Origin of the sequence: Paenibacillus thailandensis, from assembly GCF_042685365.1 — a bacterium.
Classification (GTDB): domain Bacteria; phylum Bacillota; class Bacilli; order Paenibacillales; family Paenibacillaceae; genus Paenibacillus_AP; species Paenibacillus_AP thailandensis.
This window is the reverse complement of the sequence record NZ_JBHUMY010000003.1, coordinates 57,672-115,342: the sequence shown is the minus strand read 5'-3', so window position 1 is coordinate 115,342 and position 57,671 is coordinate 57,672. Positions and strand designations below refer to the sequence as shown.

Sequence of the window (57,671 nt, the reverse complement as noted above, 5' to 3'; positions counted from 1 at the left end):
CCCGGAGGATCTTAAGATCGGCTTGGGCGATATTTCGTCGTCGAAGTTGTCGTATCATTTGAAGGAATTGAAAGAGGCAGGTTTTATACAGGAGTGCAGGGAGGGAAAACGGATTTATTATCTCTTAAAGCCTGACCGTTTCAAGAGCTTAATTGAATCACTCCACGTGTTTTACTAGACGAAAGGTTAACCTTCATCTCGAACAAACCGGTTTCGAAAATGCCCGTGCGATTGAAGGCGTCAAGAATGGATGGGCCACAATGACCGGCGAGCTTGAACAGGTGCGGGAACAATAACCGAAAAAAATCGAAACAGAGCCATGGCGGGATTTCAGCTATGGCTCTATTTCCAAATGGAATGTAAATTTGATCGGTTGCTCTTCTTAGCATGGCGAAGTCGAATTCGTGTCGGCGGCAACAGTTGACCGCCTGAGCCACGTTCTGGGCGGTGGCGACGACCTCGAGGTCCTCGAAGCTCGACAGAATGAGTTTCATCCCTTCTCGGATGAACGAATTGTTGTCCGAGATCAGCACTTTGATTTTCAAGGACGCACTCCTTTCGGATGTATTCCCGCCGGAATCACCAAATGAAGTCTGAAGGGGGAAAAGGGACCGTTGACGGGCGTATTCAATGAAACTATAATGGTTTTATTGAAAGGGGATGCCGCGCATGGCCATCGTCAGCCGCTATACGATCGCGCTTCATATTTTGACTTGGCTTGCCTTATGGGTGGAGAAGGACGAATTTTTCCCTTCCGACCGGATCGCGAACAGCGTGGGAACGAGCCCGGTTTTTCTGAGACGAATTCTTGGTCAGCTTGCGAAGGCGGGCCTGGTGCTTGTGCAGCATGGCGGGACAGGGGCCGGCTGGAAGCTGGCGCGCCGTCCGGAAGAGATCAGTCTGCTGGACGTGTACGAAGCCGTCGTGCAGACGCCTCTGTTTGAACTCCACCACAGCCAGCCAAACTCGAGCTGCATCATCGGCCACGGCATTCAGCCGGCGCTGCAACGGGTCTACGGGGACAGTGAGGAAGCGTTGAAGCGTCAGCTGGCGCAGGAGTCGATCGCCGATCTGCTCGCCTCGTCGCTGGAGCACGGGAAGCGGTGATGCCGCCGCAGCTGCAGGCTTCGCGGGGAGCCGCTCGCCGGAGGCGGACGGAGAAGCGGGCCGATCGGCCGCTTGGAGAGGGAGCCGATCGGGAACGGCTGCTGGCTCGGAGATGACGGCCGGTCGGAGAACCCGAGCGAGAAAGTCGCAAGGAAAGGGAAACGGAAACGGTCCAGTAGCCGTATGAGGAAGTCGCAAGGAAAGGGAAACGGTAACGCTCCAGTAGCCGTACGAGGAAGCCGGCAGGCCGTTTGAAGCCGGCGGGTTGCGTCGTTTTTTGCGGCTATCAATGCAACTGAAGCAGTTGCGATGAGAGGGGGTCCAAAGACGGCTTCCAAGTTCGGGTTAGGGCGACGGCGGAAGAAAAGGAGGAGATAAATTTAATATCAGGCTTAAATCTGCCTGATCGGGAGCGCAAGAGGGATATAAGATCGAAACCAGACTTCAGTTTGTAGCGTGCCCGCTGTATGTGGCGTATCGTCGGCGGAGCGGACAGCTTGGCATTCAATGCAACCGAGTTGGTTGTGTTGGAGAGTTCAGATTGCAGCCATGAATGAACCTGATTATATTTTTAAAGCTTCATTGTAACTGATTCAGCTACATTGAAAAGACGAATTTGGATAAGGAGAGGGTTTCATGGACAAACGGATTTTTTGGTTGGCGCTCGGATCGTTCGCGATCGGAACGGAAGGATTCATGATCGGCGGGCTGCTGCCGACGCTGGCGGCGGCGCTGCACGTGTCGACGGCGCTTGCCGGACAGCTGGTGACGGTGTTCTCGCTCGTTTACGCCGTGTCGTCCCCGCTGCTGACGACACTAACCGGGAGGATGGAGCGCAGGAAACTGTTGTTCGGTTCGCTGCTGCTGCTCGCCGCCGGAAACGTGATGTGCGGGTTAGCTTCCTCGTACGGGCTGATGCTGACCGGGCGGATCGTTGCCGCGCTGGGAGCGGGCCTGTTCTCGCCGGGAGCCGTCGCCGCCGCCTCCACGCTGGCCCCGCCCGCGAAGCGGGGGAGCGCGGTGTCGATCGTCATTGCTGGGCAGACCGTTTCCCTGATTCTGGGCGTCCCGTTCGGGACGTGGGTCGCCCTGACGTTCGACTGGCGCACGACGTTCTGGATCGTCGGCGGGCTGACGCTGCTCGCTGCATTGGCCATCCGGCTGCTGTTCCCGCAGGTGGCGCCGGCCGGGGTGATCGGCATGCGGGAGCGCCTGTCGTATCTGAAGCGGCCGGAGCTGCTGTCCGCCTTGCTGACGACGCTCGCCTGGGCCACCGGCATTTTTTCACTCTTTACGTACGTTTCCGAGCTTTTCTTCGGCTACGGGGCCGGAGGCCGGATGATCAGCGTCGTGTTATGCCTCTCCGGCATTGCCAGCTTTATCGGAGTGCGGACGGGCGGCTTAGCCGCGGACCGGATCGGAACGAACCGGGCGATCCCGCTGGCGCTGATTCTGCTCGCGGCCGCGCTATTCCTGTTGTCGGCGCTGAGCGGCTTTGCCGGCCGGCCCGGCATTCTCGCCTTGGCGACAGCCGCCATGGCGCTGTACGGCTTCAGCGGCTACATGTTCAATCCTGCGCAGCAGCATCGGCTGATCGGCCTGTCGGGGCCTTCGTCCGGCATCGTCCTGTCGCTGCAGGCTTCCGTCGTTTACGTGGGAAGCGCCTTGGGCGCGTCGGCCGGAGGAGCGGTCGTGCGCTTCGCTGCCGTCGGGCAAATCGGCTATTTCGCAGGCGCTATGACGGTGCTGGCGCTCGTCATGTTTGCGGCGAGCCTGCGCCTGGAGCGGCGCATGAAGCTGCGGGCGGCCGTTCCGGGGAGCTCGACCGCCGCGGCCGAGTCGGACGCCGCCGGCTAAGCTCGTCAAGCGGCACGAGAAGCCGGCGGAAGATTTCCAGGAGTGAAGGTCCCGCCTCCGCTCGGTTAAGCGCGCCAAATTTATGCCGATAAATTCCTTCTTGATCGGATCATACGGTAGGCCGTATATTCGCCCTATAGCCTCCGCGTCAGCGGGGGCTATAGGCTTGACAAGCATTAGAACGAATTTTCCGGCACACTTGCTGGAAAACTGGTTAGCTTCGCCCGACTTAGGAAGGCAAGCTTACTTTTCCTCCAACTCACTGGAAATCCGAACGCCGAACTGTTCCAAACGGGCAATAGCTGCATCGATTGACACTAATTTTTCCGGTACATACACTCCGCCGGATGCGGTTGGTTTGCCATCCAGCCCTAGAATACGTTCAATTGCAACCAATACTCCAAGAGCCGTTAGATGCGCTTGCCCCTTCGGGTCCGAAACGATTGTCCGTTGCTTCGCTGCATGGCCTGATGATTTTAGAATACCCTCCATTTCGATATAAAGATCTTGAGAGGCCCGGTCTCCAATTTTAGTCCCTATAGATTTGCCTTGAATGAAATCAAAACGGACGTTCGGTGCGCCAGTGGCGGCAGCTAAGTTCGGAACGTCAAGCAACCCCATGGGGTAACCTTCCAAATAACTGCCGTCCGACAAGCGGACTTTTCTTGCATGCTGCTTGGCTTCAACCCAACTCCAACGGTCATTATGGCGTAAAAGCGCCCGGCCGATAAAATTTTCGGCATCGCCAGCCGTCATTGGTCCCATCCGTTCATGATCGTCGTAGAGTCCCGCCAATTCAATCGACTCAATCCGGCTGAAGGATTCGGCCGCTTTCAGAGCAATCAGCGTCAGGACTCCGGATTGCGAGTGGCCGAGCGGAACGATTGGACGGCTTGGCGGCATCTTAAGCGCTGAAAATAAGAAAGGCGTTAGCTCGTCAGCCAACTTGGTAATGCCGATATGTGCAATTCCTTTTTCCAGGGCCACGTTGATTAATGCGTCGGCAGGATCCTGCAAGGCGGCAACGATGAGGTCGATTTTTCCCCAATCGTACGATTCGAAAGGTTTATCCAAATCCAGATAAGCCGTTCTCGCGTTCCCGAGTTCTTGTGCAAGTTCGGCGCCTTTATCCGGGTTTCGGCCTGCAATTATAATCTCGGTCTCCTTGTTTATTTTTCGTACATGCCGGGCTATGCCGCTCCCGACAACCCCATAACCGCCTGCGATAAATATAGCCGCCATTTGATTTCCTCCCTTTGTTTATTTGTCTATTCCGGACTTTGGTCCATTCTTTTACAGTTAACGCTTTAACTGTTTGCGTAGTGAGCTGAAGACCGTTTGCGAAGGCCAAACGCAGTGATCGCAATACCCAGAACGGATGCTGCAATCGGGACAATCATAGCGATCCGGTAACCGTCAAGCAATGCTTGCGGCGACGGTTCGGAACCTGTGGCGGCGATATTTACAGCGGTTACGACCGCCAAACCGAGAGCCGCGCCAAATTGAAAAGACGTGTTCAGCAGACCGCTGGCCAGCCCTTGTTCTTCTTCCGAAATTCCGTCCGTTGCGGCAATCGTGAGCGGTCCGTAGGTAAGAGAAAAGGCGATGCCTGTCAGGATCATCGTTGGAAACATAGCTGCATAGGTCCAATCAAGACCGATCGGCAGGAATAGGGCGTACGCCAGGGCAGCAAGGCAAAAACCTCCGAAAATGACCGGAATGTTGCCATAACGATTGACCAGCTTCGGGGTCAGGGTGGGTGCGAGTACGGCATCCACGCCGACAGCAAGCAGGGCAAGACCGGTTTCAAGAGATGACCAGCCGCGCAGTTCCTGCAGGTATAGAACAGCTACGAATTGAAATCCGAAGAAGGAACCGGCGAACAACATCGCACCGAGGTTAGCGCGTACCAGCGAGCCGGATGCGAAGATCCCGAGACGAACCAAAGGGGAAGCGGAACGCCGTTCAATGGTTACAAAAAGACCAAGAAGCACTGCACTGCAGGCAAGTGCGCCAATCGTCCAGACCAAGCCCGCGTTGGATGCCTCTACAACCCCGTAGACAAGGAGAAGCATCGCCCCCGTAACGCTGATTGCTCCGGCCAGATCGAAGCCTTGGGCGGAGGACTGCGGTCGGCCCGAGTCCGGTATGAGACGGATGGCAGCAAGAAGAATCACGAATGCCAATAGGACCGGGCCGTAAAAAACCCACCGCCAGCTGAGCTCGCTTAATATTCCCCCGACAACGAGTCCGAGAGAGAAACCGGCAGCCGCCGTCCCGGCATAAACGAGCAGCGCTTTGTTGCGGGCCGGACCTTCAGCGAAGCTCGTCGTGATGATGGATAGGCCGGCGGGAGTCATAAACGCCGCACTAATGCCTGTAACGAATCGGGCGACGATCAGCATCCATCCGTCGGTCGCCAGTCCTCCAAGCCCGGAGAAGACGAGGAATACGGTGAGCCAAACGAGAAACATTTTCCTCCGTCCGAACAGGTCCGCCGCACGCCCTCCCAGCAGCATAAAACCTCCATAGCCTAGTACATAGGCACTTACTACCCATTGCAGCGAACCGGTCGACAGGCCAAGTTCAGCGCGGATGGAAGGCAATGCCACGCCTATCATCGACACATCGATCCCTTCCAGAAAGATGGCCCCGCACAAAACGAACAATAGACCCCATGAAATATTGTTGGCAGTCTTTGTTTTTTGACCGTTTTTCTCCATTGGATATAACCTCCTATCAACATTTTTCTTTTTACGGAAGCGGGTTATTTGAAATTGCCTTCCGCATGGACACAAGGAGATTATCGTTCATATAATCGAGTTAGCAAATTACGCACTTTGTTGTGACATTGTCACCAAAAAGTAACATACGGCTCGAAAAACGGTTATATGATGGTTGGAAGAGCCGCCAGAGATTATAATGGAAGTCACGAATAATCTTTCGTCGATCGCGAAAGGAACTATGGCACATAGAATGAAACGGTTAGGAGGCTTGTAAAATGAAACTAAATCCGGATCAGCGCTATAACATTCCGATAGAAGCTACGTTAGATGTTCTTGGGGGCAAGTGGAAAGCGCAAATATTATGTCACTTGGCATATGGGCCGAAGCGAACGGGCGAATTGCAAAGAGTTATGCCGACAATCACTCGAAAAATGCTGACCCAGCAGCTGAGAGAATTGGAAGATGACGGTGTCATTATCAGAACGGTTTATAATCAAGTCCCGCCGAAAGTCGTTTACGAATTGAGCGTCTTGGGAGAATCGCTTAAACCGATTATCGACATCATGTGCGAGTGGGGCGACCGATATATGAGGGGAGTGCTGTAGGGGATCCGAGCAGACCCCATTATTTCGAGCAGCACGCTATTATCTGCTTTTAAATGCAAAGCAGCGGGCGCATGCCCGCTGCGTTATTGCGTCTAAATCAAGCATTCAGGCTGCTTGGATTCAAACATTTCCTCCTCGCTTTGTAATTGGCCGCTCATTTTTTCGTATTCGCTGAACGCCATTATTCATTTATACTAGAGTCATCTAATCGCCGGATTCCCTATATTTATGTAAAACGGCCATACTATCGTTCCCTATCGAAAATACTTGGGATGGAGTCGATCCGATGCTGAAGACGAAGATGTTCGTTTCCTTCTCGATTGTATCCTTAGTTATTGTCGGAATCACCTGCGGCATTTTCTACCAAAAATATACAAATGATATCCAGCAGCAATCCCTCCGTTTATCCTCGATTATCTCCAAGCAATATTCCGATATGGTGGATCTATATTTGCAGAGCATTGAAGAGCTCTCGTTGTCGGTGTCGATCTCGCCGGCCGTCCAGAGCAATCTCCTGGAATACGAAAGGGCCGAAGCGCCGCTCGACAAAGAAATTATCGATTATAAGCTGAGTCCGTATTTATTCGATTTTTCCTACCCTAAGCCGTATATTCATTCCATTTCCATTCATACTCTGGACGGTTATATGTACGCCTATTCGAAAGACATGGAAACGAAGTTCGTTCCTCCGTATACCCTCGAGGAGCTCGAGCGATTCGACGAGATGCTGGAGAACAAGGCGTTTTTTCTGCATTCGTATTCCGCTAGGGAACGAGCGAAAGTTCCGCCGGAGCGGCTCGTGTCGTTTATTCGGCGCATTCATCGAATACCGACGCAGCAAACGATCGGACATGTCGTCATCAATATCAATGTCAATGCTTTCGAAAGGTTGGCGCTTCCGAAAATGAATGACGACCAATACGACGGCGCGATGACGATCCTGCTTGTCGACGATAGAGGGGAAATTATATACGACAATACCGGCGGGAACGAGGGGCTGTTATTCGAGACGATGAGGACCGAATCCGGGCGGTCCGCCGGGGAGCTGCGGTGGAAAGAGCTGCCCTATTTCTATACGAAAGAGACGTCCGCCTATACCGGCTGGGACACCGTCGTCCTTCTGCCGAAGGACGTGGTGCTCTACAAACAAGAGTACATACGGGATATTATCGTCGTCGCGGGAATCGCCGCGATGGTTATTGTCGCAGCGGTATCCTATACGCTGTCCCATCAAATCACGATGCCGCTCCGGCACTTGATTCGCAATATGTCCAGAGTGGAGCTCGGCGATTTCACCCGCCGCATGGAGTATACGGGGAACAACGAGTTCGGCAAATTAAGCCGCGTATACAATCATATGCTGGACAGCATCACGCGGCTGATCCGGGAAGTATACGAATCCAAGCTCGCCGAGAAGAATGCCCAGCTCGCCGCGCTGCAGGCGCAGATCAATCCGCATTTTCTCTACAATACGTTGAACACGATGAAGTCGATCAGCAGGCTTCGGGGGATCGAGGAGGTCGCGGAGATTTCGGAATCGCTCGCGAGCCTGTTTCAATACAGCATGAAGCGTATGTCTCAGCCTGTGCGGCTTCAGGACGAAATGGAGCACGTCAGCCACTATTTCAACATTCAACAGCACCGTTTCGGGAACCGGCTAACGCTTCAGCCGAACGTGCCGGAGACGCTCCAAGGCGCTGCGGTGCTGAAGCTAACGCTTCAGCCGATCGTCGAAAACGCGGTGAATCACGGATTGGCCCGAATGAAGTCGGGAGGCTTAATCGTGATCGACGCCCAGGAAAGCGAAGGGACGTTGATCTTGCAAGTGTCCGACAACGGAGCGGGATTGGACGCCGAACGGCTGCGCTCGCTCAGGAACGGCTTGGAAGCGGCTGCGGAATGGCAAGGGCTGCGCGAGGATGGAGGCGGCATCGGACTGGCCAACATTCATCAGCGCATTCAGCTGTACTTCGGGAAAGAGTACGGCATCACGGTAAACAGTACGCTCGGCGCCGGAACGACGGTACGGATCGCAATACCGGCGCGGTTTACGGAAGGCTAAAGGAGGCGTTGAAGGCGATGAACATCTTTTTGGTGGAGGATGAGCATTGGGCGTTGGCGGAGCTGGTCGAGCTGTTGCGAATCTACGAGCCGGCGCATTCCGTCTACGCTTTCAGCAATGGGGAGGAGGCGTGGCAGGCGGCGCAAAAAACGCGTCCCGGGCTGGTGCTGACCGATATTACGATGCCGGTCATGGACGGGCTGGAGCTGGCGGAGAGGCTGCATGAGATGGATCCCGCCATCAAGAAGATCATCGTCAGCGTCCACGATCAATTCGAATACGCGCGCCTCGGGATGAAATACGGAGTCATCGATTTTCTAGTCAAGCCATGGAAGAAAGAGGCCTTATACAAGGCTGTCGATGAAGCGCTTCGCCAAATCCGCGAAGAAGCAAGAACCTCCGAGGAATGGCTTCTCGGCTCCTTGGCCCGCATGCTGCAGACCCCCGAATCGCCCAATCATCCGCGGCTGCGCACATTTCTAGACAAAACTTATCATATGCTCCTTCTCCGGGCGGACGGAGCGGAGGGATGGAGCCGCTTCAAGGAGTCCGTACCGGACTTGGATGGCGATATGTACCGAATCGATCTGGACGGGCGTCAGCGGGCGATTCTCGTCGGCGCTGCGGACCCCGACGGAGGGCAAGCCTTCCGCCGGGCCGTGGCCGAGTGGTTCGAGCTTCTTCGGCGGGAGCTTGTTCCCGTGCACGTCGGAATCGCGAGCAAACCGGCGGGAGAGCCGTTATACAAGACGTTTGGGCCGTTAAAGGAGCGGCTGGAATCGGAGATGCGGTTCGGCCTCTCTTCGATCGTGACTGCGGGAGCGAACAGTCCGGATGCCGATCTGAGCGGCGCGTGGGATCGCGTCCGTATGCTGGAGACGCATTATCGGAACGGAGAGCTGGTGAAGGGAGAGGCCGTTCTTGTCAAATTGCTCGACGACTTGAAGGGTAGGCGCTTGAAGAAGCGGCAGCTCGATCTGTTCCTGAACGATATGCTGCTCTCGCTCAAATTCAAGCTGCAATCCCGCAACGGCGGCGTAGACGTCGACAGTCTTCCGGAACATTACCGGCTGCCTCCCGACATCTATACTTACGAAGAATTGTTTCAATGTCTGAAACACAAGTTCATGAGTTTATATACGGCGGATATCGGCCCGGCGCGAAACCAAGGCAATCCGAAGGAGCTGATTCCGAAGCTGCTGCATCTCATTCACCGGGAATACGGGACGTCTCTTTCCTTGCAGCGATTCGCCGCCGAGCAGCATATCAGCTTGGGGTATTTGTCGCGGATGTTTAAGGCGCATACCGGACATACCTTCTCCGAATATGTGACCGATTATCGGATTCGCAAAGCCCGGGAGCTGTTAGCCGATGGCGTCGACCGGCTGCACGAGGTCAGCCGGCTTGTCGGGTATGACGATCCGAAATATTTCAGCCTGCAGTTTAAGAAGCTGGTCGGCGAATCTCCGATGCACTACGCGAAGCGGATGGCAGACCAAAGACGGCCGCCGCTGTAAAAAAGGAAAATAATTACCCTCAAATCGGCAAACGAGCAGGTGGTTGGGGCACGCTCCCGCGATTACAATAAGAGCAAAAATACCAACCCAATAAAAGGGAGGTTATCGTTCGATGATGAGAAGGAAATGGCTATCGCTGGCATGCGGCGCGGCCCTGATCGTCACGGCCATGGCAGGATGTTCTTCCGGTACGTCCGCTCCGGGAGGGGGCGCTCCGGGCGCAAGCGGTTCGTCCGACGCGGGAAGCGAAACCACTAAATTGAAAACGCTTACGATATTGACAGGGACGACTGAACCGGGATATTCCGCCCTGCAGGCGGTAGCGGCAGGAGCGGAAAAGAAGCTCAACTTGACAATCCGTTTCGATGTGAAGCCCGACGGCACGGAAGGCGACAATCTGGTCAAAACGAGGCTTGCGACGGGCGATATGTCGGATATTTTGTTCTACAATTCCGGATCGCTGCTGCAGGCGCTCAATCCCGACGAGAACTTCGTCGATTTGACGAACGAGCCGTATATGGAGAACGTGCTGGATTCTTTTAAAGAAACGGTCAGCAAAGACGGAAAGGTGTACGGCGTCCCGGTCGGCTCTTCCAACGTAGGCGGCATTTTGTACAACAAGCGGGTGTACGGGGAACTCGGACTGGCGATACCGAAGACGTGGGCCGAGTATATCGCGAACAACGAGGCAATCAAAGCGTCCGGCAAGGTGGCGGTGATCGGTTCTTACAAAACGACGTGGACGTCCCAGCTGTACGTGCTCGCCAACCATTATAACGTGCAGGCGCAAAATCCGAATTTCGCCAAGGATTATACGGAGAATAAGGCGAAATACGCGACGACGCCCGCCGCGCTCCGCGGCTTCGAGATGACGGAGGAGACGTTCAAGAACGGGTATATGAACGAGGATTTCCTTGCTCTGACGTACGACGGGGCGCTAAAGATGCTCGCGGAAGGCGCGGGCGTTCATTATCCGATGCTGACGTCCGCGGTGGACTCGCTCGCGTTGAACCATCCGGATAAAATTCAAGACATCGGCGTATTCCCGATTCCGAGCGACGATCCGAGTATTAACGGACTGACGGTGTGGATGCCGAACGCGATGTACATTAACAACAAAAGCAAAAACGTCGATGCCGCGAAGCAATTCCTGGAGTTCTTGATTTCTCCGGAGGGGATGCAGCTATTCATGAGCAAGGCGAAGGCGAACGGCCCGTACGTCGTGGAGGGCATCGACGTGCCGGACGACGCGTACGACGCCATTAAGGAGATGCAGCCGTATTTCGATGCGGGGAACACCGCGCCGGCGCTCGAATTCGTCTCGCCCGTGAAAGGGCCGAATCTGGAAAGCCTGTTGATCGAAGTCGGCACCGGACAGAAATCCGCGCTGGACGGAGCGAAGGATTACGACAAGGATATCGAGAAGCAAGCGCAGCAGCTTAATCTGCCCGGCTGGTAAGACGCTAGTTGCATAAGATTCGCGCCGGCCCTGCCTTTGCGTAAAGGCGGGGCCGTGCGCGAAAGGAGGGGATTGGAATGACTACCGCGCAGAAGCGAATGTATTCTTATCTGTTTTTGCTGCCGGCGGGTATCGTTTATTTCACGTTGTATTTGCTGCCGACCGTCATGTCGCTGTTCTTCAGCTTGACGCGCTGGACGTTGACCAAATGGGAATTTATCGGACTCGAAAACTATGTCATGTTTTTCGAGGAATCGTCGCTGCGGATCGGTTTTAAAAACACGCTTATTTACGCCGTCGTCACATGCGGCCTAAAGGTCGTTCTGGCGCTGCTGCTCGCGACGCTGCTGACGTCGAAAATTTGGTTCAAGGATTATTTCCGCTCCATGGTATTCTTCCCGACCTTGCTCAGCACGATTGCGGTCGGGATCGCCTTCAGTACGATGATGCACCCGACGCAGGGCGTCATTAACACGGCCTTGGCTGCGATCGGCATCGACGGTCCGGACTGGCTCGGCAATACGAAGCTGGCGCTGTACTCCGTCGCGCTGATCGACGTATGGAAGGGCGTCGGGATCGCGACCGTCATCTACATCGCGGGCATTCTGTCCATTCCGCGGCATTATTACGAAGCGCTCAAGATCGACGGAGGCAGCGCGTTCCGCGGCTTCTGGCACATTACGCTGCCGCTGAGCCGGCCCGCGATGAACTCGGTCATTATTTTGGCGTTTATCGGAGGTCTCCGAACGTTCGACTTGATCTGGGCAACGACACGGGGGGGACCGGGTTTCTCGACGGACCTCATCGCATCGATCATTTACAAGCAGTATCAAGCAGGCTTCTACGGTCTGGCGACAGCCGGCAACGTCATATTGTTTATCGGCATCTCGGCGCTGGCGTTCCCGCTGTACATGTTCCTGACGAGAAGGGAGGTAGACCTATGAGCGTTGCGGCACGGGAATTGCAAGCGGCTGAGCTGGGAAGCGGCGCTCGAACCCGCTCGCTATTGTACAAGGCGATTGTTACGCTGCTTATGCTGATCGTGTCTACGGCGGTCTTCTGGGTGCCCTTCTATTTCGTCATCGTCAATTCGTTCAAGTCGAACTCGGCGGCGGCGGCTATGAACATGTCGTGGCCCGAGACGGTGCATCTATTCGATAATTATTCGGCCGTGTTCGCCGCATCCGACTATATGCTCGTTCGGGCTTTTTATAACAGCACGCTTTTGACCCTGTTCTCCGTGGCCGGTCTCGTCCTCGTAAGTTCGCTGGCCGGTTTCGTGCTGCAGCGCCGCGAACGCACGAGAGGGGCATCCGCGCTCAACTTCCTGATCCTGGCCGGTCTGATGATCCCGCCGGCAATCGTGCCGACGATATGGGTGCTGAATTCGCTTGGCCTGTTCAAGACGCTGCTGGGCCTCACGCTCGTGGAAATCGCGCTCCACTTTCCGTTTTGCATCATTTTGTATAAAGCGTTCGCGGCGACGATTCCGAAGGATATCGACGAGAGCGCGTTCATTGACGGCTGCGGGGGGTTCAAGCTGTTTACCCGCATTGTTTTTCCTCTGCTGAAGCCGGTGACTTCGACGATTATCATCATTCAATCGGTCAACATTTTCAACGATTTCGTCAACCCGCTCTACTTCTTGCCGGGGGCGGAGAACGCGACGATCCAGCTGACGCTCTACAATTTCATGAGCATGTATTTGACGAAGTGGAATCTGCTGTTTGCCGACGTCGTGCTGATCTCGATTCCGCCGCTTATTCTGTTTCTGTTTTTTAACAAGCGCATTGTCGCGGGCATGACCGCCGGAGCCGTAAAAGGGTAAGCGAGTGGCGCGATCGCCAATGAAGTTGGCGCATTCCGCAATGATTGAAGCCAAGGAATCGATTAAGATAAAAGTACGATATGCGGCAAAGGAGGAAGGATATGGCGGAAAAACTCAGCTGGTACATGCCGGACGGCTTCTTGTCTCCGAAGAGCATGGGCAGCCGGATCGGACACGAGGCGGTATGTGTGCGCAATCTCGGGAACACGGATGCGCGAATCAAGCTTGCCGCGGCGCGGGAAGCGCTGGCCCCGTTCACGACCATAGCCTGCTTCGAGGAATAGAGGTATGGGCATGGCGCGGCATCTGCACAAATCGCAGTTCCTGCACGAGACGGAATGTCCTTTCAACATTGGCTTCTACGTTCACGACGCAGAGCGCATAACATCGGATCACTCGCATGATTTCGTGGAGCTCGTTTACGTATCGGACGGCGAGGCTCATCATTGGTTCGAGGGCCGGAGCTATCCGATCCGCGCAGGCGACGTATTCATCATTAACCCGGGAGAGGTGCATTCTTACAAAATCCAGCCGGGCCGGCGCCTCGAAATTATTAATTGCTTGTTTATGCCGGAATTGATCAGCGAAGCGATGCTGCGCGAATTGGGCGTATCGCGTTCGATGGACTATTTTTACGTGTACCCGTTCCTTGATGCAAGAGAGCGCTTTCACCATCGCTTGAACCTCGACGGAACGAAGATGGAGGAAATCGGCTCGCTGCTGAAGGCTATGATCGTCGAGTGGGAGCGGCACCGGGGCGGATATACGACGATCATTCGGCTGCAGCTGCTGCAGCTGCTGATCATGCTGTCGCGCTTTTACGCCGAAGGCGCCTGTTCGGACGACCGGCCGGCGGAGAAGGAGAGCACCGTCCTCGTCCGCCGCATCAACGGCTTTCTGGAAAGGCACTTCGATCAGAAGCTGGCGGTTCCGGATTTATGCGCGCTCTTCAGCATCAGCAACCGACAGCTAAACCGCGTGTTTAAACAGGAAACCGGCATGACGGTAACGGAACGCATTCATCATATCCGCATCGAACGCGCCAAGCAGTATTTGCTTGACGGACGAGACAAAGTCATCGAGATCGCGCATAAAGTCGGTTACGACGATCCTTCTTTTTTCACGCAGCTGTTTCGCAGGAAAGCGGGATGTTCCCCGGGGCAATTCCGGGAGCTGCATGCCAAATCAAATCGGAAGACGGAGGTCATCTCATGACGTTGAAAGTTGCGGTTGTCGGCGTGGGCAATATCGGTTCCATTCATGCGGGCGTATACAAGGATCATCCGAAGACGGAGCTTGTCGCCGTATGCGACATCGTGAAGGAGAAGGCGGACCAAGCGGCGCAAAAATTCGGCTGCCGGGCGTTCTACAGCGTGCGGGAAATGCTCGAAAGCGGCATTCAGCTAGACGCTTGCAGCGTCGCCACCAAAGGGGAAGAAAACGGCGGGGAGCATTTCGAGCCGACGATGGAGCTGCTGAACGCAGGAATTCCGGTGCTCGGCGAGAAGCCGATCTCGAACCGCGTCGAAGAAGGCGAAAAGATGGTGGCGCTTGCCAAGGAGAAGAAGCTGCCGTACGCCGTCAATCTGAACCATCGGTTCACGCCGGCCGCGGAGCTGGCGAAGCGCTGGGTCGAGGAAGGCCGGCTCGGGAAGCTCCATATGATCAACATGAAAATGTGGATCAACAATCCGGTGGAAACGTCGCCGTGGTTCCACCTTCGCGCGCTGCATCCGCACTCCTTCGACGTCATCCGGTACTTCTGCGGCGAGGTGAAGCGGGTGGCCGCATTCATGATGAAGGGCGAGGGGCGGAACATCTGGTCCAATGCCCAAATTATTATGGAGTTCGAAAACGGGGCGATCGGCAGCCTCGTCGGAAGCTACGACGCCGGTCCGAGCTACGGGCTGGAACGCTGCGAGCTGATCGGCTCCAAGGGCCGCTTCGTGCTTGAGGACGCATGCGAGCATCTTACGTTCTATCCGCGGCAGGGGATCGAGACGGAGACCTACAGCTATCTCGGCGGAATGCGCTCCTTCCCCGAGACGTTCAAGAGCCGGATAAGCGATTGGATCGAGCAGCTCGACGCCCAAACGCCTTACGACCAAATCAACGGCTCCGGCGAAGACGCGCTGCGCGCGCAGCGCATTATCGAGGCGGCGATCGAATCGTTCGAAACGGCCAGCGTCGTTGAACTTAACTGAAACGGGGGATATAAACGATGATCCGACTTGGCGTCAACTCGGTATTGTTTAAGGAGTACGACTTCGAAACGGCGGCAAGGCACATTCGGTTGTGCGGGTACGACGGGCTTGAAATCGCCGCGATCCAAGGGATGTGCGAGCATCTTGTGCTCGAGCGTTGGCGGGAGCAGGCTCCCGGGATCAGGCGGATCGCGGAGGAGCTGGACTTGAAGCTGCTTGCGATGGAGGTCGCTTCGTTAGACGAGCAGCGTCTGCAGCTCGCGTTCGAGGCTGCCCGCGAGCTCGGGACCCCCATCGTGAACGTTGGTCCGGGAGGCAAGTCGGACGCGGACGCGGATCTCGCCGCCTCGATCGAGAAGCTGGACCGCATGGCCCGATTGGCCGGCGAATACGGCGTTATGCTGTGCGTGAAAGCGCATGTCGGGCAATCCGTGTACAACACGCCGACGACGCTGCGGGCGATGGAGAGCATTACGGCCCCTTCCTTCGGCATCGATATGGATCCAAGCCATATTTACCGGGCGAACGAAAATCCGGAGGAGGCGCTCGCCGCGGTGGTCGGACGGGTGAAGCATGTCCATATCCGCGACTGTAAAGGACGCCAATCGGGTCCGGGTCCGATCGAATCGCAAGCCTGCGGGCGCGGCGACATCCGGCTCATCGATTATTGCAGGGTGCTCGTCGAGAGCGGGTACGACGGTCCGGTCAATCTGGAAGTGATCGGCGCGAACGGCCATACGCTGGCGCAGCTGACGGCGATCGCGGCGGAGAGCCGCGGCTTTCTGAACGCGGCGTTGAAGTCGCTGGGCGCGCGATAATTGTCGCGAAGGAGGAGTCTATTCGATGAATGAACAGAAACGGAAACGTCCGAATCTTCTGCTGCTCGGGATCGACAGCTTGCGCCGGGACCATATGAGCTGTTACGGCTACTCGCGGCTGACGACGCCGCATCTCGACCGGTTCAGCCGGGAGGGCGTGCTGTTCGAACGGCATTATTCCCCAAGCATTCCGACGACGCCCGGTTACGCGTCGATGCTGACGGGAATGGATTGCTTCGGAACGGACGTCGTGGCGCTCCGGCACGGCGGGCCGCTCGGGAATCACGTGAAGACGCTGGCGGAGCTGCTCGGAGAACAAGGCTACAATACGACTTGCGTCGGGTTTAGCGGGAACCCTTCCGCACGCGGCTTCGGCACGTATCTGGATTACGAGGCGTGGCTGCCGGACGAGACGGGGCGCTGTCCGAAGGCGGAAAATTTAAACGCCGTGACCCTTCCCGAGTTAAGGCGGCTTGCCGCGGACGAGAAGCCGTTCTTCTTATTCCTCCGCCATATGGATCCGCATTCGCCGTACTTGCCGCCGAAGCCGTTCGAGCGCATCTTTTACGGCGGGAACGAGAAGGATCCGGACAATCGCTCCCTGGAGCCGGTACTCGCGTTTAAGCCGTTCGCGGAGTATTTCGCCTCCTGGTTCCCGGAAGGCGTTACGGACAGCGAATACATCGACGCCCAATACGACGGAGCCGTGGCTTATATGGACGCCTCGATCCAGGCTCTCTTCGCCTTGCTGGAGGAGCTTGGCATCGTGGAAGAGACGCTGGTCGTCGTCACGTCCGATCACGGGGAAACGCTTAACGAGCACGACTGTTATTACGATCATCACGGTTTATACGAATCCAATCTGCAGGTTCCGCTTCTCATCCGCTATCCGGGCAAGCTGCCGGCCGGACGCAAGGTGAGCAGTCCGACGCAAATTAAAGATATTATGCCGACCATCCTGGAATTGCTCGGAATCGAAACCGGGCTTTCGTTCGACGGCAGAAGCTTGCTGCCGCTCGTTCGGGGAGAAGCGTACGTCCCGGAAAGCGAAATGTATATCACCGAGTGCACGTGGATGCGCAAGCACGGCTGGCGTACGCCCGAATGGAAATTGATTGTCGCGCTGGAGCCGGATTTGCATTTCAAGCCGGCCGTGGAGCTGTATAACATTGTTCGCGATCCGCTCGAGCGGCATAATCTGGCGGAACGGGAACCGGACGTCGTGAAGCTGCTGACCGCGAGGATGGAAGCGCATATCGCCTCGAGGGAGAAGGCGACCGGCCGCATCAATCCGATGTATACGAATTTGAATTGGCACGGCTTGGGGGCCGGACCGTTCGCCAGTTCGCAGCAGGCTTACGATTCCATGCAAATTCGTTCGGCGTCTTCGGCGAGAAAGCTGCAGGCGAAGGAAGCCAAGTAATGTCTTGGGGTACGGGAGGAAACGCGCGATGTTGAAGGCGGCGGTTATCGGGTTGAACCATATTGGACGGATCCATTGCCGAACCTATAAGGAGCATCCTTCCGCGGCGCTCGCGGCGGTGTGCGATTTGGACCGGGAGCTGGCGGATCGCGCGGCGGCGGAATTCGGCGCGAAGGCCTATTATGATATGAACGACATGCTGGAGCGGGAGGAGATCGATCTCGTCAGCGTGGCGACCGGCGGCGTCGAGAACGGATCGCATCATTACGCCCCGGCGATGGCGGCGATCGCGGCCGGCAAAAGCGTGCTTGTGGAGAAGCCGCTGTCCAACGATCTCGGCGAAGCGCGGGAGATGGTCGATTTCGCGAAGGAAAGAGGGGTGCGGCTCGCCTGCAATCTGAACCATCGGTTTACGCCGATGGCGCGCAAGGCGAAGGAATGGATCGACGCGGGCGATCTCGGTACGATCCTGTTCGCGAATATGAAGCTGACGATCGGCAATCCGAAAGAAACGAGTCCCTGGCTGCACATGAGAGCGCTCCATCCGCATTCGTTCGATGTGCTGCGCTATTTTGCGGGGGAGGCGCGGCGCGTGCAAGCGTTCATGACGAAGGCGCCGGGAAGAATCGTCTGGTCGACGGCCTCCGTTAACTTGGAATTCGAATCCGGGGCGGTCGGGCATCTTACGGGCAGCTATGACATGGACAACCGGCACCCGATCGAAAGCTGCGAGGTGGCCGGACATCGGGGACGTCTCGTGCTCGATAACGTGTACGAATCGCTTACGCTGTATCCTCACGGCCAAGAGGAGCAGCGCGCGTACCGCAATCCCGTATTGGGCGGTTTCCAAGGCTTCGACGCAACCTTCCGGGCGCGTCTGGATACGTTCATTCGGGAGGTAGAGGCGCAGGTTCCGCCGAACCGGATCGAAGGCTCGGGCGCCGACGGCCTCGCCGTGCAGGAAATCATCGAAGCGGCGATTCGGTCCCAGCTGGCGGGGGGCAAAGTGATCGACATCCGCGGCAGCTCGCAGTGAAACGGTCAACCGGTGCGGGGAGGAGATAGGATGGAACATAACTATAGCCCGGTATTCTGGTTCACCGGGTTATCGGGAGCGGGCAAGACGACCACGGCCGAAGCGCTGCTGCAAAGGCTGAAGTCCGAGGGCAAACGGGCGGAGCTGCTGGACGGCGACGTGCTGCGCGCGGTCATCTCCAAAGGGCTCGGCTTCAGCAGGGAAGACCGGATGGAAAACATCCGCCGCATCGTTTATATAAGCAAGCTGTTGTCGCGCAACGGGGTAATCGTTCTCGTGTCGGCCATTACCCCCTATCAAGCGATGCGGGATTACGCCCGGAGCGAGCTGCCGGGATACACGGAAATTTACGTGGATTGCCCGCTGGAGGAATGCGAGCGGCGCGACGTGAAGGGGCTGTACGCCAAAGCCCGCAGCGCGCAGCTGGCCAATTTTACCGGAGTGGGGGATCCTTATGAGGTTCCGCAATGTCCCGACCTCGTATTGCGAACGGATCGGACCACGCTGGAAGAGAACATGCAGCGAATACGCAAGCTTATATCAAGTAGCGGGCTGGAATGGAGGGGACCTGTGTGAATATCGTTTTCGTCTCGCTCGACACGCTGCGCGCTTCCCGTCTCGGCTGTTACGGCTACGGCAAACCGACGTCCCCTTATATGGACCGGATCGCCTCCGGGGGCGTATTGTTCGAGCGCGCGTACGCGGCCGACATACCGACGGAAGCGGCGCATACCGGCATTTTCACCGGGAAGCTCGGCATTCATACCGGCATCGTCTCCCACGGATCTCCGCTGACGCATTTGCCCAAGGGCGAACCGTGGCTTCCCGCTCTCCTGCGCTCGGAGGGGGTTGCGACGGCGGCGGTCGATAATTTGTACCAGCTGAAGGAATGGTTCGCCAGAGGCTTCCGGTATTATATCAATTCCGTCGGGAACGAGCGGCATATCGACGGACGCACGGTCAACGAGCTGGCGTTTCCTTGGATTCGGGAGCATAAGCGCGAACGCTTCTTCCTGTTTCTGCATTATTGGGATGCGCATACGCCTTACCTGCCCCCGAAGGAGTATGTCGCTCCCTTCTACGAAGAAGGGCGGGACCCGTTCGATCCGTCCAACCGGAGCATGGAGGAGGCCTATAACCATGCGGCGTATCCGTTCTTCAAGCATCATCATTACGACCGCTTGGGGGAAGTGACGGACACGGCGTATATCGACGCGTTATACGACGCCGAGGTGCGGTATTTGGACGACCGGCTGCGGGAGCTCGACGAGCTGTTGATCGCGGAGGGATTGTATGAGAATACGCTGCTCGTTCTGTTCGGCGATCACGGGGAAAGCATGACCGAGCACGGCATTTATTGGGATCATTGCGGCCTGTACGAAACGACGGTGAGAGTGCCGGTCATGATGAGATGGCCGGGCGTCATTCCCGCCGGGAGGAGGGTGACCGGTCTCGTGCAGCAGGTCGATCTTATGCCGACCGTCTTGGAAGCGGCCGGACTTCGGCCGCCTCCGTCCATCGACGGCAAGAGCTTGTGGCCAATCATTCGCGGAGAACGGGAAGGGACGCAGGATCGGATTTACTTGAGCGAATGCGCTTGGCAGGCTTCGCGCGGGCTCGTGACCGCCGACCATAAATTCATTCGAACTTATGATGCCGGGCCGTACGTTCGCGCTCCGAGAGAGCTATACGATCTGAGGGCCGATCCGGAGGAGACGGTCAACTTGGCGGAGAATCTGCCGGAGCTTAGCGCGCGGATGGAGCAAGAGCTCGAGCAATGGGTGGAGCGCGAGCTAGGCGGAAGGCCGGATCCGATGGCGGTGCAGCTTAAGGCGGGACTGCCGTTTCGGAACCGGATCGATCATATTTTGCGGCAATGCGGCCTCAGCTGGGAGGAGTGGATTCGGAATCCGCGCCGCCATCTGTTCGACGAGGCGCTGGCGAAGACTCGTTCGGTGGGGGGCGACCGCCAATGAATCGGACGGAGCGGCAAGGACGGCCGAACGTCCTGATCATCATGGCCGATCAGCTGCGGTACGATTGCCTTGGGTATGCAGGGTTGGTTCCCGTTGTAACGCCTCATATCGACCGGCTGGCGTCCGAGGGGATGTGGTTCGAGGCGGCGTTTTGTCATATCCCCGTCTGCGGCCCGTCCCGGCAATCGTTCGTCTGCGGACGGCGGCCCGACGCTTTCGGCGCGTTGTGGAACGCTTCGATGGGTCTTAAGGTGAGCTCGTTGGAGCCGACGGCGTATTCCTGGACAAGAACGCTCCGGGAGGGCGGATACCTCTGTGGTTATGTCGGCAAGTGGGATGTCCATCCGGACTATGATCCGTTAGCTTACGGGTACGAAGAATATATCGATACGCGCGCCCTGCACGGCGCTATGGTTCGGGAACGGTACCCTAAGCTCGCGTATGCGAACGGGTATTTCGGCGAGACGGATCCGCTTCCGCTGGAGCTGTCGTCCACGCATTGGACGGCGGCCAGAGCCGGCGAGCTGCTGGGCCGGCTCGCCTCGTCCGAAGGTCCCTGGCATCTGCGGGTCAACTTCGAAGAGCCTCATCCGCCGTGCCGACCGGCTGAGCCGTTCGCAGGGATGTATGGTCCTGAAGCTGCGGTGCCTTGGGGAAGCTTCGGAGAGACATTCGAGGGCAAACCGTATATCCAGAGGCAGCAGCTGCGAAGCTGGGGCATCGAGTCCTTCGGCTGGGAAGACTGGGCTCCCATCGTTGCCCGATATTACGCCGTCATCAGCCAGCTGGACGATGCAGTGGGGCGATTGTTGAAACAGCTGGACGATCTTGGTCTGCGGGACAGCACGTGGGTCGTCTTTACGACGGATCATGGCGATATGTGCGGCGGGCATCGGATGATGGATAAGCATTACGTCATGTACGAGGACGTCGTTCGGGTGCCGCTGGCGATGCGGTGGCCCGGCGTCATCCCGGCCGGACGGCGCACAAGCGAGATGATCTATCATCTGCTTGATTTGCCGCCAACGATATTGGACATTTGTCAGTTCTCTGCGCCGCAGGACCATCATTTTCACGGAAGATCATTTAAGAACCTCCTGGTGGAAGAGAAGCCCGATGAGTCCCGGCAGGAAATCGTCGCAAGCTATAACGGGCAGCAATTCGGGCTGTACACCCAGCGCATGATCCGCACGAAAGAGTGGAAATATGTTTGGAACTTGACCGACGTCGACGAATTGTACGATCTACGCCGCGACCCGCACGAGCTGCGCAATCGCATTGCCGATCCGGACGCGGTCCCCATCTTACGGGAATTGCGGACTCGCTTATACGAAGTATTGCGGCGGGACGGCGACCCGATGGTTCGGAACGATTGGCTGAAGCGGCAGCTGTTGGAGGGAGAAAAGTATTGATACGCCGAAAGCCGATCTTTAACCCGCCTACGAGCAAACGTCAACCGCGCCGAGATTTGGCCTGGCCATGGGCGGCGAGGAACGGACGAAACGCGAGATTGCGAAGGAACCGGACTTTTAGACGAAGCAACGTGTGCCGTAAGTCTCCTCGGACGGCGCTTTAATCCCAACATTATCCTGCTTTTGCGTAGCGGCGGCGAAGAAATATAGTATAATAAACCGTACGACCTATTCCGATATAGGAAATAAAGGCTGCCGAAACGTAAGGAGACATTATGGGAAACTATCATATTTGCGCCTTTTGCGGAAACCTTCACGAGAAAACGAATTATCATAACATGTGCAAAAGCTGCGAAGAAATGTATCATAAAATTCGCGACGTTGTAGTGGCTTATCCGGATACGATCGTGCTTGAAGTTTCAAACCTGACCGGAATCAGCGTAAGCCGCATTTTATCCTTTGTCAAAAACGGTTATTTCAGGATGACGGAAGGGACGATCGAGGTGCTCAAGTAGCGGCTTCGATTCGGACGACGATCATCCGTAATCCGAATACAAAAGGCGCCTTCAGCGTAGGGCGCTTTTTGTGTTTGGCGAATGTTACTTGATGAAATGCGGAGGGGTCCGCAAACGATGGTTCATGATGTATTGATTCTGAAAGCGCATTTCAATATAGAATAATTTTACAACACGAATATGCTGCTTGCGATCTGAATGTTGACTAGACAGCTAGAGGCAGTTATTTATCTGCTATGTTTCTTTTTTATGGGGTGACAAGAATGGCAAAGAGCGAAACGGCTCGTCGTTACGTGAGCCGTTTCGCTCTTTATTTTAAGAAACTTCTACAACCTTTCAATTAACGCCTTGATCGAGCTGTCGCTCTCCAGAGCCCGGATGATGAGCGTCACCGCTTCAGCGCGGGTAGTCGGGCGATTAGGCGCGTACGAAGAATCGGTCGTACCTTGCACGAGACCGGCCGAAGACGCCTGCTCAATCGCATTTGCTGCCCAATAGTCGCCGCTCACGTCCGTAAAGCTTGCCGGTTCGCCGGTCGCTAGCGCGTCAAGATTGAGCACGCGGGCAATGATTGCGACCATCTCGGCACGGGAGACCGGTTTATTCGGTTTAAAGCTGCCGTCCGCATAACCGTTTATAATTTCCTTGTCCGCCAAAGCGCCGATATAACCGGCGGCCCAATTCGAACCGGTATCGTTGAAGTCGGCCGAGGCCGGCTGCGGTTCCAGCGCGAATGCACGGGCAATCATGGCGGCGAACTCCGCTCTGGTGACAGACGCGTTCGGACGGAACGTATCATTCTCGTATCCCGTTATGATGCCCAGTTTCACTGCTTTCGCAATGAAGTCGCCGCCCCAGTGATCGCCGATATCGCTGAACGATTGGTCCCCGCCATTCGTTGCGGCGATGGCGTCGTTTACTGCTTTTAACACCTCATCCCGGCTGACCGCGTTCGATTGGAACGGATTCACACCGGTTTCCGGCGCCTGCGGGCCCTCCGTTCCATTGTTATCCGTATCGTTTGAAGAATCAGAGCCGGAATCGGAGTTGGAATCCGAATCCGAATCGTCGGAATCGGAATCCGAATCAGAGCTGGAGTCCGACGACGAAGTTACCTTCAATAGAATTTTATCGGATTGGTATACTACCCGAGCCTTGTACGAGCTTGGCAAGCCGTTAATCTCGACATCCACGAATTGTCCGGTCCGCTCATTCCCGTCATGGCTGATCAGGGTGATCGTTCCCTTGCCCGGCTTGTAATCATCAGTGAAATTCACTTCCAATGTACCGTTCGCATGGACTTCTCCGCGAGCTTCAAGCACATCGTCCGAGCTTGCCACATTCAGCTCCAGAGTACCTTCGGCGGCTTGGGTGAAGCTTCCGCCAATGATCCACTTTCCTGTCACATTCTCCGTAAGCGTTCCGCCGTTGTTGAGCACGTCGCCGCTGCCGAAGGCCGTGGCCGAGCCGCCCTCGAGCGTACCGGCGTTAAGCTCGGTGCCTCCGGAATAGGTGTTGCTGCCGAGCAGCGTCAAGGTGCCGGTTCCTTCCTTCGTCAGCTTGCCCGTGCCGGAAATATCGTTCCGCCAGCTATCGGCTGCATGGAATCCGCCTTTATAGGCATCCATCGTCACGGTAACGTCGTCGTTGAAGGCGCCGTAACCGTCTGCGGCAGCAAACAGGTTCAGACGTCCCCATCCTTCCGGATCGTCGAGCACCGGATAGCCGGACGGCAGGCCGGTCGTCGCCAGAACCTCGCGGCGCTGCTCCGCGCTCAAGTAAGGCTGGCGGGTTTCCAGCAGCACCTCGGCGCCTTTCGGCACGACCATAGGTTTCGTTGTGGAAGCGATCGGCGCAAAGCCGTAGGTCAAGCGCTCGGTAAATTCCTCTTTGTTTTTCTCGTAATCGCTGAAGCGGTCTTCCGCGGTGCCGGTTTCTTTCAACAGGATGTCATGAGCCTGGTCGTATGCGGCCTTCTTCAGCTCGGCATTATCCGGATCCGCCAGAGTAGCGGCTGCCAGCGCCGTAGCCATGACGCGTCCGCCCATGACGTCGAGCGGCGAGTGCATGCCGGCGACGATCCGGCTGTTGCCCATCTCGGAGGCCCGAGTCAGCAGCTCCTGAAACCGTTCTGGCACCGCATAGGCGAGGGCCAGCGAGGCGAGATACGAAGCGTTCGTATGTCCGCTCGGGAAGCCGCCGTCCGTAGCCGGAGTGGAGCTTCTGGCAGGAACCAGCGTAGGCACGATGACCGATTCGTCTAGCCACCGCCATGGACGCATATAGCTGTAATAGTTTTTGGCCGGGTTGGTCGAAGCGTAGTTGCCGCGCAGCGTGCCGATCAGATCGACCATCTTGCCGAGCTCGGAGTCGGAATTGCCGCCTTTGTTGGCACCGTTGCCGTCGCTGTATTTCACCGTCGTGGCATCGTCCGGGATGCTCGTAATGGTCGTGTACGTCCCGGATTTCTCGCGGTACACATCCGCCAGCGAACCGAGTCCGTCGGCGGCTCCGTAGGTTTGGTTGCGGCGGTCGTCGTAATAAGCCGCGATCTCCTCTTCCTCCGTGCGGGACTCGGCCAGATCGGCCACATATTGGATATTGTAGTCGAGCACTTCGCTGTTCAGCTTGGTGCCGTTGTCCCACGACGATCCCGGCTTCCACAGATCCAGGAACCCGGACAATACGCCGATCGCCGGGTTGGAATAGACATCCATATTAACGGAGGTGTTGTTCTTGTAGCTATCGACAAAATGTCCCCACGCCGGAGCTTCGGGCAGCTCGATTGAGGCTTCCGCCGGCGCCGCCATGGCGATATTGCCGGCAGCGGGATTAAGCAGCAGCAGCGCGCCCATCGCAGCCGATAACAGCTTGTACTTGGATTTGTCTTTCAAATCGAATCTACTCCTATCTTTTGGTTATCTTGATCCGATCCTGCGAAGGAGTAAGCGGCTTGTAACGCTTGCGCCTCCTCTGCCGAAGGGACCGGAATCGGTCTCAATGTAGCATCGGGGCACGCAATGCATCAATATAACAATTTCCCCTTTATAGCAGTTTGGGAGGAAGTGATCACCTATTTTACACTCGCCTAATAAAAGGCGGGTGCCGTTTTACATCCGTTTAATAAACATGCAGGATAATGGAGAACGACAATCGGGGAAACGTTTAGAGGGAGGGGGAACGGTATGAAAAAATGGAATTCCGTATTTGCTAATCTGGCTATTTCCTATATATCCATTGTGCTCGTTATCGTGCTCCTGCTCTGCTCGATCTTCTATATTTATTTCTCGGGCAATTATAAGGAGGAGCTGCGAAACCGAAATCAGTTGATTCTGGAGAACACCGCGCAAACGATAGAAACGGCAGTGCTCCAAAAAGCCCAGCAAGTATATTTGGATATTTCGCTCAACAAAAGCGTCAATGTACGGCTGTTTGCCGACGCTTCCTTTCAAAACAATCATAGCAAGGCGGTTGACCTGCAAGAATTGCTTAAATCGGAGGTCATCGGCAACTCGGACGTCCTGCAAGCGGTGCATCTGTATTATCCCGGACAAAATGTCATGTTATCGTCGCTCTACGGACTGAAATACAATGCGGACCAGGACAGCCGAATGGCTTATATGGCGGACTGGATCGACGGGATGCGAAACAATAAGCAGAGCAGTCTATGGACGTCGACTCGATTGGTTCCGCAAGATATTTACTCCAACTTGACCGAAGGCGGACGCGATGCCTTGATCACTTACGCCCATAGCTATCCGTTCCAAGCGTCGGGCGAGAGAAGCGACGTCATTATTGCGATTGACGTGAAGGAAAGCGCGATAAGAGAAATTATTCGCAATATGATGCCCATGCAATATGAAAATACGTTTATTCTGAATCGTTCCGGTCATGCGATATCGGATGCGGATAAGGAAAAATTAGCTTCCCGGAGCAGCGATGACGCACGTTTGATCATGGATGCGGCCGGCAGTTATAACGGTACGATCGATAGGAATACCCATGTCGTTTCCTATCAGACGCTTCCGTCGACCGGGTGGAAAATCTACAGCGTCGTTACTTCCGGCTCTTTCTATGAAAAGTCGATTTTCATACAGAAGCTGATCCTGGGCGTCTGCTTGCTGGCTATTCTGATCGGCCTCGTGTTGTCCGGCATTCTGGCCAAGGCGAATTACAGCCCGATCAAGCGGTTGACGGCCAAAATAAGAGGCCTGTTGGACCATGCTCCCGAACATGGCACCAACGAGTTCGGTCTGATCGATACCGCTTTCGTCAAGCTAAGAGATAAAGTCAACAGTCTGGAAGAGACGCTGGAGGCCAATAGCTCGGTTATTAAGCATAATGCCGTCCTCAATCTGCTCGGCAATTGCTATACGCCCGAGGAATGGGCGGAAGAGCGCCATTTTTTGGGGTTTTCGAGCGTATATAAACGCTACTGCTGCTTGATTCTGGATTCAAGCGAAGCTTTGGCCCGGTTAAGCTCCAGGAATATGCAGTATGCGGTGTACCGGATCATCAACCAATTGGAAGCCGTATCCCTGCCGGATTGCCGCATGATTGCCGAAGCGCTACCGGATCGGAAGGTTGTCGTCATTGTTTGCGCGAATCGAGAAAGCGAGGAGCTTCTGGAACAAATATCCCGATTTGTCATATCGGAGGGGAAGGAACAGCTGCGCTTGGATGTCCAAATCTCATGGGGGTCATGGGTGGAGGAGATGACCGATGTTCACAAGAGCTACAACGAGGCCCAAACCTTAATGAAATATGCTTATTTCCTGCCGGAGACCTCCATTCTGAAAGATCGCAAGCTGCTCGATCGGGATAGGAGCCCGGATGAAATCCCGCAAGCCGTTCTGGCGAAGTTTAAAGATAAATTGAACGCCCGGCAGCCGCAGGAGCTTGCGGCGGCTGTCGAACAGCTGGTCGCGGCGATGCGGGAAGGCATGTATTCGGCCGATCATTGCCGTTTTATCCTCGGAAATATCGTGTTCGTTTATTCCGATTATTTGAAGAGCGTTCGATATAAGCACCCCGGGCAGGAGAATCCGGATTTGTATAACCAGTTCGCCGGGCTGCACAACATCCGGGCTTTTCAAGCGTGGCTGGTGGATTCGGCAACATCGTTCATCGCGCATATGGAGAATCGGAACAGCGAACGGGCGGTGTCCAGCATTGAAGAGGCCAAGCAATACATCCGCGACCATCTCTCGGAGGATTTGTCCCTTGAGGCGGTTTCGGCGAAGGTGTTTCTCAGTCCCAAATATTTAAGCAAGCTATTTAAGGAAGAGATGGGCGTCACCTATACGGATTATGTCACTGGCCAGCGAATGGAGAGGGCTAAAGCGTTGCTTGAGAAAAACAACATGACGGTCGAGCAAATCGCGAATACGGTCGGCTACGCAACGGCGGCATATTTTATTAAGAAGTTCAAGGAAATGCACGGATGTACGCCGGGGAATTACTTGCGCAGCATCGCAAAGCAGGCGTAGCCGCTTCGGCTTGACGAAAGCGGGAGCGATAGTTTTAGGAGGGAGGTTGCCGCATGGAAAAAAAGAAATTACGTTGCGTATGGCGCGGCATGTGTGCATTAGTTACGGTTGCAACGGCGTTAGGTACAGTGAGCGGCTGTGCGGGGATCCCGATGTCCGCCTCCGAAGCGGAGCCCTCGCAGATCCCGGCGGCTTCCGGCGCTCCTCGGTACGATATCTCGTGGACCATGCATCAGAACCTTCCTGTCTCCGAGGATGCGGAGATGGTTCGGTACGTGGAACAGAAATTTAATGTTAATTTGCTGTTCTGGAATCTGGAGAACAATAAATATGAAGCGCTCCTGGACATGAAGCTGGCTCAAGGCTCGATTCCCGATTTGTTCAGGGTCAGACAGCCCCAGGATCTTCTTAAATATCAACAGCAAGGCGTGCTTGCCGAAATTCCGGAGGAGATGCTGGATAAGTACGCTCCGAACATTATGAAAGCGATCCGGGACAACGCGCCCGCCTATCAGGATTACGGCAAAATCGACGGAAAATATTACGGCATCCCGGTCATTAATCCGACGAATATTTATCGGATCCCCGTCGTTTACCGCAAAGATTGGCTGGATCATCTCGGCCTGCCGGTGCCCAACACGCTGGCCGAATTCGAAAAGGTCATCTATGCGTTCGCGAATGAGGATCCGGACGGCAACGGCGTAAAAGATACTTATGGACTGTCCAGCGAAGGAATGAACGTCGTCTTCGGCGCCTTCGGGCAAATTGTTTTCGCCGACCAGCTCTATTTTGGCGTTAAGAACCGGAAGCTGGTCGTAGGCGCCTTGCAGCCGGAGATGAAGGAGGCGCTGAAGTATCTTGTAAAGTGGTATCGGGACGGCGTCATCGATCCGGAGTTTATTACCGGGGAGAACAAGGGAGGCTACAAGCATCTTTCCCATTCCTTTATTCTAGGAACGATCGGTATGACCTCCATGGGAAATTACTATCATTGGATTCAAGACGGGGATTATTTCATATGGAATTCGAACGGCGAGGAGACTCCCGTCGAAGCGACGTTTAACGCGAAGGAATTAACCGCTATCAACCCAAGCGCCCGAATCGTGTTCGGCAGGCCCTTTTGCGGACCGGACGGCAAACGGGGCTCCAAAGCCTATGACATGCTGATGAGCTTCACGGCCATCGGAGCCGAAGCCGCCAAAGTGCCGGGCAAGATGGAGACGATCCTTCAAATTCTTGACTATGTGAGCGCCAATCCCGACCCGGATGAAGCCGCTTCGATGAAGTACGGCATCCAGGGAACGCACTGGCAGTGGGCCGGCGCCTTCAAGGAAGATGTGATTGTGCTTCCTCCTTACGACAAGACGTTCAGCTATCAGAACACGATCGGTACCGGACTAGGCATGACCGTTCCGCTTATGCCTACGGAAAAAAGGGAGAAATGGGCCGCAACCTTGAGGCTGGATCAGGACGGCATCTACAATGCGCTGGAGGTGGCGACCCCTTCGTTAATCAAATACGGACCCGAATTAATAAAGCTCAGAAACAAAGCTTATATCTCTATCATTACAGGCGATAAGCCTTTGGAGTATTTCGACGAATTCGTGAGCGAGTTTATGGCGGCCGGCGGCACGGAGGTGCTTCAGGAAGCCAATGAATGGTATAGCCGGCATGCCGCGAAGTAAATATTATTTTCGGTTAAAGTACTCGAACACATAATCGATGAAAGAACGGGCGGCTTTCGACAGGTAACGCTTGTTATGCCATACGATTTGGAAATGGCGCTTGCAATCCGGAGATTCGATCGACAGCAGATGAAGCGGGGAATTCGGGCCACCGCAATTGCCGACGAGCGCAACCCCAAGTCCGGCGGAGACAAGCTTGGCGATGGAGGGTGCGTCGTCCACTCTGCAGATGAAGCTCGGCGATATTCCCGCCGCGCGCAAAAATTCCTCATTCATGATTTGAAAATGGAAGCCTTCTTTATAACCGATAAACGGTTCATGAGCCACTTCGTTTAAACGGACGCTCCGGCGTCCCGATAATCGATGCCCGGGCGGAACGGCCAGATAAACATCCTCGTACAGGACGGACATCGAGCTGAAATCCGGTCTCGGCATAGGCAAAGGAGTAAAACAAAAATCCACTTCGCCGGCTTCGATGAGACGGGCCATCTCGTTCATAGACGCTTGCGTGATCCGGAAATGAACATTCGGATGCAGAGAAACGAAAGCGTTCAGCGGTTCCGACAAACGATCGAGAGAAGACGTCGCTAAGTGAATGCTTCCTTGCTCCAAGCCGGCGAGATCGGCTACTTCCTTTTGCCCCTCTTCCAAGAGCGCAAGCGCCGCCTCCACTTTATTCAAAAACGCCTTGCCGAACGTATTGAGCCGAATTTGCCTGCCTTCCCGGTCGAACAGCGGCACGCCCAGATTTTTCTCCAGCCGGGCGATCGTCTTGCTGAGAGCCGGTTGGGCGATACGCAGTTGTTCCGCCGCTTTGGACATATGTTCCAATTTGGCAACCGTTCGGAAGTATTGAAGCTGCAGCAGCTCCATCTTTGGCCTCCTTATATACTCAAGGGAATGAATTACATATAACAAGATATATTTTTATATATTGATTATCCGCAATAAAATAAAACTATGCAAGAGTAATGTAAGCCTTCCCGGGAAGAAGCCCTTGCCTCAATTACATGACTCTTCAGAATGAAGCTTACAGAAAGCAGGATGAAAAAAATGGAAAGCGGCGCCGAGCGGCAAACAGGAGAACGCCTCATTCGAGTTCTCGCATTCACGCTAGTCGTCTCCGTCATGAGTGCGACGATGTTTAATATCGTTTTGCCCGAAATTCGTGCGGAATTTCAGCTTACTTTCGCTCAAGTGAGCTGGGTCACGTCAGCGTTTTTATTAATCTATGCCATTGGAACGGTCATCTACGGGAAACTTGCCGACATCTACAAGCTGAAAGATTTGCTGACGTTCGGCTTGATCTTTTTTTCCGTCGGTTCGATGATCGGCCTGGCTGCGCAAGCTTACTGGATGGTTCTGCTCGGCCGAATCTTGCAGGCGGCGGGGGCGGCGGTCATTCCGGCAACGAGCGGCATTATCCCGGTTCGTTATTTTCCGCCGGAGAGCAGGGGGAGAGCTTTGGGATTATCGATGACCGGCTTGGCGATCGGCAGCGCCATCGGCCCGGTTGTCGCCTCGTTGCTCATGAGTATCGTCCATTGGCGATGGTTGTTCTGCATTCCGCTTTTGACATTGATCGCGTTGCCCTATTATCGCAAATATTTGGACGACGAACGCAGCAAAGCGGGCAAAGTCGATTGGCTGGGCGGCGGACTGCTTGCCGGAACGGCCGCACTGCTGCTGCTGGCGATTACGAATGAAACGTGGCTTCCGTTTATCGGCTGCCTAGTTCTATTCGTTTTGTTTATGATCCGAATCCGTTTCTCGGCGAACCCGTTCATTCGGCTCGAACTGTTACGGAATAAAAGCTATACGCTAGTGCTTGCGATGGCATTCCTGAACTCGGGAATCGGCTACTCGCTTTCTTTTCTTAGCCCTCAGCTGCTAACTCAGGTCAATCATCTGGCCCCGCATCTGGTCGGCTTCGCGATGGTCCCGGCTGCCGTCACGACCGCCATGCTGGGCCGGAAAGCGGGGAAGCTGGCGGATGAAAAAGGGAATCCTTACGTCTTTTACACGGCCTCTTCGCTGTTATTGACTTGTTTCCTATTGCTTTCATCCTTTGCGGGCATCTCGCCGGCCTATATGGCTTTGTTTCTGATCCTGGGCAATGTGGGGCTATCCTATATGATGATCGCGCTGTCGAATACGATATCCCGGGCGTTGCCGCAAGAGCAGATCGGGGTAGGGATGGGACTCTTGTCGATGCTGAACTTTATTGCCGGGGCCGTTTCCGCAAGCGTCTATAGCACAAGTGTCGATCGGGGCGCAAGCTTCGGCTGGAATGCGGTCAATACGAGCCCGGCCGCGTACGTTTACAGCAATATTTATTTGGTTCTGGCCGTCTTGCATGTGCTGATTTTATTGTTCTATTATTTTCAGTTCGGCCGAAAAGACCGCAGGAGAAAAAGGCGAGTGAGCGGCTTCGTTCATGAAGCAAATCAGCACCGTTAAACATTCTGACCTAAAACTAAGGAGGACTATAAATGAGAGCTGCAGCATTTACTTCGTTTGGAGGACCGGAAGTCATGAAGGCGATGGAGGTGCCGGATCCGCATGCGGGACCGGGTCAAGTTCGGGTGCGCGTCAAAACGGCCGGCGTGCAGCATTATGACTGCGCGATCCGCAGCGGCTGGACGCCGTCTTATGGCGTGACCGTAAAACTGCCGCAAATTCCAGGCAATGAATTCGCGGGTGTAATCGACGAAGTCGGGGACGGCGTAACCGGCTTCTCCGCAGGCGACGAAGTGCTTGGATTTGCCATGCTAAACTGCTATGCCGAATACGTGGTTGCCGGTACCGATCAGATCGTCGCGAAGCCCCGAACGATGACCTGGGAAGTCGCCGGCGGATTGACCGGCAACGGCCAAGGCGCTTATATCGCCTTGAAGGCGATCGGCGTTGCACCGGGCGATACCGTCCTGATCAACGGCGCCGCCGGCTCGTTAGGCTCTATCGCCGTACAGCTGGCGAAGGAGTGGGGGGCCAAGACGGTTATCGGCACGGCGAGCGAGAACAACCATGACTTTGTCCGTTCGCTCGGCGCCGTCCCGGTTACGTACGAGGAAGGATTAGCCGAGCGGATTCGGAACATCGCGCCGGACGGAATCGATTGCGCCTTCGATACGGCCGGAGGCGAAGGGCTGTATGCGGCGGTCGAATTAGTCGAGAACAGGGAGCGCATCTGCACCTTCTATGCCTACGACCTTGTGGAGGAGCTTGGGCTTCGCGTCGTCCGGGGCGAACGTTCGGCAGCCCGCCTGGCAGAGCTGGCGGAACTGCATACGCAAGGCAAGCTGCACATCCATATCAGGGAGGTATTCCCGCTGGAGCGGGCGGCCGACGCGCATCGGGCAATCGAAAGCCGGCACGGCCGCGGAAAAATCGTGTTGAAGGTGGATTAATCTTTAGAGCGCTACTTGCCTTTTCGAAAGTGCAACGGCGCGTATCCGGTAACGGATTTAAACACCCGGCCGAAATGCGTTACGCTGCCGAAGCCTACTTTTGCGGCGATATGGTACACCTTCATGGAGGACTGCTCCAGAAGCTTTTTCGCTTCCTTGATTCTGACGCTGTTCAAATATTCGACGAACGTAAAGCCCGTCGCTTCTTTAAAAAAACGGCTTAAATAATAGGGACTGACGTAAAATTTCTCCGCCAGCAAATGCAGCGACATGTCCTCCATATAATGGCTGTTGATATAACGGACAATCTCCGAAATTCTTTCATGCATGGGGCTTGGCGATTCCGGCGGCCTCATGCTGTTTTGTTTCACATGCCGGCAGCATATAAGGAGCAGCTGCATAACCAACGTTTGGGCATACATTTCGAAGCCGGGCTTCTTATCCATTGTTTCCTTCATAATCCCTTGCGCAAGCGCCTCGACGGTCAGCCGGTCCTGCAGGGAACATTTTACGATGACGTATTCCTTCTCGAGCAGCAGCTTCAGAATGTCGGCGTAAGGACTGTTCAAGGCCATATATCTCTCGTGAATGTTGACGATTAACCGCTCATGCTTCGGCTTCGGCGCATTGGTCGTCCGATGCAGGACGTTCGGAGCGACGATGACGATATCGCCTTCGTTGATGACCAGCGTGCGATCCTTAATAAAAAATTCCCGTTCGCCGGACATCAAATAATAGATTTCATACGTGCTGTGAAAATGGCTGGCCGGCATATGGTGGCTTTGCGCCTTCCGGTGGGATACCGAGAAATCCTCGGCGTTCCCGAAAAAAATCGTTTCTTCTCCCGTCATATCCCCCCGCATCCTCTCCTGTTGATCCATTCTATTATACGACTTCTATCCATCCTCGCAAAATATAAGAAGAATTCGCGGAAAACCGCAAAAAACGTACATATTGAAGTGCTACTATAAACTTGTAAATGAAAAGGAGGAATGAACGAGATGATTGCTGCAATGACCCCGCTTGAATGGGCGGAAAAGGCTTGCGACACGCTGATGAACAAGTTTGAGCCGGAGAAGCTTCCGCCGGACCGCTTTCACTACCATCAGGGCGTTTTTTTATCCGGTATGGAAAAATGCTGGAGAGCAAGCGGCAAACAAAAGTATTATGAATATATTAAACGGTGGGTGGACAGCCACGTTCTTGCGGACGGCAGCATCAAGAAGTACAACTCCGACGAGCTGGACGATATTCAGCCGGGCGTGCTTCTCTTTAACCTGTATGAACAAACGGGAGACGAACGGTATAAAAAAGCTCTGCATACGCTTGTTCCGCTCTTGAAATCCTGGAGAACGAACCCGTCGGGCGGTTTCTGGCATAAAGGAAATTGCCAGAATCAAATGTGGCTGGACGGGCTGTATATGGCGGGGCCGATCGCCGTCCGTTTCGGGAGTGCGTTCGGCGAGAGCGAATATTTCGACATGATGGCTTATCAGGCGATATTGATGGCGAGGCATACGAAGGACCCGGTCACCGGCCTGATGTATCACGGGTGGGATGAGACCAAGCAAGCGCGTTGGGCCGACCCCGTTACGGGCTTGGCTCCGGAGTTCTGGGGCCGCGCGATCGGCTGGTACCCTGTCGCCATGCTCGAGATGTTCGACTACCTGCCCGACAATCATAAGGACAAAGCGGAAATGGTCGGCATTCTTCAAGATTTGCTTATCGCCTTGACGAAATATCAGGATCCCGTGACCGGATTATGGTTCCAGGTCGTCGACAAAGGCGACCGGCCGGATAATTGGCGGGAAGTCTCCTGTACGGCATTGTATGTTCATGCCATTGCCAAAGCGGTCCGGCTCGGCTATCTGGACGCCAAGTATATGGAGCATGCGCGGAAGGGTTATCAAGGAGTGATCGATACGGTGAAGTTCGATGCGGACGGCAACGCGATCATCGGACAGATCTGCATCGGCACCGGAATCGGCGATTACGCTCACTACATCGCCCGGCCGACCAGCGAAAACGATCTGCACGGCGTCGGCGCTTTTCTCTACATGTGCGACGAAATGAATCGGGCGGAGATTTGAAAAACGATTCAGTTGCTGTCCTCCCGAGCGGCAAGCGGCAGGTCATTGACGTACGCCAAATTAAAAACCCCCTGTCCCGGCACAAATCCGGTCGGGGGGTTATTCGTTATTGTCTCTTTAAATAATTTTTAATTGTTCCTTCGCTCATGAACAGTTCCGGTTATACGAACGTGTGAATTGCATCCTTCCGATATTTTAGCTATACTCGAATTAAGAAGTTATTGATTAGTCACTAATCGAAAAGGAGCATAAAAAATGGCTAGAGATGAAAAGACGACGGTGAATCGGAAAGAGGAAATTATTTCGGCGGCGATCGAAGTGTTTGCGGAAACCGGCTATTATCGCGCCACTACGGCACAGGTTGCGGAACGGGCGAAAATATCGCAGCCGTATGTTTTTCGTTTTTTTGCTACAAAGGAAGCTTTGCTGCTGAGCGCGCTGGAGGTTTCATGGGAAAGAATCATTCACTCCTTCCGGAAGGTGATTGCAGCCGCAACGGAGCCGGAACAGTTAGAACGTCAACTCATCGATGCGTACGAGGACATCTTGGCTATGCATATGAACGAAACTTATTTGCAAATGCAGGCCCAGACGATGCAAGAAGAACCGATTCGGGAGGCCATGCGCAAAGGATTTCGCGAAGTGCGCCTGCTCGTGCTGAACGCTTTCCGCGAGAACGGCATCCGGAACCCGGAGGAGCGGACATTCCTGTTTCTGGCAAGGGGCATGCTGTGCAATATTTCATCGGCGCTCGATATGCCTGAACTGATGAAGAAAGACGACTGATACGGCGAAAATCGTCGTCTTGAAAATTAGTTATTGATTAATCACTAACAACATGCTATAGTGAAATCAAGTTAGTAATCAATCAATTACAAAGGAAAGGTTGATGTATGATGAAAAAAGCGATTGTGGTAGGAGCTACAGGCGGAACGGGCGCCGTTATTGCGGCAGAATTAGTCAAACGGGGGGTTCCTACGATCGCGTTCGGCCGCTCCCGGCAAAAGCTTGAGGTCCTTGCGAAGCAGATGGGGAATCCTTCGCATTTGACGTTGGCCGTCGGGGACGCTTTCCGGCCGGATGACGTGGCAGCCGCGGCGAAAGAAGCGGACGTGATGTTCCATTGCGCAAACGTTCCGTACCATGAGATGGAAAGCAAATTGATTCCGCTCGGGGAAGCGATCATGGAGGCCGCCGATCGGCTGGGCTTAAAGGTCGTCGCTATAGACGGGATTTACCCTTACGGACGCAGACAGAGCGACAAAGTGACCGAAGATCATCCCAAACAGCCGCATACGAAGAAAGGCAAAGTTCGTCTTGCATTTGAACAGATGATTTTCAGCAACCGATGGAATCGTGCCCGCGCGATGATCGTTCGGCTGCCGGATTACTACGGACCGACCGCGAATCAAGCTTCTTATTTGGGAGGCACGCTCGAAGCGATCGCCGCGGGCAAAATGGCCTTTTTTATCGGCAATATGAAGGTTCCGCGCGAATACGTCTATTTGCCGGACGCGGCTTTCATGGTCGTGGAGCTGGCGGGCCGCGATCAGGCTTACGGGCAGAACTGGAACATTCCCGGCTCGGACGTCATATCCGGCCATGAGATCGTTCGCATCGCCCGTGAAGCAAGCGGTACGCGGAAACCGGTCATCCCGCTCGGAAGATTCGGCTTGTCTTTGCTCGGCCTGTTTGTCCCGGTTATGAAGGAGGTTGTCGAGATGCTATATTTAACGGAGGAGCCGCTGCGCTTAAGCGGGGAAAAATACGAACGTTATATCGGGAAAGTTCCGGTTACGAGGCCGGCGGTCGGCATTGCGGCAACCGTTCGCGAATTGCAGAAGAGCAAGAGGTAGCCGCTTTTATGCAGGGATAAGTTATTGATCAATCAATATCATATAATGGGATGAAAGTTTAAGTCTACTTGCACCTGGTTAGAAGTCCATTCTTGGAATTGGAAATGACATAGTATATACAATAGTTCTTTCGAGGAGGAGTTGAAATGGCCCGGGTCGTTATTCATAAGAAAACATGCGCCCCAAAAAAGCCTCCAAGAAGAATAAAAAGGCGAAAAAAGCGCGTTGTGACAAAAAAGAAATCCAGACGAAAAGCTAGGCATAAAGCGTGTACCCGATTTACGAGTGCCTTGCGCCAACATAACCGGGAGACAGCGAATCCATCGGCACCTCCGACTTGGGAGAGCATACAAGGAGCACCGGGAGAGCAAGGGATTCAAGGTTTGCAAGGAATACAGGGACTGCCGGGAGAACGAGGTCCTCAAGGGTTGCAAGGAATACAAGGCCCGCCGGGGCCGGTCAATATTCCCGAAGTGACCATCATTCCGGCAGTTTCGAGATATTTTACGATTGCAGGTTCGGATCTTGATCTCGATAACCTCCAAATCATACCCGCCAATCAATTCACAGACGATAACGGCAAACCGGCAACCGGATTGATGAGCTTGGGGCCAAACGGTTATTTTAACGTTTACATTAACGGAATGTTACAGGAAGGCGGATTGTTCGATGTCACTCCGGACTCGCTCGTAATTCTGCCTGCGGGCGGGGTCATCTATCAAGGCAGTCCGATCATTCTTGAAATGGTTCGTTTTTCGGTGCAAATCACTTCAATTGCCTAATCCTGCAATGGATAAACGCCGGTTACAAAATCTATGAATCTCGCATCACATAATCGTAAGATCTGAAAGAGGGAAGATGGATTTTATCCGGTTCCATAAGGAGTGAAGATGAAATGCCTATTATCAAGCCTTTTATGGCAGCCAGAAGATTTAATTCGACGATAGGAGCCGGGACCGGCACGGGCGCAACGTTTGCGATCGCCGCCACGGCGTTCACGGACGACAATGGTACGGCAGCCACCGCTTTTCCGGGTTCATTCGCGTTCTATAGTCTTTATATTAACGCGATGATCCAATCCGGCGATACTTCTACCGTAACGACGACTACGATCACGATCCCGGACGGCAACACACTCGACCCGGCAACGCCGGTCACTGTCGAATTTGTCGTGAATTGAAATGAGGCGAGTCTATTAGGGCCGTTCAGAAAGCCAGCGCCATGGCTTCTCTGAACGGCTCCTTTTGCAATCCGCCGTCTAGCCGATGCGGGGAGTCGTTTCCCGTATAACCGGCTTTGTAAAAATATGAGCGATTTGATACGGCCGAGCGGGATCGTTGATTCTGGACAGCAGCATTTCCGCGGCTTTTACGCCCATTTCGTTGCTGTATATATGGACGGTCGTAAGATGGGGCTCAACGATTCTGGACTCCGGTCCGTTGTCGAAACCGCATACCGCGACGTCCTCGGGAATGGAGACGTTGTTGTTTTTTAATGCTTTCATAAAGCTCACCGCAATGTAATCGTTGGCGCAAACAAAAGCCGAAGGGAGCCGCTTCATCTGCTGCAGGCGCTGGTCCAGCCAATCCGGCTTCGAAAAAAAGAGCCGGTCGTCGTCGACGATGCATTGGTCAAGATCCAGCGGAATGCCGGCCTCCGTGAGCGCCCGGTTGAAACCGACCCAGCGCTCGTTAAAGCTGAGGCAGTGGTTGTAATCGCCGATAAACCCAAAGCTGTCGTAACCGCCCTCTATCAGCTTCTTCGTCAGCTGGTAGGTGCTCCGTTCGTTCTCCATAAGCAAAATGTCCGCCTTAAAGTCGGGATAACAAATCGTGGAGGCGCAATCGACGAAAATCGTCGGCACTCCCAAATTCGTAATAAGCTCGCTGTAAGCCTTGTCAAACAACTCGATGCAAATGATGCCGTCGACATTCGAAGCGTCGAAGTTAACGGGCAGCGACAAGGAAGCCTGATCGACGTCCCTGATAATGTGAAAGGACAGATTGAAGCCTTCGGAGCTGATCCGCTTCTCCAAGCCGCTTATTAGCGCCGAGCCGAAATGCGAGGCGTTGGGCAGGTTTGCCGTCAATAACGCGATGTTCCCCGTATGCTTGGATAACAGCTGATCGTTGTCCAAAAACGCGAATTGCTTGTATTTGAGCTCAATAGCCTTTTTGATGACTTTGTTCCGAGTCTCCTCGGGAATGCTTCCGGTTCCGTTCAACGCCTTGGAGGCGGTGTTTCGGGATATGCCGAGCGCGTCCGCGATATCTTGAACGGTTACTTTTTCTTTAGCCATAGATATGTGAATTCACCTCTTGCCAGGTTTGTATTTTATAAGTGCGAGATTCGCAGCCTGATTCATTTCGATATGTAATTCCAATGTATAATAGTTTTCAACAAATAGCAACAACTAGTTTACAAATGCACAATTCGAGTTACAAAACGAGTGCGATGAATGTTCATGCCCTATAATCCTTCGAATCGGGAATGGATCATAGAGCAAGAGGCGCGAAAAAATGGTAAGTATCCTGTCACTATCTCAACCTAGACCCTTTGGATATATCACGGATTAACGGGGGATATTTACAAAATCACGAGAATGTTTAATGCTTTTAGTAAACAAATGCACAATATTAAATTTACAAAATGTATTGACGGACAATGGGCGGGATGATAAATTGTAAATGCGGCAAGCGCAAATACCTGCTGCTGAAAGTCCATACTGCACAAACATTCATTCAATTTTGTAAACGAACGGAGGGATAGCCGTTGGATAACGCGATGGAAGCCAAACAGGCGAAAACGGCGGCGAAAAAAGGAAGCGCATTCATGGATTATTTGCGAAAGCATTGGTTCCTTTATCTTTTGCTAACGCCGGCGCTTGCTTTGACGATTGTTTTCAAATACGGCCCGATGTACGGTGCTGTCATCGCCTTCAAGGATTTCAGTCCGATTAAGGGCATTCTGGGAAGCGACTGGGTAGGATTTTACAACTTCGAGAAGTTCCTGTCTTCTCCAAATTTCGAAGCGATTTTCATGAATACGCTTAAATTAAGCTTTTTTGGGCTTGTTTTAGGCTTTCCGGTTCCGATCCTGCTTGCGCTTATGCTGAATCAGGTCAGGCACGCCGCCATTAAGAAAAACATTCAACTATTTCTGTACGCTCCGAACTTTATATCGGTGGTCGTCGTCGTAGGCATGCTGTTTATTTTTTTGTCTCCGACAGGCCCGATCAACCAGCTTATCGTTTGGTTTACGGGCGAACCGGTCATGTTTATGTCGCGGGCGGAGTATTTCAGAGCCATTTACATAATGTCGGATATTTGGACCGGGGCAGGCTGGGCTTCAATCATCTATGTGGCGGCGCTCGCCAATGTCGATCCCGAATTGCATCATGCGGCCAATCTGGACGGAGCGAACCTGCTTCAGCGCATTCGCCACATCGATCTGCCGACCATCCGGCCCATTATGGCCGTCGTGTTTATTCTGGCTGCCGGCGGGATTATGTCTATCGGGTTCGAGAAGGCTTATTTGATGCAAACGGCGATGAATCTTCCGACATCCGAGATCATCCCGACTTATGTGTACAAAATCGGCCTGCAATCCGGCGATTACGCTTATTCGTCCGCCGTCGGACTGTTCAATTCCGTTATTAACGTCATCATGCTCGTAGCCGTCAACTTCATCGTGAAGAGGCTGAACGAGGGCGACGGACTGTATTGACTGTGAAAGGAGAGCTGCGAGAATGACTGTCAAACACTCCGGTCTGGACCGGTTATTGCTTATCCTGAACGGCATTTTCCTTGCAATTGCCGTATTGCTTATCGTCGTGCCGCTGTTTTACGTCGCGGTCGCTTCCTTTATGGACCCGTCCGTGCTGCTGAGCCGGGGCTTATCTTTCAAACCTTCGGACTGGTCCTTGGAAGGGTATGAAAAGATTTTAACCAACCCGGCTATGTTAAGAGGCTTCGGAAACTCCGTTTTATATTCCGTTACCTTCGCTTTCCTTACGGTCGCCGTCTCCGTGTGCGCGGGCTACGCGTTGTCCGACAACCGCCTGAAAGGGAAAGGGCTGATCATGACGATCTTTTTGATCACGATGTTTTTTGGCGGCGGGCTTGTGCCTACGTATTTGCTGGTGAAAAATCTGGGGCTGCTGGACACCGCTTGGGCCGTCCTTATTCCGGGGGCGGTCAACGTTTGGAACATTATTTTGTCCAGAACCTTCTTCAAAGGGGTACCCGTGGAGCTGAAGGAAGCGGCCAACGTTGACGGCGCGTCGGAGATGCGGGTGTTCGGCCAAGTCATTCTGCCGCTGTCGAAGCCGATCGTGTTCGTCCTTGCGTTGTACGCTTTCGTCGGGCAGTGGAATGCCTATTTCGATGCGATGATCTATCTGGACAACCCGAATCTTCATCCGCTGCAGCTTGTGCTTCGTTCGATTCTGATCCAGAACCAGGTGGAGCCGGGCATGATCGGCGACCAGCTTGCCGCGGCGGAGCTGAAGCGATTGTCGGAAATTATTAAATACGCGGCTATCGTCGTGTCCAGCTTGCCGCTGATCGTCATGTATCCGTTCTTCCAGAAGTATTTCGAGAAAGGTGTGATGGTCGGTTCTTTGAAGTAGGAGCCGGCCTTTACATAAGCTTGGCCAAGCAACAGATAGAAACCGTTATTCCACTAAAAAAATTCGGGAGGTCACACGTTATGAAAACAACTGGCAAATTCGGGTTTAACGCGAAGGCGGGCGCGCTCTCGGCCCTTGCGTCCATGCTTCTGCTGTCCGCCTGCAGCGGCAACGGAGGCGGGAGCGGGGCGGCCAGCGAGGCGCAGGATCCAAACGGCAAAGTCACCTTGAACTTTATTACGCAAAGCTCTCCGCTCGCTCCTTCGGATCCGAACGAGAAGCTGATCAACAAACGGCTCGAAGAGAAAACGAACGTACATATCAACTGGAAAAACTTCACCCGGGACGTCTTTGTCGAGAAACGAAATCTTGCCGTTGCCAGCGGCGATCTGCCGGACGCCATCTTTAACGCCGATTACAGCGACTATGAGCTTCTGAAGCTTGCGAAGGATGGCTCCATCATCCCGCTGAACGATTTGATCGAGCAGTATATGCCGAATTTTAAAAAAGTGCTGGAGGAGGCGCCCGAATATAAAAGCATGATCACCGCTCCGGACGGCAATATTTATTCGTTCCCATGGATCGAAGAGCTTGGCAGCGGCAAGGAAAGAATCCAGTCGGTCGACAGCATGCCGTGGATTAACGCGGAATGGCTGAACAAGCTGGGCCTTGAAATGCCGACCACGACGGAGGAGCTGAAGCAGGTGCTTATCGCCTTCAAAACGAAGGACCCTAACGGCAACGGCCAAGCGGACGAAATTCCGTTGTCCTTCATTAATAAGCCGGGAGCCGAGGATTTGACCTTCTTGTTCGGATCGTTTGGACTTGGCGAGAACCCCGACCATGCGGTCGTCTCCAACGACGGCAAGGTTATTTTCACGGCGGCGCAAGAAGACTACAAGGAAGCCGTTCGATTCATTCACGAGCTGTATCAAGAGGGGCTTATCGATATCGAAGCGTATACGCAAGATTGGAGCACTTATTTGGCCAAAGGGAAGGATCATAAATACGGACTATACTTCTCGTGGGATAAAGCCAATATTACGGGCGCCAACGACTCGTATGAGGTCATGCCTCCGCTTGCCGGGCCCGACGGGGAGAAGAACGTTGCCCGCACGAACGGACTTGGTCTCGCCCGCGGCAAGATGGTCGTAACGAGCGCGAACAAAAATCTGGAAGCAACGGCCAAATGGGTGGACCAGCTTTACGAGCCGCTCCAGTCGGTGCAAAACAACTGGGGAACTTACGGCGACACGACGCAGCAAAATATTTTTGAATACGACGAAGCGAACAAGATGCTGAAGCATTTGCCGCTGGAAGGCACCGCGCCCGTCGAGCTGCGCGAAAAAACGAGCATCGGCGGACCTCTCGCAATTTTGGATTCTTATTACGGCAAGTATACGACGATGCCGGACGATGCCAAGGAACGGCTCGATATTATTAAAAATATTTACGTGCCGCATATGAAGGCCGACAACGTCATGCCAAGCGTATTCAATTCCATCGAAGAGCTGGACCGGCTGACGACGATCGAAACGGATCTTTTCGCTTACGTGCTCCGAATGCGCACGGAATGGTACCAGAACGGCAAAATCGACGAGCAATGGGACGAATATTTACAAGAACTGGACCGTCTCGGTCTCCAGGAATGGCTTGAAATCAAGCAAAGCGGTTACGACAGAGCGACCAAGGGCTAAGCACGGGAATCGGAACGAGAATAGAAAACGAGGGAGAGAAACGGTTATGTCGACATTGGCTAAACAAAACTTTCGAGGCGCCTATCATTTTTCGCCGCGGGTTCATTGGATGAACGACCCTAACGGCATGGTTTACTTTGACGGAGAGTACCATTTATTTTACCAGCACCATCCGCAGGGCGATACTTGGGGGCCGATGCATTGGGGCCATGCCGTCAGCAAAGATCTCGTTAACTGGGAGGAGCTGGACGTCGCGCTGGCGCCGGACGAGCACGGCATGATCTTTTCGGGCAGCGCGGTAGTGGACTGGAACAATACGACCGGTTTCTTTGATGACGGTCCGGGGCTGGTCGCCATATTTACTCACCATCTGGAGGCGGAGGGAAGCCATCCGATCCAGCGGCAAAGCTTGGCTTACAGCACCGACAAAGGAAGGAGCTGGACGAAATACGAGGGCAATCCGGTTCTGTCGCACGAGTCTTACGTCGACTTCCGCGATCCGAAAGTATTTTGGCATCGGGAAAGCAACCGCTGGGTGATGATTGTCGCCTGCGGCCAGACGGTATGCCTTTATCATTCCCCGGATTTGAAGAGCTGGACGTTCGGAAGCGAATTCGGCAGCGGCATCGGCTGCCACGACGGCGTATGGGAGTGCCCGGATCTTTTTCCGCTTGCGGTGGACGGCGACGCCGAACGGACGAAATGGGTGATGCTGGTGAGCATCGGGGCGGACCCCGCGTTTGCGGAAGGATCGAGGACGCAGTATTTTACGGGGGATTTTGACGGTGTCGCGTTCACGCCGGATGCCGCTTCGGCGCAAGTCCGATGGATCGACCATGGCCGGGATAACTATGCCGGCGTGACCTGGTCGGATATTCCCGCGGAGGACGGAAGACGAATCTTCATCGGCTGGATGAGCAACTGGATGTATGCGAATCAAACGCCGACCGAAGGGTTCCGCGGCGCTATGACGATTCCGAGAGAGCTTGCTTTGGAAACAAGAGAAGGCGTTGCGACGCTTGTACAGAAACCGGTCGCCGAGCTGGAGGCTGTCCGGAAGCCGGTCCTATCGCTTCGAAGCGCCACGGCTAGAGAAGCGGAGGAAGCGCTGCGGAAGCTGCAGCTGGTCAGCTGCGAGATCCATGCGCGGCTGCCGATAAGCGGGGCGTTTGGCTTCAAGGTTAGAGCAGGGGGCTCGAACGAGACGGTTGTCGGCTTCGACGACTCGGATATGGCTATTTACGTCGACCGTACCAAATCCGGCCTGAGCGGCTTCCATGACCGGTTTTCCGGCATCCATGCCGCTAAGCTCGCGGGAGCGCGGGAGGTGATGGAGCTGCGCATTTTCGTGGACGCGGCTTCGGTGGAGGTGTTCGGCAACGGAGGGCAAGCGGTTATTACCGATTTGATCTATCCGGATACGGACGCGGCGGGAATATCTTTTTTTGCGGCTCGTCCCGATGCCGTCATCGATGCTTTAAGCGTTTACGATCTAACGCCGCGGAATCGGGGCTAAGTCCGCTATACGGGCTGAACCTGTGAACCTCTTGACCAAGCCAAACGGAATGAAGAAAGGGAATTCCCTTGAGGGCGAGTTTGGGCTTTAAGTTTCTGCTATCCGAAGTTTAGATCAACATACCTGGAAAGGAAGGCGATTATGCGTATAGGAGCGATTGAAGCGGGTGGAACCAAATTCGTTTGCGGCATCGGCAACGAACACGGGCTTATCGAGGATTCGATAAGCTTCCCGACGGAGCGTCCGGACGTTACGATGGGCAAGGTTATCGCCTATTTTGCTGATAAGCGGCCGGACGCCATCGGCATCGGCTCATTCGGGCCGATCGGGCTTCGCTCCGGAAGCCCTCTGTACGGCTATGTCACGACAACGCCGAAGCCCGGCTGGGAACGGTTTGATTTTCTGGGAACGTTAAAGCGGTCGTTCCACGTCCCTTTCGGCTGGGACACGGACGTCAATGCGGCCGCCTATGGAGAAGCCGTATGGGGGGCGGCCAAAGGAGTCGACAGCTGCTTGTACTACACGATCGGAACCGGAGTGGGCGTAGGCGTTTATATGGAAGGCCGGCTGGTACACGGGCTTGTCCATCCGGAGGGCGGACATATGCTGACCCGGAGGCATCCGCAAGACGATTTTCCCGGCTTATGTCCGTATCACGGGGATTGTCTGGAAGGCATGGCGTCCGGCCCGGCCATCGAAGCCCGTTGGGGACGGAAAGGGGCCGAGCTGCCGCCGGACCATCCCGCATGGGAGATGGAAGCCTATTATATCGCGCAATCCGTTTCAACCGCCGTTCTGATGACCTCGCCGGAGAAGGTCATCCTCGGGGGAGGCGTCATGCAGCAAGCCCATCTGTTCCCGCTTATTCGGGAGGAGGTCAGGCGCAATTTGAACGGATATGTCAGCGCTGAAGAAATCAAGAGCGACATCGAGCATTACATCGTGCCGCCGGGACTCGGGCAGCAAGCCGGGTTATGCGGGGCGCTGGCGCTTGGGCTCCGGGCTTATGAGCGGGCGCGGACGAGCGGGGCGGTATCGTGAGGTGGCAATAGCGGTAGCAGGCTGGCTTGCCGGGGATTGAAGGCAATAGGCGGCAATCCCCCTCCTACCGGCCAAGCCGGGCATCGAATAAATTTGATGAAGAGAGGGAAACGGATGAATGCGAAGCTGGTGCAATGCTTTTCCGTTCTGATGACCGTTCTGCTTGTAACCTTTTCCGCAGCGGCCGCAGCGGTTTTGCCGACAGGAGGACGGAATGCGGAGGCGGCGGCACTCGATACAAATACGCAAACCGAGGAGGGGCCGGCTATTTTTGAAAGCGCATCCAATATCCATACGAATTTAACGGGGTGGCAAGTCCGCGGAGCAGGGAGGATGGAAGCGACGCAAGAGGGCTTGCTTCTGACCTCCGACGAGAAGGAGAACGTCATGGCGATCTCGGGCGTCGCTTCGGATAATTTCATTTACGAGGCGGATGTGAAAGTAATAGATCCGGAAGCCGATGCGACACTGGTATTCCGTTCCAATGCGGACGGGTGGGCTTCGTATATGCTGCAGATCGTGCCGAACGCGCAATTAATCCGCCTCAGAGACGCGGCGGGCGACAGCGGGCTAAAGGAAGAACGGCAAGTCGCTTTGCATAAGGGCGAAATCTATCATCTGAAAGTGATTGCGGACGGAAGCAGCCTGAAGGTCTATTGGGACGGCCGGTACAAGCCTATTATTGATGTGAAAGACGCCGCATACGCGAAAGGCTTGCTTGGGCTGAACGTATACAATGGCTCGGCATTATTTCAAAATATTAAAGTGAGCGAGCTGAACGCCAATCTTGGATCGACGGCGTCGAAGGCGGGAGAATGGGAGCCGGATCTAAAAGGGCTGGAAGGGAGAGCGACGGACGAACCGGCGGTTCAGGTTTTTGACCGGCAGGGAACCGATATCGTTTACGAAGGCGATATCGCCTTCGATGAAGGGCAGTCCGAAGCGGCTCTTGCTTTCCGGATGAGCAGCGACGGGTCGGCAGGTTATTTAGCCGCATTAGTGAAGGACGGCGACGGCATCGCCGTTCAGTTGAAGAAAGCGGACGGAACGGTGATCGCTGCATCCGCGCGCATTTATCCATCGCTGCAAGGAGTGCGGCATCACCTCGAAATTATTGCAAAGGGAAACCGAATCACCGTATTCGTAGACGGCTACGGAGATGCCGCGGTGCAGGCTGCCGACAACAGCTACGCACAAGGATATGCCGGGCTTGCGGTTTTGTCGGGCCATGCCTATTTCCAAAATGTTTATATGACCGCAAGTTCGGATTATTATACGGAAAAGTATCGTCCGGACTATCATTATACGCCGGCCCGGGGTTCCGCGAGCGATCCTAACGGCCTTGTTTATTACGAAGGGGAATATCATCTGTTTCACCAGGACGGGGGGACGTGGGCGCATGCCGTCAGCGAGGATCTGGTCCATTGGAAGCGCCTTCCGACAGCTCTGCCCTGGAACGAGCTTGGACATGTATGGTCGGGTTCGGCCGTAGCGGACTTGAATAATGACTCCGGGCTGTTCGGCGGGTCGGGGGGCAGCGGGCTGCTGGCTTATTATACCTCTTATAATCCCGACGCGTATAACGGCAATCAACGCATCGGTCTTGCCTACAGCACCGACCGGGGACGAACCTGGCACTATTCGAAGGAGCATCCGATCGTAATCGACAATCCCGGCAAGCAAGGAGAAGATCCGGGCGGATGGGATTTCCGCGATCCGAAGGTCGTACGGGACGAGGCCAACGGGCGCTGGGTAATGGTCGTATCCGGCGGCGATCATATCCGCTTTTATACTTCGACGAATTTAATCAGCTGGACGTTCACCGACAGCTTCGGATACGGGGATTATGTCCGCGGGGGCGTATGGGAATGTCCCGACTTGTTTGAATTGACCGTGGAGGGAAGCGCCGAGAAGAAATGGGTGCTGATGATCAGTACGGGCGCAAATCCCGCGACCCAAGGCTCCGACGCCGAATATTTCGTCGGGCAGCTGACCGCGGAGGGCAAGTTCATAAACGACAATCCGGCCGGCAAAGTGTTAAAGACCGATTATGGCAAGGAATTTTACGCTTCCATGTCCTTCTCCAACATGCCGGATAACCGGAGGATTATGATTGCGTGGATGACGAACTGGGATTATCCGTTCGCTTTTCCTACCGTTGGCTGGAAGGGACAGCTCACCGTTCCGCGTGAAGTGAAACTAAGGAATACCGGCGACGGACCGAGGCTTGTCCAGGCTCCCATACAGGAGCTGGGCTCATTAAGGTCGAAGCTTTTTCAGTCCGAAAACCTATGGGCGGACTCGCAAATGTCCGATCCGCTTGCAGGTTTGACCTCGGGGGCTTACGAGATTGAAGCGGAAATTGAAATACCTGCAGACAGCTCCGCAACGGAAATCGGCTTTAACGTAAGAGAAGGCGCGAACGGCGACCGGACGACTATCGGCTACCGAATTGCCGAACAGCGGGTATTTATAGACCGCTCGTTGTCCGGCGCGACGGACTTCTCCAGCCTATTCTCGACGTTGCATGAAGCGCCGCTTCAGCCGGCGGCCAACCGGATCAAGATGAACATTTTAGTCGACGAATCTTCCGTCGAGGCATTTGCAAACGACGGCGAAGTCGTTTTCTCCGATGTTATTTTTCCGGATCCCGCAAGCCTTGGGATGAGCTTCTATGCCGAAGGCGGGCCGGTCAAGATAATATCGCTGCGAGTGCACGCCCTTGCGGACGCTTGGAACGATCGAGATGAAGCCGCCGCTGTCGTTATGGACACAAGCGCAAGAGAGCTCTCCGTCGGTCAAAGCGATACGTTATATGCGGCAATTGACGGCAAGCGCAGCGCTTTGGACGATAACGAAGAGCAGCTGCTGCAATGGAATTCGAGCGATTCAAGCATCGCGAGAATCGTGTCCGCAGGCAACGGCCAAGCGACGGTGCAGGCTGAAGGCGAAGGGGAAGCCGTCATCACGGTTTCAACCCGGGACGGCCGGGCCTCGGCAAGCGCCGCCATACGGGTGTACGACGGCGAATTTGTGACCAATCTGACCGGCTGGAAGCGGGATCGGTCGTCATCGAGCTGGATAACGACGAAGGACGGAATCCGGGGAAGCTACGCAAGCGATGCCAATTATGTAGCGCGGGAGACAGCCGGCAACTTTATCTATGAGGCCGATATGACGCTTGGCAGCGACGGGGGTGCGGGCTCTATTTTGTTCCGGGCGAGCGAAGACGGGCGCAGCGGCTATTATTTTAACCTCGATCCCAATATGAAGGCTTTCCGGCTGTTCTATAAAATCGGCGGATATTTCGAGGACCGCATGGTTATAGGGCGAGTGCCTGCATTTATTCAGCGGGGAACAGCCTATCACGTAAAAATAGAAGCAAACGGCCCTCATATCCAAATTTACGTTAACGGCCAAAGCGTTATCGACGTTATGGACGGCACTTTTGCGGAAGGGCATTTCGGCGTCAACGTGTTCGGGGGGCAAGCCGTCTACCAGAATGTGCAGGCTACCGATAGGCAGGAAGCGGGCTTAACCTCGGCCGTTCTTTCAAACGAAGCTTCCGGCAGGTCCTTATATGCGGCCGAAAATCAAAACGGAGAGCCGGTAACCGTTCATCGCGAAAGTTTGACGGCGTGGGTGTTCGTCCCGACAGGAGACGAGCATGGTTCTTATTCGATCCGGATGGAAGGGGGGAAAGCGCTGGATTTGAATACAAGCGAGAATAAAATTCAATTGTACGATTACTTGGGTTACAACAACCAGCGATGGGTCGTTAAGCGCAATGAGAACGGCACGGCTACCATTACATCGGTGCACAACGGGAAGGCTCTGGAGGTGTCGGAGGACGGTACGGCGCTTGCGTTAAACGATCCGATCGCAGGGCTGGATCGCCAGCAGTGGAGCATGTCCGCCGAGTTGCGGTAATTACCGGAGCTTGGCCGTCACGATAATCCGGATCATCAAGAGGTTCCAAAGGGGCTATGCGTGAGGTCGCAAGACCTTGGGGCATAGCCCTTTTTGAATTTATAACGCTGTTAGTCGGCGCCGGCCGCTTTACGACGACAGCGCCTCCCGCGTAATTTGCTCGATATCGATCGGCGACTTGGACCCTTCTTGCACCAAATCCGGCAAAATCGAATCAAAAAAATAATCGACGCAATGCAGCTTGATTTCTTTTATTTTGATTAACGCGTTGCGGTACATGACGACAAATTCTTTTTCGAGATTTCCAAGCCGGAGCTCCGCAAACGCTTCGTAAATTTGGTCCAGCTTGTCCGCAACCTCCAGTATTTTGCCTTCGACCGAATCGTCTTTCCCTTCTCGCAGCTGCCTTCGGAAGATCGGCTTAAATTCCTCGGGAATATGCTCGTCGATAAAATGGGCGACCATCCCTTCTTCAACCTTTTGCAGCATGGCCCTAAGCTCAAGCGAATGATGCTTCACGGGAGTTTTGATGTCGCCGATAAAAATTTCGCCGTAGTCGTGGCTGCTCGTAATTTCATAAAGCTTTTTCCAATCGACGGCCACTCCTCTGCTTTCTTCGATGTCCGCCAGCGTTTTGGCGTATTGAACGACCTTCCAGGAATGCGCGGACACGCTATGTTCCTCGAATTTAAATTTACCGGGGCAGCGAATAATACGCTCTAAATCGTTTAACGATAGAAAATACGTATGAATACCCATGCGACGGCTCCTTTTTCGATAAATTCAAATCGCGGTGCTATGACACCAGTATAAATGACGAGTGTAAATTTATAATAAACGCGTTCTGGAATTTCATTCATTCGTGATATGATGGGTTTGGAACGGTTTGCCGCTCCAACGAGAGGAGGATCCAAATGAGTGAACGAAACGCGGGTATTAAAGCGATCAAACTGGATATGAACGTAAACGGAGGCTCGTTTGTCGTATATCCGGCTGTGCTGTGGGACGGGGAAAACGCCATTCTCGTGGATACGGGGCTCTCCGGCCAGTCGGAGCTTATAAAGAGCGTGCTTGAACGGGAAGGCGTGCCTTTCGCGAACATAACGAAAATCATCATCACGCACCAGGACCGCGACCATATCGGCAGCCTTCCCGAGCTCGTGCAAGCTTCCGGGGGAACGGTGCAGGTGCTTGCCCATGAAGAAGCCGTACCTTATTTAACCGGCAAAACCCCGCTTATTAAAAGCAAGGTGACCGCTCCTCCGGTACAGGTGGACGTTACGCTTAAGGACGGGGATGTTCTGCCCTATGCCGGCGGCATCCAAGTGATCTATACGCCCGGACATACGCCGGACCATATATCGCTGTACCATATTCCGAGCAAAACGTTAATAACCGGCGATGCGTTAACCTCGCAGGACGGCGAGCTGCGGCCGTTCGACCCGAATTTCACGCTGGACCGTCGGCTGGCGTTGAAGTCGGCTGCAAAATTCCGGGAGCTCGTTATCGAAACGGTTATCGCGTATCATGGCGGCGTATGCACCGGCAATATTCAGGAGCGACTGAACGAAATATTGGAATCGGAGAGCCGGGGGAGCGGAGAGGAATCTTAATCCGGTGAGGACTATTTTATCCGAAAGGGAAAGGGCTATGCCCGAGCCGAATAAGGCTTCGCGGCATAGCCCTTCTACATTTTTTTTGCGCGTTGAGCGTTGGGATTCAGTAAGTCATTGTTGCAAAATAAACGACAAACACTGGTGTATAAGTTCATAATGATGTATGATTGCTTATAATAACGCAAAATGACTTAAGCCGAATGACTGATGCAGTTCGGAACAACGAGCGGAAGGAGAGATCCCATTCGTGTTTCAAGAGGAACGGATAGGCGGAATTATGGAGCATTTGAACCGCCATCGACGAATCGACATTAAAGAAATTTGCCAGCAATTCGGCGTTTCGCGCGATACCGCCCGGCGGGATTTATTGAAGATGGAGGAGCTTGGGCTCGTGATCCGGACGCACGGCGGAGCGGTATTGCCCAAAAAATCGAAGGAAATATACGAATATAAGGAGCGGCTCGTAAGGGAATCGGACGAAAAGCGCGAAATCGGGCATTTTGCCGCATCGCTTGTGAAAAGCGGCGATTTTATTATGATGGACGCATCGACCACGGTTCAATTCGCCGCGGAAAACCTGTCCGCCGAACAGGTCGTCGCCGTCACCAATTCCATCGATATAGCGGACGTGTTGTCCAGGAAAAAGACCGTCAGAACGTATTTGCTTGGCGGGGAGCTGCACCCGCAGCACCGGTTTTTATTCGGACAATCGACGATCGAGAAGCTGGCCGATTACCAAGTGGACAAATTATTTCTTGGCGCATGCGGCATTACCGCAGACGGCTTGTCTTATCCGCATGAAGAAGACGGCGTCGTCAAACACGAGATGATTAAACGCGCCAAGCAGGTCGTTGTATTGGCCGATCATACGAAATTCGGCGATCAAATGTTTTACAAAATCGCGGGATTGGACTCTATCGACCTGTTGATTACCGACCGGAAGCCGAGCCGGGACATGATGGAGAAGCTCGCGGAGCATCACGTGGAATTATTGGTTGTATCGGGGGATGAGGACGATGATTAAAATGATTGTCAGCGACTTGGACGGCACGTTATTGGACCATTCGCGCCGGATGAACGACAGGGACCGCGCCGCCGTTGCGGCCGCGATTCAAGAAGGATACGAATTGTGCATCGCGTCGGGCAGAATGTATTCCGAAATTCGAATTGTCATGGAGCCGTTTAACGACTGTTACCATGTGATAGGCCAAAACGGGGCGACCGTGCATAGGAAAGGCGGCAAGTTTATGGCCTCCACCGATTTTGAGCCGGAAACAGCTTGCCGTATTCTTGAAACGACGAGAGGATCCGATTTCGTTAACTTCGTCCATTGCACGGACGATTCGTATTATATAAAAGAACGAAACGAGAAGTCGCTTCCGTTCGAATCGCGGATTCTAACGCCTTGCAGCGTGCGCGCCGATATGGAACAGGCCTTGAGGGCGGATGAGCTCAGATGCTGCAAGATCGTTTATTTCGGCGAGCTGGATCGATTATTTCGGTTGAAGGACGAATTGCTTGAACGGTTCGAAGGCCGGATCGAGGCGTTTATTTCCGATAAAGACTGCCTTGACGTCATGCCGGTAAACGTTTCAAAAGGAGCGGGACTGTCGCTCTTCATGAACGAATTGGGTTTGCGGCCGCACGAAGTGGCTTGCATCGGGGATTCGTTCAACGATTTATCCATGTTTGCGGCAACGGAACATAGCTTTGCAATGAGCGGAAGCCACCCCGACATCCAAAAGCAAGCGACGGAAGTCGTAGATTCCGTCGCCGAAGCCGTCGAACGAATCGCCGCCTATAACCGGTCTTGCGTTGGCGGATAACGAGCCAACGATTCGCTCTTCGCGCTTAAGGCATATTGTAAATGCCAAGGCTGCCGCCGTACGGCAGCCTTGTTGGGGTTGTCCGGAACAGCTCCCGCCGAACATCGTCGAATGCTTGTGTTACGGTTCGCTGCCTGCAGGCTCGGCAAGCGTCGTCACCCGTACTGTCCGGCTGTTGCCGCTATGGTTGCCCGCAGCGTCAACGGCCACCAGATGATAGGAATAAGACGATTCCGGGACAAGGCCGGTTACCCGATAGGAAGCGGTTGCTCCGGTCACGGTCCGGATCAGATGCCCGTCCTGATACAGCTCGTAAGCTTCTACGCCGACATTGTCCCTGGCCGGAGTCCAATGCAGCTCGGCCGAATCGTAGGTAGCACCCGTCACGGTAAGGTCATGATCGTCCGGCCATACCGGCCGGGCGATATCCTCATTCGCCCGGCCGTCGCCCCGGGCCATGTAAACGGAAATCGTAAATTGATCCGCATACGAAAGCGCGACGTCCGATTTGCCGTCTCCGTTATAATCGCCGATGGCGTAATAACGAATCTCCTCGTCCGTATCTTCTTCGTGGACCGGGGCTTGAAACGTGCCGTCGCCGTTGCCGTAAGCCACGGAGAATGACCGGCGCGAGCCTTCGCCGACCGCGAACAAGTCCGTCACGCCGTCTCCGTTGAAATCGCCGGTATCGAGCATGGATACGCCGGACTCGAAGATCGAACCGTCCAGCGGGCTGCTCTGAAACGTGCCGTCGCCGTTGCCGAGCCATAATTCGGGGGCGCTGCCCGGGTGCCCGGATACGGCGTCCAAGTGACCGTCCCCATTAAAATCTTCTGCGGCTAACGCGGTTACTTCGGATCTGGCGGAATAAGGAGGGGATGGGGCGAAAGACCAATCGCCGTCGCCGGTCCATAGCGCAATGTGCGGATTTTCTTCGGAAGTGCCGCCTGCTTGGCTTCCGACAAGCATGTCCGCGTTGCCGTCCTCGTTGAAATCTCCGATCGTTGGCGGCAGCGGGAACCGGCCGGAGCCGAGTTCGGTTTGGCCGGCGAGGTCAAACGTACCGTCTCCATATCCTCTCATGTACACGATTCGGCCTGAACGGTTGGCAACGGCCAGATCGGCGTGTCCGTCTCCGTTTAGATCGGAGGAGGTAATGCCGTTGATGCCGCCGGCCATCTCGTACGAGGAGACCGGGAGGAAAATGTCGTCTTGTTGCTGCAGCAAAATCTGTATCGTTGAACCGCTGTAAACAATGAGATCGGCCAGCCCGTCATCGTTTAGCTCTTCGGCAAGCCACTGTTCGGATCCGTCATAAAGGAAGACGGGAATTTGAAAGGTGCCTTCCCCGTTTCCTTTCATCAAACTTATGCCGGTGCCGTATTCGGCGACAATAATATCTTCGTTGCCGTCTCCGTTCATTTCGGCGGATACAAGCCGGCTTCCCTGTTCGTTAATTTCGTTGTCGATACGTTCGAATGAGATGTTCGCAGCGGCGAAGGCATGCGCAGGAACGGATAATACCGCAAGAGACAGGACGAGCAGGCTTGGGATAGCGCTTACAATTCTTTTCGAACTGAAAATTCCCCGTTTCGTTCCCATTCAATCATCTCCTAAAAATGGTTATAATTCTCTGTTCGAATAATAATATACAATAATGATATTCGAAAAGCGACCAATATAAAGCGTCAAAATTCGGGGAAAATCGGCGGAATAAGCCGAAACGCCGTTCTTTCGATAAAAAAAAGGGAGCAGCCGGAAGGCTCTCCCTATATCGTATGCCTGTTACCGTACGGAAGCGGATTCCCGCGGAACCGCCGCTCCGGAAGGCTTGGTTTCGTATTTGTCCCATCGGATGGCGTTTTCCATCGCGATGGCCAGGATGACGCCGATGACGAGTCCGTTCGAGACGATTGGCGTCAATAGAGGCGGAAATTCCGCAAAGGCGGATGCCGGAACGTTCATAATGCCGATTCCGGTCAATACCGGAAGAGCTACGCGGTATATCGTTTTGGCGTTAAACGTTGTTCCGTGGAAGGATCGGATGGCCGTTCCGAACATTTGCAGATAAGCGACAAACAATACCGCGCTGCCGACCGAAAGCGGGAGCTGCGCCAGCCATCCGCTCAGCGCGGGTACGATGCCGACCAGCGCAAGCAAGGCGGCTCCCGCGATGAGGGCGGAACGGCGCAGCACTTTCGTGTTTTCCAGAAAGCCGATGGAGGACGCGAACGTTCCGAACGGAATGAGGCCGAAGCAGCCACCGGCGACAGAGAACAGATTCGTAATCAGCAGCGAGCGGACGAACTGTTTTTGACCGGCTTCTTGCTGATAGAGCCTGCCCGCGGCAATGAGGCTCGTTAACGTATTGGTCATGTTCACCAAGCCGGCAAGAAGGCCGACCATGACGATGCCGGGCTCGAAGACGGGCGTCCCCCACGGCATCCAATGCCAGATCATCGCGGTGCCGGCTTCCGCCGAGCCTGATCCGCCGCCGCTTCCGAAACATAAAGCGTAAGCGATCCAGCCGACCACAATTCCTCCCAGCAGAGAGTACTGTCCGAGCTTCCCTTTGCCTTTCATGTGGATCAAGGATACGACCACGATTACGAACAAGGATAAGCCGGCCACCTGCAAATCCCATTTGTCGTCGTCGTTGTAGCCGATCATGCCTTTGAAAAAGGTGTTGGCCAGTTGAAACGTCAGCAGCAGCAAATAAACGCCCATGACGATAGGCGTAAATATACGCTGCAGCAGCCTCAGAAATCCGAGCAGCGCCAGTATGATCGCAACGATGCCGGATATGAGGAAGCCGGCGGTCAAGCTCGCGGCAACCGTGCCCAGATCCATACCCATGGCCGGCGCCGCTGCGCAAATGCCGAGCACAAGCCCCCACCAGACGCCGGCCGGACCGTCCATCAGCGCAAAGCGGTGTCCCCAAAGCGCCTGCACGATGCACAGCAAGCCCGTCAAAATAAACGAGCGCTGCATCGAAGCGGCGATTTCCGGCGAAGCCAGCCCAAGCGCATGGCCGATCGACAGCGGCACGAGCACCGTATTCGTAAACAAAAAGAAAAGCCACTGCACGCCTGCGAGCAGTATGCTTATACCATCGTTTGATTTCATTTTTTGCATCATCGTTTTCCCAGCTTTCCATCATCAATTATTGCGGTATAGCTCACATTATCCCTCCATTGCGATGTAACGTTTATATGGTATCATGGGATAAGATATATGAATAATATTTATTCCATTGCCAAAGCATATGAAAATCATATGGAACTCGATTGAACGTTTGCGCGCTTGACGTGGAGGAATGCTTGAATGGATGTAAAGCAATTGCGGTATTTTATTGCGTTGGCCGAGGAGCGTCAGGTCACGTCCGCGGCGCAAAGGCTGCACATGTCTCAGCCGCCGCTCAGTCAGCAGCTGAAGCTGATGGAGACCGAGCTTGGCGTTCCTCTGTTTCACCGGAACGGCCGCCATCTGGAATTGACCGCTCCGGGCAAAACGCTGTACGAGCATGCGCTCACGATAACCAGATTAATGGACGAAGCGAAAGCGGAGGTGCAGCAATCCGGGCTGGGCATACGGGGGAAGCTGTCCATCGGCGTCAATACGCTGTCGGATGCCCGCCTTCCGGAGGCGCTCAGCCGATTTCGGGCGCTCTATCCGAAGGTGACGTTCAAAATCCAGCAGAACGAAACGAACACGCTGATCAAGCTGATTCGGGACAAAGCGCTTGATCTGGCTATCGTACGCCTCCCCATTGATTTGGACGGATTCGATTACGTCGTGCTCGGCGAAGAGCCGCTCTATTTCGTGATCGGGGAAGCGGGGCCGTTGACGCCCCCAGAGGCGGCCGAAGCGGTCTCCTATGAGACGATCGCCGGGTATCCGCTCCTTCTTCCGAGCACCGAAGGCTTGGGGCTGTATAATTTGCTGTTGGAACAATTCCATTCAAGAGGGCTTTCGCCCGCCATTATCGGTGAATGTTCCGACATCGGCATGCTGGCGGAGCTTGTCGCTTCCGGCTTCGGCGCTTCCGTATTGCCCGAAACGTCGCTTGCCAGATACCGCAGCGAGAGCATCCGTTCCTATCGGATCGACAGTCCGCAGGCTGCTTCAAATTCTGCCGTCATTTGGCTGAAGCGCGATTATTTAAGCAAAGCGGCGGTCCGGCTGATCGAAATGATTTCGAACGGCCAATAGCTGTACTGCGAGGGGGTGCTCCGAATGATCGATTTAAACCGATATAACCGATATATCGCCGGCCTTCCGGACCGGGAGCTGACGAAGGAAGATTTGCTCGTTCCCGAGCTGCTGATCGAAGAACAGGA

Annotated in this window: 49 protein-coding genes (2 of these 49 cut by a window edge); 39 read left to right on the top strand and 10 right to left on the bottom strand. The window is 54.5% G+C overall.

The features are described from left to right. A protein-coding gene (locus ACFSW5_RS04030) for an ArsR/SmtB family transcription factor (RefSeq protein ID WP_379270120.1) crosses the window boundary here: on the top strand, positions 1–178 show its 3' portion. Its footprint begins 176 nt before the window's first position; 178 of the gene's 354 nt are visible here — the last part of the coding sequence; its start codon lies beyond the left edge, outside the window; the stop codon is at positions 176–178. Here the strand turns inward: ACFSW5_RS04030 and ACFSW5_RS04025 are convergent. After that, positions 141–545: a response regulator transcription factor gene (locus ACFSW5_RS04025; protein ID WP_379270119.1), complete on the bottom strand. Its 405-nt coding sequence runs from the start codon at positions 543–545 to the stop codon at positions 141–143. The two genes, ACFSW5_RS04030 and ACFSW5_RS04025, sit on opposite strands and share 38 nt — an antisense overlap. A 124-nt stretch (positions 546–669) precedes the next feature. Between ACFSW5_RS04025 and ACFSW5_RS04020 the strand changes: the two genes are divergently transcribed. Then, positions 670–1,107, top strand: a complete 438-nt coding sequence (locus ACFSW5_RS04020) for an Rrf2 family transcriptional regulator (protein ID WP_379270118.1) — start codon at positions 670–672, stop codon at positions 1,105–1,107. A gap of 636 nt (positions 1,108–1,743) precedes the next feature. Continuing rightward, the gene (locus tag ACFSW5_RS04015) at positions 1,744–2,964 is read left to right on the top strand and encodes an MFS transporter (RefSeq protein ID WP_379270117.1); all 1,221 of its coding nucleotides are present in this window, start codon (positions 1,744–1,746) and stop codon (positions 2,962–2,964) included. Positions 2,965–3,207: 243 nt separating this feature from the next. On the opposite strand, the gene ACFSW5_RS04010 is transcribed toward ACFSW5_RS04015, so the two are convergent. Both ACFSW5_RS04010 and ACFSW5_RS04005 read right to left on the bottom strand, forming a co-directional pair. Beyond that, positions 3,208–4,206 (bottom strand): hypothetical protein, encoded by a 999-nt coding sequence (locus tag ACFSW5_RS04010; RefSeq protein ID WP_379270116.1) that lies wholly within the window; start codon positions 4,204–4,206, stop codon positions 3,208–3,210. Positions 4,207–4,271: 65 nt separating this feature from the next. Further along, complete coding sequence (locus ACFSW5_RS04005) at positions 4,272–5,687, bottom strand: MFS transporter (protein ID WP_379270115.1); 1,416 nt, start codon at positions 5,685–5,687, stop codon at positions 4,272–4,274. Between the two features lie 278 nt (positions 5,688–5,965). Between ACFSW5_RS04005 and ACFSW5_RS04000 the strand changes: the two genes are divergently transcribed. From ACFSW5_RS04000 to ACFSW5_RS03925, 16 genes are all read left to right on the top strand, one after another. Next, a complete protein-coding gene (locus ACFSW5_RS04000; RefSeq protein ID WP_379270114.1) occupies positions 5,966–6,295 on the top strand; it encodes a winged helix-turn-helix transcriptional regulator in 330 nt (109 codons plus the stop codon). Between the two features lie 286 nt (positions 6,296–6,581). Beyond that, positions 6,582–8,357, top strand: a complete 1,776-nt coding sequence (locus ACFSW5_RS03995) for a cache domain-containing sensor histidine kinase (protein WP_379270113.1) — start codon at positions 6,582–6,584, stop codon at positions 8,355–8,357. A 17-nt stretch (positions 8,358–8,374) separates the two neighbouring features. Further along, positions 8,375–9,874: a response regulator gene (locus ACFSW5_RS03990; protein WP_379270112.1), complete on the top strand. Its 1,500-nt coding sequence runs from the start codon at positions 8,375–8,377 to the stop codon at positions 9,872–9,874. Between the two features lie 112 nt (positions 9,875–9,986). Next, positions 9,987–11,333 carry an ABC transporter substrate-binding protein gene (locus ACFSW5_RS03985; protein ID WP_379270111.1) on the top strand — a complete coding sequence of 449 codons (1,347 nt, stop codon included), beginning with the start codon at positions 9,987–9,989 and terminating at the stop codon, positions 11,331–11,333. A 77-nt stretch (positions 11,334–11,410) separates the two neighbouring features. Continuing rightward, positions 11,411–12,277, top strand: coding sequence for a carbohydrate ABC transporter permease (locus ACFSW5_RS03980; RefSeq protein WP_379270110.1), 867 nt, complete (start codon positions 11,411–11,413; stop codon positions 12,275–12,277). Beyond that, the gene (locus tag ACFSW5_RS03975; RefSeq protein ID WP_379270109.1) at positions 12,274–13,161 is read left to right on the top strand and encodes a carbohydrate ABC transporter permease; all 888 of its coding nucleotides are present in this window, start codon (positions 12,274–12,276) and stop codon (positions 13,159–13,161) included. Before ACFSW5_RS03980 ends, ACFSW5_RS03975 begins: the two co-directional genes overlap by 4 nt. Before the next feature lie 101 nt (positions 13,162–13,262). After that, complete coding sequence (locus ACFSW5_RS03970; protein WP_379270108.1) at positions 13,263–13,445, top strand: hypothetical protein; 183 nt, start codon at positions 13,263–13,265, stop codon at positions 13,443–13,445. Between the two features lie 10 nt (positions 13,446–13,455). Continuing rightward, positions 13,456–14,376 (top strand): helix-turn-helix domain-containing protein, encoded by a 921-nt coding sequence (locus ACFSW5_RS03965; RefSeq protein ID WP_379270107.1) that lies wholly within the window; start codon positions 13,456–13,458, stop codon positions 14,374–14,376. Beyond that, positions 14,373–15,365: a Gfo/Idh/MocA family protein gene (locus tag ACFSW5_RS03960; protein WP_379270106.1), complete on the top strand. Its 993-nt coding sequence runs from the start codon at positions 14,373–14,375 to the stop codon at positions 15,363–15,365. Before ACFSW5_RS03965 ends, ACFSW5_RS03960 begins: the two co-directional genes overlap by 4 nt. Before the next feature lie 17 nt (positions 15,366–15,382). After that, positions 15,383–16,183, top strand: a complete 801-nt coding sequence (locus ACFSW5_RS03955) for a sugar phosphate isomerase/epimerase family protein (RefSeq protein WP_379270105.1) — start codon at positions 15,383–15,385, stop codon at positions 16,181–16,183. Positions 16,184–16,208: 25 nt separating this feature from the next. Beyond that, positions 16,209–17,606: a sulfatase family protein gene (locus ACFSW5_RS03950; RefSeq protein WP_379270104.1), complete on the top strand. Its 1,398-nt coding sequence runs from the start codon at positions 16,209–16,211 to the stop codon at positions 17,604–17,606. 28 nt (positions 17,607–17,634) lie between these two features. Continuing rightward, positions 17,635–18,642, top strand: a complete 1,008-nt coding sequence (locus tag ACFSW5_RS03945) for a Gfo/Idh/MocA family protein (protein WP_379270103.1) — start codon at positions 17,635–17,637, stop codon at positions 18,640–18,642. Between the two features lie 30 nt (positions 18,643–18,672). Further along, positions 18,673–19,218 carry an adenylyl-sulfate kinase gene (gene cysC / locus ACFSW5_RS03940; RefSeq protein ID WP_379270102.1) on the top strand — a complete coding sequence of 182 codons (546 nt, stop codon included), beginning with the start codon at positions 18,673–18,675 and terminating at the stop codon, positions 19,216–19,218. Further along, on the top strand, positions 19,215–20,618 hold the full coding sequence (locus tag ACFSW5_RS03935; RefSeq protein WP_379270101.1) for a sulfatase family protein: 1,404 nt from the start codon (positions 19,215–19,217) through the stop codon (positions 20,616–20,618). The genes cysC and ACFSW5_RS03935 overlap by 4 nt, the downstream gene beginning before the upstream one ends. Next, entirely contained in the window at positions 20,615–22,030 is a 1,416-nt protein-coding gene (locus tag ACFSW5_RS03930; RefSeq protein WP_379270100.1) for a sulfatase-like hydrolase/transferase, read from the top strand. Before ACFSW5_RS03935 ends, ACFSW5_RS03930 begins: the two co-directional genes overlap by 4 nt. A 275-nt stretch (positions 22,031–22,305) precedes the next feature. Next, on the top strand, positions 22,306–22,545 hold the full coding sequence (locus ACFSW5_RS03925; protein ID WP_379270099.1) for a hypothetical protein: 240 nt from the start codon (positions 22,306–22,308) through the stop codon (positions 22,543–22,545). Positions 22,546–22,871: 326 nt separating this feature from the next. Here ACFSW5_RS03925 and ACFSW5_RS03920 read toward each other — a convergent pair whose 3' ends face one another. Beyond that, the gene (locus ACFSW5_RS03920; protein ID WP_379270132.1) at positions 22,872–25,400 is read right to left on the bottom strand and encodes an S-layer homology domain-containing protein; all 2,529 of its coding nucleotides are present in this window, start codon (positions 25,398–25,400) and stop codon (positions 22,872–22,874) included. A gap of 330 nt (positions 25,401–25,730) precedes the next feature. Between ACFSW5_RS03920 and ACFSW5_RS03915 the strand changes: the two genes are divergently transcribed. Continuing rightward, a complete protein-coding gene (locus tag ACFSW5_RS03915) occupies positions 25,731–28,034 on the top strand; it encodes a helix-turn-helix domain-containing protein (protein WP_379270098.1) in 2,304 nt (767 codons plus the stop codon). A 53-nt stretch (positions 28,035–28,087) separates the two neighbouring features. Next, entirely contained in the window at positions 28,088–29,719 is a 1,632-nt protein-coding gene (locus ACFSW5_RS03910) for an extracellular solute-binding protein (RefSeq protein WP_379270097.1), read from the top strand. A gap of 3 nt (positions 29,720–29,722) precedes the next feature. On the opposite strand, the gene ACFSW5_RS03905 is transcribed toward ACFSW5_RS03910, so the two are convergent. Further along, complete coding sequence (locus ACFSW5_RS03905) at positions 29,723–30,592, bottom strand: LysR family transcriptional regulator (protein WP_379270096.1); 870 nt, start codon at positions 30,590–30,592, stop codon at positions 29,723–29,725. A 180-nt stretch (positions 30,593–30,772) separates the two neighbouring features. Between ACFSW5_RS03905 and ACFSW5_RS03900 the strand changes: the two genes are divergently transcribed. After that, on the top strand, positions 30,773–32,179 hold the full coding sequence (locus ACFSW5_RS03900) for an MFS transporter (RefSeq protein ID WP_379270095.1): 1,407 nt from the start codon (positions 30,773–30,775) through the stop codon (positions 32,177–32,179). 32 nt (positions 32,180–32,211) lie between these two features. Continuing rightward, positions 32,212–33,129, top strand: a complete 918-nt coding sequence (locus tag ACFSW5_RS03895) for an NADP-dependent oxidoreductase (protein ID WP_379270094.1) — start codon at positions 32,212–32,214, stop codon at positions 33,127–33,129. Between the two features lie 11 nt (positions 33,130–33,140). On the opposite strand, the gene ACFSW5_RS03890 is transcribed toward ACFSW5_RS03895, so the two are convergent. Continuing rightward, positions 33,141–33,980: a helix-turn-helix domain-containing protein gene (locus tag ACFSW5_RS03890; protein ID WP_379270093.1), complete on the bottom strand. Its 840-nt coding sequence runs from the start codon at positions 33,978–33,980 to the stop codon at positions 33,141–33,143. 150 nt (positions 33,981–34,130) lie between these two features. Between ACFSW5_RS03890 and ACFSW5_RS03885 the strand changes: the two genes are divergently transcribed. The 5 genes from ACFSW5_RS03885 to ACFSW5_RS03865 all read left to right on the top strand — a co-directional run bounded on the left by ACFSW5_RS03885 (position 34,131) and on the right by ACFSW5_RS03865 (position 38,255). Beyond that, the gene (locus ACFSW5_RS03885) at positions 34,131–35,219 is read left to right on the top strand and encodes a glycoside hydrolase family 88/105 protein (protein ID WP_379270092.1); all 1,089 of its coding nucleotides are present in this window, start codon (positions 34,131–34,133) and stop codon (positions 35,217–35,219) included. A 255-nt stretch (positions 35,220–35,474) separates the two neighbouring features. Further along, the gene (locus tag ACFSW5_RS03880; protein ID WP_379270091.1) at positions 35,475–36,005 is read left to right on the top strand and encodes a TetR/AcrR family transcriptional regulator; all 531 of its coding nucleotides are present in this window, start codon (positions 35,475–35,477) and stop codon (positions 36,003–36,005) included. A 110-nt stretch (positions 36,006–36,115) separates the two neighbouring features. Then, complete coding sequence (locus ACFSW5_RS03875) at positions 36,116–37,075, top strand: SDR family NAD(P)-dependent oxidoreductase (protein WP_379270131.1); 960 nt, start codon at positions 36,116–36,118, stop codon at positions 37,073–37,075. Between the two features lie 146 nt (positions 37,076–37,221). Then, complete coding sequence (locus ACFSW5_RS03870; RefSeq protein ID WP_379270090.1) at positions 37,222–37,857, top strand: DUF4183 domain-containing protein; 636 nt, start codon at positions 37,222–37,224, stop codon at positions 37,855–37,857. Positions 37,858–37,970: 113 nt separating this feature from the next. Then, positions 37,971–38,255 (top strand): DUF4183 domain-containing protein, encoded by a 285-nt coding sequence (locus ACFSW5_RS03865; protein WP_379270089.1) that lies wholly within the window; start codon positions 37,971–37,973, stop codon positions 38,253–38,255. A 78-nt stretch (positions 38,256–38,333) separates the two neighbouring features. Here ACFSW5_RS03865 and ACFSW5_RS03860 read toward each other — a convergent pair whose 3' ends face one another. Then, positions 38,334–39,374, bottom strand: coding sequence for a LacI family DNA-binding transcriptional regulator (locus ACFSW5_RS03860; RefSeq protein WP_379270088.1), 1,041 nt, complete (start codon positions 39,372–39,374; stop codon positions 38,334–38,336). A gap of 533 nt (positions 39,375–39,907) precedes the next feature. Here ACFSW5_RS03860 and ACFSW5_RS03855 point away from each other — a divergent pair. From ACFSW5_RS03855 to ACFSW5_RS03830, 6 genes are all read left to right on the top strand, one after another. Beyond that, the gene (locus tag ACFSW5_RS03855; RefSeq protein WP_379270130.1) at positions 39,908–40,801 is read left to right on the top strand and encodes an ABC transporter permease; all 894 of its coding nucleotides are present in this window, start codon (positions 39,908–39,910) and stop codon (positions 40,799–40,801) included. 22 nt (positions 40,802–40,823) lie between these two features. After that, positions 40,824–41,705: a carbohydrate ABC transporter permease gene (locus tag ACFSW5_RS03850; protein WP_379270087.1), complete on the top strand. Its 882-nt coding sequence runs from the start codon at positions 40,824–40,826 to the stop codon at positions 41,703–41,705. A gap of 80 nt (positions 41,706–41,785) precedes the next feature. Further along, complete coding sequence (locus tag ACFSW5_RS03845) at positions 41,786–43,402, top strand: ABC transporter substrate-binding protein (protein WP_379270086.1); 1,617 nt, start codon at positions 41,786–41,788, stop codon at positions 43,400–43,402. A gap of 46 nt (positions 43,403–43,448) precedes the next feature. Beyond that, on the top strand, positions 43,449–44,918 hold the full coding sequence (locus ACFSW5_RS03840; protein ID WP_379270085.1) for a glycoside hydrolase family 32 protein: 1,470 nt from the start codon (positions 43,449–43,451) through the stop codon (positions 44,916–44,918). 141 nt (positions 44,919–45,059) lie between these two features. Next, the gene (locus tag ACFSW5_RS03835; protein ID WP_379270084.1) at positions 45,060–45,959 is read left to right on the top strand and encodes an ROK family protein; all 900 of its coding nucleotides are present in this window, start codon (positions 45,060–45,062) and stop codon (positions 45,957–45,959) included. Between the two features lie 114 nt (positions 45,960–46,073). Then, positions 46,074–49,889, top strand: coding sequence for a GH32 C-terminal domain-containing protein (locus ACFSW5_RS03830; protein WP_379270083.1), 3,816 nt, complete (start codon positions 46,074–46,076; stop codon positions 49,887–49,889). A gap of 129 nt (positions 49,890–50,018) precedes the next feature. Here ACFSW5_RS03830 and ACFSW5_RS03825 read toward each other — a convergent pair whose 3' ends face one another. Beyond that, complete coding sequence (locus ACFSW5_RS03825; RefSeq protein ID WP_379270082.1) at positions 50,019–50,648, bottom strand: YfbR-like 5'-deoxynucleotidase; 630 nt, start codon at positions 50,646–50,648, stop codon at positions 50,019–50,021. A 155-nt stretch (positions 50,649–50,803) separates the two neighbouring features. Here ACFSW5_RS03825 and ACFSW5_RS03820 point away from each other — a divergent pair, with 155 nt between their 5' ends. From ACFSW5_RS03820 to ACFSW5_RS03810, 3 genes are all read left to right on the top strand, one after another. Beyond that, entirely contained in the window at positions 50,804–51,502 is a 699-nt protein-coding gene (locus tag ACFSW5_RS03820; protein WP_379270081.1) for an MBL fold metallo-hydrolase, read from the top strand. 250 nt (positions 51,503–51,752) lie between these two features. Beyond that, entirely contained in the window at positions 51,753–52,529 is a 777-nt protein-coding gene (locus ACFSW5_RS03815) for a DeoR/GlpR family DNA-binding transcription regulator (protein WP_379270080.1), read from the top strand. After that, complete coding sequence (locus ACFSW5_RS03810; protein ID WP_379270079.1) at positions 52,522–53,331, top strand: Cof-type HAD-IIB family hydrolase; 810 nt, start codon at positions 52,522–52,524, stop codon at positions 53,329–53,331. Before ACFSW5_RS03815 ends, ACFSW5_RS03810 begins: the two co-directional genes overlap by 8 nt. 120 nt (positions 53,332–53,451) lie before the next feature. On the opposite strand, the gene ACFSW5_RS03805 is transcribed toward ACFSW5_RS03810, so the two are convergent. Then, positions 53,452–54,933 (bottom strand): FG-GAP-like repeat-containing protein, encoded by a 1,482-nt coding sequence (locus tag ACFSW5_RS03805; protein WP_379270078.1) that lies wholly within the window; start codon positions 54,931–54,933, stop codon positions 53,452–53,454. A 183-nt stretch (positions 54,934–55,116) separates the two neighbouring features. Further along, entirely contained in the window at positions 55,117–56,457 is a 1,341-nt protein-coding gene (locus ACFSW5_RS03800; protein ID WP_379270077.1) for a uracil/xanthine transporter, read from the bottom strand. Between the two features lie 198 nt (positions 56,458–56,655). On the opposite strand from ACFSW5_RS03800, the gene ACFSW5_RS03795 reads away from it, so the two are divergent. Next, a complete protein-coding gene (locus ACFSW5_RS03795) occupies positions 56,656–57,543 on the top strand; it encodes a LysR family transcriptional regulator (RefSeq protein ID WP_379270076.1) in 888 nt (295 codons plus the stop codon). Between the two features lie 24 nt (positions 57,544–57,567). Beyond that, a protein-coding gene (locus ACFSW5_RS03790; RefSeq protein WP_379270073.1) for a hypothetical protein crosses the window boundary here: on the top strand, positions 57,568–57,671 show its 5' end (the start). It continues 634 nt past the right edge of the window; only the first 104 of its 738 coding nucleotides appear in the window; its start codon is at positions 57,568–57,570; its stop codon lies off the right edge, out of view.

Excerpts from the sequence above, each read along its gene's own strand:
- ACFSW5_RS04020 (WP_379270118.1), top strand. The coding sequence starts at position 670 with ATGGCCATCGTCAGCCGCTATACGATCGCGCTTCATATTTTGACTTGG.
- ACFSW5_RS04015 (WP_379270117.1), top strand. The coding sequence starts at position 1,744 with ATGGACAAACGGATTTTTTGGTTGGCGCTCGGATCGTTCGCGATCGGA.
- ACFSW5_RS04010 (WP_379270116.1), bottom strand. The coding sequence starts at position 4,206 with ATGGCGGCTATATTTATCGCAGGCGGTTATGGGGTTGTCGGGAGCGGC.
- ACFSW5_RS04005 (WP_379270115.1), bottom strand. The coding sequence starts at position 5,687 with ATGGAGAAAAACGGTCAAAAAACAAAGACTGCCAACAATATTTCATGG.
- ACFSW5_RS04000 (WP_379270114.1), top strand. The coding sequence starts at position 5,966 with ATGAAACTAAATCCGGATCAGCGCTATAACATTCCGATAGAAGCTACG.
- ACFSW5_RS03995 (WP_379270113.1), top strand. The coding sequence starts at position 6,582 with ATGCTGAAGACGAAGATGTTCGTTTCCTTCTCGATTGTATCCTTAGTT.
- ACFSW5_RS03990 (WP_379270112.1), top strand. The coding sequence starts at position 8,375 with ATGAACATCTTTTTGGTGGAGGATGAGCATTGGGCGTTGGCGGAGCTG.
- ACFSW5_RS03985 (WP_379270111.1), top strand. The coding sequence starts at position 9,987 with ATGATGAGAAGGAAATGGCTATCGCTGGCATGCGGCGCGGCCCTGATC.
- ACFSW5_RS03980 (WP_379270110.1), top strand. The coding sequence starts at position 11,411 with ATGACTACCGCGCAGAAGCGAATGTATTCTTATCTGTTTTTGCTGCCG.
- ACFSW5_RS03975 (WP_379270109.1), top strand. The coding sequence starts at position 12,274 with ATGAGCGTTGCGGCACGGGAATTGCAAGCGGCTGAGCTGGGAAGCGGC.
- ACFSW5_RS03970 (WP_379270108.1), top strand. The coding sequence starts at position 13,263 with ATGGCGGAAAAACTCAGCTGGTACATGCCGGACGGCTTCTTGTCTCCG.
- ACFSW5_RS03965 (WP_379270107.1), top strand. The coding sequence starts at position 13,456 with ATGGCGCGGCATCTGCACAAATCGCAGTTCCTGCACGAGACGGAATGT.
- ACFSW5_RS03960 (WP_379270106.1), top strand. The coding sequence starts at position 14,373 with ATGACGTTGAAAGTTGCGGTTGTCGGCGTGGGCAATATCGGTTCCATT.
- ACFSW5_RS03955 (WP_379270105.1), top strand. The coding sequence starts at position 15,383 with ATGATCCGACTTGGCGTCAACTCGGTATTGTTTAAGGAGTACGACTTC.
- ACFSW5_RS03950 (WP_379270104.1), top strand. The coding sequence starts at position 16,209 with ATGAATGAACAGAAACGGAAACGTCCGAATCTTCTGCTGCTCGGGATC.
- ACFSW5_RS03945 (WP_379270103.1), top strand. The coding sequence starts at position 17,635 with ATGTTGAAGGCGGCGGTTATCGGGTTGAACCATATTGGACGGATCCAT.
- cysC (WP_379270102.1), top strand. The coding sequence starts at position 18,673 with ATGGAACATAACTATAGCCCGGTATTCTGGTTCACCGGGTTATCGGGA.
- ACFSW5_RS03930 (WP_379270100.1), top strand. The coding sequence starts at position 20,615 with ATGAATCGGACGGAGCGGCAAGGACGGCCGAACGTCCTGATCATCATG.
- ACFSW5_RS03925 (WP_379270099.1), top strand. The coding sequence starts at position 22,306 with ATGGGAAACTATCATATTTGCGCCTTTTGCGGAAACCTTCACGAGAAA.
- ACFSW5_RS03920 (WP_379270132.1), bottom strand. The coding sequence starts at position 25,400 with ATGGGCGCGCTGCTGCTGCTTAATCCCGCTGCCGGCAATATCGCCATG.
- ACFSW5_RS03915 (WP_379270098.1), top strand. The coding sequence starts at position 25,731 with ATGAAAAAATGGAATTCCGTATTTGCTAATCTGGCTATTTCCTATATA.
- ACFSW5_RS03910 (WP_379270097.1), top strand. The coding sequence starts at position 28,088 with ATGGAAAAAAAGAAATTACGTTGCGTATGGCGCGGCATGTGTGCATTA.
- ACFSW5_RS03905 (WP_379270096.1), bottom strand. The coding sequence starts at position 30,592 with ATGGAGCTGCTGCAGCTTCAATACTTCCGAACGGTTGCCAAATTGGAA.
- ACFSW5_RS03900 (WP_379270095.1), top strand. The coding sequence starts at position 30,773 with ATGGAAAGCGGCGCCGAGCGGCAAACAGGAGAACGCCTCATTCGAGTT.
- ACFSW5_RS03895 (WP_379270094.1), top strand. The coding sequence starts at position 32,212 with ATGAGAGCTGCAGCATTTACTTCGTTTGGAGGACCGGAAGTCATGAAG.
- ACFSW5_RS03890 (WP_379270093.1), bottom strand. The coding sequence starts at position 33,980 with ATGACGGGAGAAGAAACGATTTTTTTCGGGAACGCCGAGGATTTCTCG.
- ACFSW5_RS03885 (WP_379270092.1), top strand. The coding sequence starts at position 34,131 with ATGATTGCTGCAATGACCCCGCTTGAATGGGCGGAAAAGGCTTGCGAC.
- ACFSW5_RS03880 (WP_379270091.1), top strand. The coding sequence starts at position 35,475 with ATGGCTAGAGATGAAAAGACGACGGTGAATCGGAAAGAGGAAATTATT.
- ACFSW5_RS03875 (WP_379270131.1), top strand. The coding sequence starts at position 36,116 with ATGAAAAAAGCGATTGTGGTAGGAGCTACAGGCGGAACGGGCGCCGTT.
- ACFSW5_RS03870 (WP_379270090.1), top strand. The coding sequence starts at position 37,222 with ATGGCCCGGGTCGTTATTCATAAGAAAACATGCGCCCCAAAAAAGCCT.
- ACFSW5_RS03865 (WP_379270089.1), top strand. The coding sequence starts at position 37,971 with ATGCCTATTATCAAGCCTTTTATGGCAGCCAGAAGATTTAATTCGACG.
- ACFSW5_RS03860 (WP_379270088.1), bottom strand. The coding sequence starts at position 39,374 with ATGGCTAAAGAAAAAGTAACCGTTCAAGATATCGCGGACGCGCTCGGC.
- ACFSW5_RS03855 (WP_379270130.1), top strand. The coding sequence starts at position 39,908 with ATGGATTATTTGCGAAAGCATTGGTTCCTTTATCTTTTGCTAACGCCG.
- ACFSW5_RS03850 (WP_379270087.1), top strand. The coding sequence starts at position 40,824 with ATGACTGTCAAACACTCCGGTCTGGACCGGTTATTGCTTATCCTGAAC.
- ACFSW5_RS03845 (WP_379270086.1), top strand. The coding sequence starts at position 41,786 with ATGAAAACAACTGGCAAATTCGGGTTTAACGCGAAGGCGGGCGCGCTC.
- ACFSW5_RS03840 (WP_379270085.1), top strand. The coding sequence starts at position 43,449 with ATGTCGACATTGGCTAAACAAAACTTTCGAGGCGCCTATCATTTTTCG.
- ACFSW5_RS03835 (WP_379270084.1), top strand. The coding sequence starts at position 45,060 with ATGCGTATAGGAGCGATTGAAGCGGGTGGAACCAAATTCGTTTGCGGC.
- ACFSW5_RS03830 (WP_379270083.1), top strand. The coding sequence starts at position 46,074 with ATGAATGCGAAGCTGGTGCAATGCTTTTCCGTTCTGATGACCGTTCTG.
- ACFSW5_RS03825 (WP_379270082.1), bottom strand. The coding sequence starts at position 50,648 with ATGGGTATTCATACGTATTTTCTATCGTTAAACGATTTAGAGCGTATT.
- ACFSW5_RS03820 (WP_379270081.1), top strand. The coding sequence starts at position 50,804 with ATGAGTGAACGAAACGCGGGTATTAAAGCGATCAAACTGGATATGAAC.
- ACFSW5_RS03810 (WP_379270079.1), top strand. The coding sequence starts at position 52,522 with ATGATTAAAATGATTGTCAGCGACTTGGACGGCACGTTATTGGACCAT.
- ACFSW5_RS03805 (WP_379270078.1), bottom strand. The coding sequence starts at position 54,933 with ATGGGAACGAAACGGGGAATTTTCAGTTCGAAAAGAATTGTAAGCGCT.
- ACFSW5_RS03800 (WP_379270077.1), bottom strand. The coding sequence starts at position 56,457 with ATGAAATCAAACGATGGTATAAGCATACTGCTCGCAGGCGTGCAGTGG.
- ACFSW5_RS03795 (WP_379270076.1), top strand. The coding sequence starts at position 56,656 with ATGGATGTAAAGCAATTGCGGTATTTTATTGCGTTGGCCGAGGAGCGT.